52 protein-coding genes (2 of these 52 cut by a window edge) are annotated in these 57,671 nt (G+C 40.5%); 30 read left to right on the top strand and 22 right to left on the bottom strand.

Going from position 1 to position 57,671, the window contains the following annotated elements; translation table 11 throughout:
• From PSF09_RS04945 to PSF09_RS04855, 19 genes are all read left to right on the top strand, one after another.
• On the top strand, positions 1–173 hold the 3' portion of the coding sequence (locus PSF09_RS04945; RefSeq protein WP_272664452.1) for a zinc-dependent dehydrogenase. 868 nt of this gene lie to the left of the window's left edge; the window shows 173 of its 1,041 coding nt (coding positions 869–1,041); the start codon falls outside the window, past its left edge; its stop codon occupies positions 171–173.
• 20 nt (positions 174–193) lie between these two features.
• A complete protein-coding gene (locus PSF09_RS04940; RefSeq protein ID WP_272664451.1) occupies positions 194–1,696 on the top strand; it encodes a xylulokinase in 1,503 nt (500 codons plus the stop codon).
• A 135-nt stretch (positions 1,697–1,831) separates the two neighbouring features.
• Positions 1,832–3,154, top strand: coding sequence for an MFS transporter (locus tag PSF09_RS04935; RefSeq protein WP_272664450.1), 1,323 nt, complete (start codon positions 1,832–1,834; stop codon positions 3,152–3,154).
• A gap of 80 nt (positions 3,155–3,234) precedes the next feature.
• Positions 3,235–4,380, top strand: coding sequence for a glycerate kinase (locus PSF09_RS04930; protein ID WP_210840270.1), 1,146 nt, complete (start codon positions 3,235–3,237; stop codon positions 4,378–4,380).
• 175 nt (positions 4,381–4,555) lie between these two features.
• A complete protein-coding gene (locus PSF09_RS04925) occupies positions 4,556–5,713 on the top strand; it encodes a sugar diacid recognition domain-containing protein (protein ID WP_272683556.1) in 1,158 nt (385 codons plus the stop codon).
• Between the two features lie 1,476 nt (positions 5,714–7,189).
• Entirely contained in the window at positions 7,190–7,720 is a 531-nt protein-coding gene (locus PSF09_RS04920) for a fimbrial protein (RefSeq protein ID WP_210838747.1), read from the top strand.
• Positions 7,721–7,799: 79 nt separating this feature from the next.
• Positions 7,800–8,351: a fimbrial protein gene (locus PSF09_RS04915; RefSeq protein WP_272683555.1), complete on the top strand. Its 552-nt coding sequence runs from the start codon at positions 7,800–7,802 to the stop codon at positions 8,349–8,351.
• A gap of 20 nt (positions 8,352–8,371) precedes the next feature.
• Entirely contained in the window at positions 8,372–11,062 is a 2,691-nt protein-coding gene (locus tag PSF09_RS04910) for an outer membrane usher protein (protein ID WP_210838751.1), read from the top strand.
• A 35-nt stretch (positions 11,063–11,097) separates the two neighbouring features.
• The gene (locus PSF09_RS04905) at positions 11,098–11,850 is read left to right on the top strand and encodes a fimbria/pilus periplasmic chaperone (RefSeq protein ID WP_272683554.1); all 753 of its coding nucleotides are present in this window, start codon (positions 11,098–11,100) and stop codon (positions 11,848–11,850) included.
• A gap of 13 nt (positions 11,851–11,863) precedes the next feature.
• Entirely contained in the window at positions 11,864–12,445 is a 582-nt protein-coding gene (locus tag PSF09_RS04900; RefSeq protein WP_210838756.1) for a fimbrial protein, read from the top strand.
• Positions 12,438–12,992: a fimbrial protein gene (locus tag PSF09_RS04895; RefSeq protein ID WP_042845557.1), complete on the top strand. Its 555-nt coding sequence runs from the start codon at positions 12,438–12,440 to the stop codon at positions 12,990–12,992. Before PSF09_RS04900 ends, PSF09_RS04895 begins: the two co-directional genes overlap by 8 nt.
• Positions 12,993–13,002: 10 nt before the next feature.
• Complete coding sequence (locus PSF09_RS04890) at positions 13,003–13,488, top strand: fimbrial protein (RefSeq protein WP_042845556.1); 486 nt, start codon at positions 13,003–13,005, stop codon at positions 13,486–13,488.
• On the top strand, positions 13,488–14,018 hold the full coding sequence (locus tag PSF09_RS04885; protein WP_042845555.1) for a fimbrial protein: 531 nt from the start codon (positions 13,488–13,490) through the stop codon (positions 14,016–14,018). Before PSF09_RS04890 ends, PSF09_RS04885 begins: the two co-directional genes overlap by 1 nt.
• Before the next feature lie 15 nt (positions 14,019–14,033).
• Entirely contained in the window at positions 14,034–14,876 is an 843-nt protein-coding gene (locus PSF09_RS04880; protein ID WP_210838758.1) for an MrpH family fimbial adhesin, read from the top strand.
• A 14-nt stretch (positions 14,877–14,890) separates the two neighbouring features.
• A complete protein-coding gene (locus tag PSF09_RS04875; protein WP_210838760.1) occupies positions 14,891–15,160 on the top strand; it encodes a helix-turn-helix domain-containing protein in 270 nt (89 codons plus the stop codon).
• A gap of 379 nt (positions 15,161–15,539) precedes the next feature.
• Positions 15,540–16,508: a siderophore ABC transporter substrate-binding protein gene (locus PSF09_RS04870; protein WP_272664445.1), complete on the top strand. Its 969-nt coding sequence runs from the start codon at positions 15,540–15,542 to the stop codon at positions 16,506–16,508.
• 3 nt (positions 16,509–16,511) lie between these two features.
• The gene (locus PSF09_RS04865; RefSeq protein ID WP_004907840.1) at positions 16,512–17,474 is read left to right on the top strand and encodes an ABC transporter permease; all 963 of its coding nucleotides are present in this window, start codon (positions 16,512–16,514) and stop codon (positions 17,472–17,474) included.
• Positions 17,461–18,444: an iron chelate uptake ABC transporter family permease subunit gene (locus PSF09_RS04860; protein WP_210838764.1), complete on the top strand. Its 984-nt coding sequence runs from the start codon at positions 17,461–17,463 to the stop codon at positions 18,442–18,444. The genes PSF09_RS04865 and PSF09_RS04860 overlap by 14 nt, the downstream gene beginning before the upstream one ends.
• A gap of 1 nt (position 18,445) precedes the next feature.
• Positions 18,446–19,204: an iron ABC transporter ATP-binding protein gene (locus PSF09_RS04855; protein WP_102138091.1), complete on the top strand. Its 759-nt coding sequence runs from the start codon at positions 18,446–18,448 to the stop codon at positions 19,202–19,204.
• Between the two features lie 305 nt (positions 19,205–19,509).
• Here PSF09_RS04855 and PSF09_RS04850 read toward each other — a convergent pair whose 3' ends face one another.
• From PSF09_RS04850 to PSF09_RS04815, 8 genes are all read right to left on the bottom strand, one after another.
• Complete coding sequence (locus PSF09_RS04850) at positions 19,510–20,973, bottom strand: hypothetical protein (RefSeq protein WP_210838766.1); 1,464 nt, start codon at positions 20,971–20,973, stop codon at positions 19,510–19,512.
• Between the two features lie 39 nt (positions 20,974–21,012).
• A complete protein-coding gene (locus PSF09_RS04845) occupies positions 21,013–22,581 on the bottom strand; it encodes an SLC13 family permease (protein WP_210838768.1) in 1,569 nt (522 codons plus the stop codon).
• Between the two features lie 90 nt (positions 22,582–22,671).
• On the bottom strand, positions 22,672–23,304 hold the full coding sequence (locus PSF09_RS04840; RefSeq protein ID WP_210838770.1) for a hypothetical protein: 633 nt from the start codon (positions 23,302–23,304) through the stop codon (positions 22,672–22,674).
• A 10-nt stretch (positions 23,305–23,314) separates the two neighbouring features.
• Positions 23,315–23,785, bottom strand: coding sequence for a CYTH domain-containing protein (locus tag PSF09_RS04835; RefSeq protein ID WP_272664443.1), 471 nt, complete (start codon positions 23,783–23,785; stop codon positions 23,315–23,317).
• A gap of 164 nt (positions 23,786–23,949) precedes the next feature.
• Positions 23,950–24,921, bottom strand: a complete 972-nt coding sequence (locus PSF09_RS04830) for a LysR family transcriptional regulator (protein ID WP_210838774.1) — start codon at positions 24,919–24,921, stop codon at positions 23,950–23,952.
• A 242-nt stretch (positions 24,922–25,163) separates the two neighbouring features.
• Positions 25,164–25,664, bottom strand: coding sequence for a RidA family protein (locus PSF09_RS04825; protein WP_272664442.1), 501 nt, complete (start codon positions 25,662–25,664; stop codon positions 25,164–25,166).
• A 123-nt stretch (positions 25,665–25,787) separates the two neighbouring features.
• The gene (locus PSF09_RS04820) at positions 25,788–27,206 is read right to left on the bottom strand and encodes an NAD(P)/FAD-dependent oxidoreductase (protein WP_272664441.1); all 1,419 of its coding nucleotides are present in this window, start codon (positions 27,204–27,206) and stop codon (positions 25,788–25,790) included.
• Positions 27,207–28,114: 908 nt separating this feature from the next.
• A complete protein-coding gene (locus PSF09_RS04815; protein ID WP_272664440.1) occupies positions 28,115–28,777 on the bottom strand; it encodes a DUF1028 domain-containing protein in 663 nt (220 codons plus the stop codon).
• Positions 28,778–28,940: 163 nt separating this feature from the next.
• Here PSF09_RS04815 and PSF09_RS04810 point away from each other — a divergent pair, with 163 nt between their 5' ends.
• From PSF09_RS04810 to PSF09_RS04785, 6 genes are read left to right on the top strand one after another with little or no spacing between them, the layout of a single operon-like run.
• A complete protein-coding gene (locus PSF09_RS04810; RefSeq protein WP_272664439.1) occupies positions 28,941–30,500 on the top strand; it encodes an ABC transporter substrate-binding protein in 1,560 nt (519 codons plus the stop codon).
• 51 nt (positions 30,501–30,551) lie between these two features.
• Positions 30,552–31,499 carry an ABC transporter permease gene (locus PSF09_RS04805; protein WP_272664438.1) on the top strand — a complete coding sequence of 316 codons (948 nt, stop codon included), beginning with the start codon at positions 30,552–30,554 and terminating at the stop codon, positions 31,497–31,499.
• On the top strand, positions 31,496–33,310 hold the full coding sequence (locus PSF09_RS04800) for a dipeptide/oligopeptide/nickel ABC transporter permease/ATP-binding protein (RefSeq protein WP_272683553.1): 1,815 nt from the start codon (positions 31,496–31,498) through the stop codon (positions 33,308–33,310). Before PSF09_RS04805 ends, PSF09_RS04800 begins: the two co-directional genes overlap by 4 nt.
• On the top strand, positions 33,310–34,113 hold the full coding sequence (locus tag PSF09_RS04795; RefSeq protein WP_210838139.1) for an ABC transporter ATP-binding protein: 804 nt from the start codon (positions 33,310–33,312) through the stop codon (positions 34,111–34,113). Before PSF09_RS04800 ends, PSF09_RS04795 begins: the two co-directional genes overlap by 1 nt.
• A gap of 30 nt (positions 34,114–34,143) precedes the next feature.
• Complete coding sequence (locus PSF09_RS04790; RefSeq protein ID WP_272664436.1) at positions 34,144–34,914, top strand: FadR/GntR family transcriptional regulator; 771 nt, start codon at positions 34,144–34,146, stop codon at positions 34,912–34,914.
• Between the two features lie 4 nt (positions 34,915–34,918).
• Positions 34,919–35,980 (top strand): osmoprotectant NAGGN system M42 family peptidase, encoded by a 1,062-nt coding sequence (locus tag PSF09_RS04785; RefSeq protein WP_272664435.1) that lies wholly within the window; start codon positions 34,919–34,921, stop codon positions 35,978–35,980.
• 69 nt (positions 35,981–36,049) lie between these two features.
• Here PSF09_RS04785 and dsdA read toward each other — a convergent pair whose 3' ends face one another.
• Together dsdA and dsdX are read right to left on the bottom strand one after the other, a co-directional pair.
• Entirely contained in the window at positions 36,050–37,384 is a 1,335-nt protein-coding gene (dsdA, locus tag PSF09_RS04780) for a D-serine ammonia-lyase (protein ID WP_272683552.1), read from the bottom strand.
• A 12-nt stretch (positions 37,385–37,396) separates the two neighbouring features.
• The gene (gene dsdX, locus PSF09_RS04775; RefSeq protein WP_210838130.1) at positions 37,397–38,734 is read right to left on the bottom strand and encodes a D-serine transporter DsdX; all 1,338 of its coding nucleotides are present in this window, start codon (positions 38,732–38,734) and stop codon (positions 37,397–37,399) included.
• 216 nt (positions 38,735–38,950) lie between these two features.
• Here dsdX and dsdC point away from each other — a divergent pair, with 216 nt between their 5' ends.
• The 3 genes from dsdC (at position 38,951) to PSF09_RS04760 (ending at position 41,599) form a co-directional block, all read left to right on the top strand.
• A complete protein-coding gene (gene dsdC, locus PSF09_RS04770) occupies positions 38,951–39,922 on the top strand; it encodes a DNA-binding transcriptional regulator DsdC (protein ID WP_272683551.1) in 972 nt (323 codons plus the stop codon).
• A gap of 43 nt (positions 39,923–39,965) precedes the next feature.
• The gene (locus PSF09_RS04765) at positions 39,966–41,006 is read left to right on the top strand and encodes a LacI family DNA-binding transcriptional regulator (protein ID WP_210838126.1); all 1,041 of its coding nucleotides are present in this window, start codon (positions 39,966–39,968) and stop codon (positions 41,004–41,006) included.
• Positions 41,007–41,131: 125 nt separating this feature from the next.
• A complete protein-coding gene (locus PSF09_RS04760) occupies positions 41,132–41,599 on the top strand; it encodes a hypothetical protein (protein WP_272664432.1) in 468 nt (155 codons plus the stop codon).
• Positions 41,600–41,650: 51 nt separating this feature from the next.
• Here PSF09_RS04760 and ghrB read toward each other — a convergent pair whose 3' ends face one another.
• Genes ghrB through PSF09_RS04740 form a run of 4 tightly spaced genes read right to left on the bottom strand, consistent with a single transcriptional unit; the run spans position 41,651 to position 45,697 of the window.
• Positions 41,651–42,625, bottom strand: coding sequence for a glyoxylate/hydroxypyruvate reductase GhrB (gene ghrB, locus PSF09_RS04755; RefSeq protein WP_210838122.1), 975 nt, complete (start codon positions 42,623–42,625; stop codon positions 41,651–41,653).
• Between the two features lie 10 nt (positions 42,626–42,635).
• Positions 42,636–43,916 carry an MFS transporter gene (locus PSF09_RS04750; RefSeq protein ID WP_272683550.1) on the bottom strand — a complete coding sequence of 427 codons (1,281 nt, stop codon included), beginning with the start codon at positions 43,914–43,916 and terminating at the stop codon, positions 42,636–42,638.
• 13 nt (positions 43,917–43,929) lie between these two features.
• Entirely contained in the window at positions 43,930–44,910 is a 981-nt protein-coding gene (locus tag PSF09_RS04745) for a sugar kinase (protein ID WP_272683549.1), read from the bottom strand.
• Positions 44,911–44,914: 4 nt separating this feature from the next.
• Positions 44,915–45,697 (bottom strand): sugar phosphate isomerase/epimerase family protein, encoded by a 783-nt coding sequence (locus PSF09_RS04740; RefSeq protein ID WP_272683548.1) that lies wholly within the window; start codon positions 45,695–45,697, stop codon positions 44,915–44,917.
• 475 nt (positions 45,698–46,172) lie between these two features.
• On the opposite strand from PSF09_RS04740, the gene PSF09_RS04735 reads away from it, so the two are divergent.
• Positions 46,173–47,519, top strand: a complete 1,347-nt coding sequence (locus PSF09_RS04735; protein ID WP_272683547.1) for a phosphoethanolamine transferase — start codon at positions 46,173–46,175, stop codon at positions 47,517–47,519.
• 63 nt (positions 47,520–47,582) lie between these two features.
• Here the strand turns inward: PSF09_RS04735 and PSF09_RS04730 are convergent, their stop codons facing one another.
• The 7 genes from PSF09_RS04730 to PSF09_RS04700 all read right to left on the bottom strand — a co-directional run bounded on the left by PSF09_RS04730 (position 47,583) and on the right by PSF09_RS04700 (position 55,669).
• The gene (locus PSF09_RS04730; protein WP_272664427.1) at positions 47,583–49,055 is read right to left on the bottom strand and encodes an FGGY-family carbohydrate kinase; all 1,473 of its coding nucleotides are present in this window, start codon (positions 49,053–49,055) and stop codon (positions 47,583–47,585) included.
• An 11-nt stretch (positions 49,056–49,066) separates the two neighbouring features.
• Positions 49,067–49,930 carry an L-ribulose-5-phosphate 3-epimerase gene (locus tag PSF09_RS04725; RefSeq protein WP_109912666.1) on the bottom strand — a complete coding sequence of 288 codons (864 nt, stop codon included), beginning with the start codon at positions 49,928–49,930 and terminating at the stop codon, positions 49,067–49,069.
• Positions 49,931–49,948: 18 nt separating this feature from the next.
• The gene (locus PSF09_RS04720) at positions 49,949–50,983 is read right to left on the bottom strand and encodes an ABC transporter permease (protein ID WP_004259206.1); all 1,035 of its coding nucleotides are present in this window, start codon (positions 50,981–50,983) and stop codon (positions 49,949–49,951) included.
• A 13-nt stretch (positions 50,984–50,996) separates the two neighbouring features.
• On the bottom strand, positions 50,997–51,986 hold the full coding sequence (locus tag PSF09_RS04715) for an ABC transporter permease (protein ID WP_004259203.1): 990 nt from the start codon (positions 51,984–51,986) through the stop codon (positions 50,997–50,999).
• The gene (locus tag PSF09_RS04710) at positions 51,979–53,496 is read right to left on the bottom strand and encodes a sugar ABC transporter ATP-binding protein (protein WP_210838107.1); all 1,518 of its coding nucleotides are present in this window, start codon (positions 53,494–53,496) and stop codon (positions 51,979–51,981) included. The genes PSF09_RS04715 and PSF09_RS04710 overlap by 8 nt, the downstream gene beginning before the upstream one ends.
• Positions 53,497–53,653: 157 nt before the next feature.
• On the bottom strand, positions 53,654–54,646 hold the full coding sequence (locus PSF09_RS04705) for a substrate-binding domain-containing protein (protein WP_036958239.1): 993 nt from the start codon (positions 54,644–54,646) through the stop codon (positions 53,654–53,656).
• 210 nt (positions 54,647–54,856) lie between these two features.
• On the bottom strand, positions 54,857–55,669 hold the full coding sequence (locus tag PSF09_RS04700) for a DeoR/GlpR family DNA-binding transcription regulator (RefSeq protein ID WP_004907878.1): 813 nt from the start codon (positions 55,667–55,669) through the stop codon (positions 54,857–54,859).
• A 455-nt stretch (positions 55,670–56,124) separates the two neighbouring features.
• On the opposite strand from PSF09_RS04700, the gene araD reads away from it, so the two are divergent.
• Positions 56,125–56,823, top strand: coding sequence for an L-ribulose-5-phosphate 4-epimerase (gene araD, locus PSF09_RS04695; RefSeq protein ID WP_115168011.1), 699 nt, complete (start codon positions 56,125–56,127; stop codon positions 56,821–56,823).
• Positions 56,824–57,017: 194 nt separating this feature from the next.
• On the opposite strand, the gene PSF09_RS04690 is transcribed toward araD, so the two are convergent.
• On the bottom strand, positions 57,018–57,671 hold the 3' portion of the coding sequence (locus tag PSF09_RS04690) for a tyrosine-protein phosphatase (RefSeq protein ID WP_210838375.1). It continues 390 nt past the right edge of the window; only the last 654 of its 1,044 coding nucleotides appear in the window; the start codon falls outside the window, past its right edge — the gene reads right to left on this strand; the stop codon is at positions 57,018–57,020.

Here is a 57,671-nt window from a genome sequence, read left to right as displayed (position 1 = left end):
GAGCCAGTGCGTTAAGTCGAGAAGGCTACCAGCAAGCCTTGACACTGATTTCTTCGGGCTTAATTGATATCGAGAAATTAGTAACTCACCGATTTGCTTTAGATGAGATCAACGAGGCCATGGCAACCGCTCAAAAAGGTGACGCGATTAAAATTATTATACATAACAATTAAAAGCAGGCGTTGGAGGCAGCATGATGGACAGTGTCTATTTGGGAATTGATGCAGGTAGCAGTAGCGTGAAAGTTTGTGCGTTTAATTTCCATGGAGAATTATTGGCAAAGGCTTCACGTGATACCAATATTATTTCCAAATCTCCCAAAAATCATGAAATCGACTTAAATGACTTTTGGAAAAAGACCGCAGATGCAGTCAGAGAAGTGACTTCTCAAGTAAAGAATATCGTATCTGTGAGTTTTTCTGTTGCTTGCCCAACGCTGGTTTTATTGGATAAACATAATAAACCTGTCGCAAATGGGATTACTTATCTTGATGGACGTTCCGAAGGGTTCATACAGCAAACACTCGGGGAAAATATAACGCATGTTCGGGCGCTTTCTTGTAATAGTCCAAGTCCGTCCGCATGTTGGGTGGGAACGTTAGGATGGCTACAAGAACAACAGCCGGAATTAATGCAAAAAGTTCATAAAGTTGTGCTACTTAATAGCTTTTTATCTTTAAAGTTAGGAAGTCAAAAAGCTGCCATTGACCCGACTCAAGCCGCGTATTCTGGCGCAGTAGTTTTGTCTAAAGCACCTAAGTGGTCAAAAGAACTATTAAGGTATTGGAAGTTTAATCACGATATTTTACCGCCGATTTACCAGTGCACTTCTGTGGTTGGTAAAGTGAGTAAAGAAGCCGCTCAAGAAACGGGGTTAAAAGAAAATACACCAATTATTTTAGGGTCGGCAGATACTGCTGCTGCGGCATTTGCCGTTGGGCTACTTGACCCAGAAACAGCTTTTGAATCAACAGGAACATCAGGGGTCATTACGTTTTGCTTAGAAGAGCCGAACTTTGATCCTCGTTTTATGAACCGATACCACATCGTTCCTAATCAATGGTTGGCCCATGGGGCGATGTCGACAACTGGGGGGACATTCAGTTGGCTAAATCAGGCGGTTTGGCCGGAAGTTAATAACCATGAACAGTTGGAGATCTTTTCAAAATCATCAGTACCTGGTGCTAATGGCTTAATTTATCTGCCTTATTTAGCTGGAGAACGTAGCCCTATTTGGGATGTTAATGCATCGGGAGCATGGATAGGCTTACGTCTAAATCATACTCGCGATGATATGGTCAGGGCGGCATTTGAAGGGACAGCATATGGTTTAAAACAAATTTTGAATATTGCTAATGAAAAATGGGGAGTGATATTAGATGAATTACTCAGCGTAGGGGGAGGATCACGTAATACGTTATGGACTCAAATTAAAGCGGATATTCTTCAGGTTGAATATAATATTGCCCAAACAGCAGACGCAGCGGCTTTTGGTGCTGCAATGGTTGGTGCGACAGGAGCCGGTTTTTTCTGTGGCATTAATGACCCTGATTTGCCGATTATAAAAACAGAAGATATCACATTCACACCAAATCAAGATAAAAAAACACAAGATACTTATAACAAGCAGTTTAATATTTACAATGGGCTGTATCCTTTATTAAAAGAAACAATGCATAGCTTGTCGAGTAAATAAAATCAGTTGAAGTAAGTTTAAATTAAATAACGTTCCTAAATGTTAATTTTAATGAATTAGCAGGGATCGTTTCATTCTTAAAAAAGCAGGTAATAAAACGTGTATTAAATAATAAACTGCTCTGGAGCGAAAATAATGATAAATTCAAATCCGATTAGGCCAAAGACGAATTATCGTTGGGTGGTATTAGCCCTGATTTTTATCGTCTATGCTGTAAATTATGCAGACAGAAGTAATATTGGTGCGGTTTTACCTTTTATTACTGATGAGTTTAAATTAACTAATTTAGAAGCGGGCTCTCTCGCGAGTATGTTTTTCCTCGGTTATGCTTTATGCCAAATACCCGCAGGATTTTGGATGGCAAAACGTGGGATCAGAGGTATGGTGTCATTATCCATTCTCGGTTTTTCTGCCATGACTTGGTTTATTGGCTTAGCCCAATCTGCCTTTGCTATTAAGTGGTTGCGTCTTGGCCTAGGTATGGCCGAAGCACCAACTCCTGTCGGGCTAACGTCGACAATTAATAACTGGTTTCCAGCAAAAGAAAAAGCAACTGCCACTGGCGTTTATATTGCTTCAACGATGTTTGCTCCGATTATTGTTCCACCATTAGTCGTTTGGATTGCATTAACTTATGGATGGCGTTGGGTTTTTATTTTATTTGCTATTCCCGGTATTTTTCTCGCAATTATTTGGTATTTATTTGTTAGAACAAAACCAGAGGAAAGTCGCTTTGTTTCGCAAAGTGAATTAGATTATATTCGTGCCGATAATTCAGAAATTGCAGAAAAGAAAATAGAAGGCAATATTGTTTTGAGTCCTAAATTTAATACGTTAGATAAATTTATTCGTGTTAAATCAGTCACACCATTAAGTTCAGCTTCCCAAATATTTAAATCTAAAAATATTTGGTGTAATACTATTTCTTATTTCATGATGGTAAGTATTTTATATGGAATATTAACCTGGATACCGTCTTATCTGGTAAATGAAAAAGGCTTTTCATTTATGAAGATGGGCTTTGTTGCATCAATGCCATTTATTGGTGGGTTTATCGGTTCGATTTTTGGTGGCTGGATCTCTGATAAAGTTTTTGGTCGTCGTCGTAAACCCACCATGCTTTTTACCGCAGTAGCGACGGTTGCGATGATGTTAGTGATGTTGAATGTACCCGAAAGCACGACCGCAGTTGCACTTGCCCTTTTCTCGGTTGGTTTGTTCTTGAATATTGGCTGGCCTGCATTTACTGCTTATCCAATGGGAGTCGCTGATAATAATAACTATCCAATTGCGATATCTGTTGTGAATAGTGGAGGAAACTTAGGGGGCTTCGTTTCACCTATGATGGCAGGGTTATTGTTAGATATGACCGGTAAGTTTGATGCTGTTTTCTCTTACTTTGGTATCTGTGCGGTGATTGGCTTAATTATGATCCTTTTACTCGATGAACCGAAATAATAAAAAGTCGTATCAGGTGGGCGAGTACCCACCTGAATTTTTAACTTATTGATAATAAAAATTTCTAAAGGATTATTTTTATGAAAATAGTCATTGCACCTGACTCATTTAAAGAGAGTTTATCTGCATTGAAAGTCGCAACGGTTATTGAGAACGGGTTCAAAGAGGTATTTCCACATGCAACTTATGTTAAGTGCCCTATTGCGGATGGCGGTGAAGGCACAGTTGTCACGATGGTTGAGGCGACCAATGGGGAAATTTATCATCTTGATGTTATTGGTCCTTTAGGCTCGAGTGTTCAGGCATTCTATGGTTTATCTCAAAATAAACAGCAAGCATTTATTGAAATGGCTGCGGCAAGTGGGCTAGAGCTAGTCCCTATTGAATTAAGAAACCCATTACTTACGACATCATATGGAACAGGAGAATTGATAAAGGCCTGCCTAGATACTGGGGTAAAGCAAATTATTATTGGTATAGGTGGAAGTGCAACCAATGATGGCGGAGCAGGAATGTTGCAAGCACTTGGGGCCAAATTATTAGATTCGCATGGGCAACAAATCAAATTAGGGGGACAAGCGCTTGCCGATTTAGCGAGTATTGATGTCAGCACAATGGACTCTAGGATAAAAGCTTGTCAATTTAGTATTGCTTGTGATGTTTCGAACCCATTAATTGGGAAAAATGGGGCATCTGTGATATTTGGCCCCCAAAAGGGTGCGACGAATGAACATGTTGAAATATTAGACAAAAATTTAGAACATTTTGCAGATATCATTAAGCGAGATTTGCATGTGGAAGTTCACTATATTGCAGGAGCAGGTGCTGCAGGAGGGATGGGAGCGGCATTACTTGCTTTTCTCAAAGCGGAACTTAAGCCTGGTTTTGATATTATTGCACAAACCTTGAACCTTGAATCACATATGGTAGGGGCAAATTTAGTCATTACAGGGGAAGGGCGGTTAGATAGCCAAAGTTTAAATGGCAAAGTGCCTTTTGGCGTCGCTCAGTTAGCGAGAAAACATAAAATACCCGTTATTGCCATTGTTGGAAGCCTTGGTGATGATCTCAGTCATTTACAACAATATGGTATTGATTCAGCGTTTAGTATTTTACATAAAATTAGCTCACTAAAAGAAGCTCTAAATAACGCAGAAAGTAATTTATTTAATTGTACTAAAAATATTGCAAATACGCTGAATATTAAAATAGATAATACAAATTGAAATAATAGTTTTAAAATTTAGCTTTGTTTGCTTTATTTTAAATGAAATTTATTTTTCTTGATTTTTTCAAGGAATATTGAATACTGGAGCTTATTAAATTAAAAATAAGCATTATTAAAATTTATGATTGGAAAGTTTGTTTCTATTTTACAGCACCAGTAAAAGAGGTTGAAATATGTATGATTATTGTCTTACCTCCAAATTAGCTCAAGAAATCGTTGATAGAACCATGAAAATTATTGATTGTAATATTAATGTTATGGATGAAACTGGGTGTATTATAGGAAGTGGAGATAGTAATAGATTAGGAGAGTTTCATGAAGGTGCTTTACTCGCAATAAAGCAAAAGCGAACAGTTGTTATTGATGACGCCACTGCGAATCATTTACATGGGGTTAAACCAGGTGTTAATTTACCTCTTTATTTGAATAGTAAAATTATTGGTGTAATAGGATTAACGGGGGAGCCAACTCAAATTAAACAATTTGGGGAGCTGGTTTCTATGACGGCAGTAATGATGTTAGAGCAGGCAGAAATTTATAACCATTTGAATTTAAACGATCGTTTTAAAGAGGAAATTATTCTTGCGTATATCGAAAATGGAACAATTCCTGATAACATAACTGAATGGTCTAAAAAGCTTAATATTAATTTCTCTATTCCACGAGTCGCTATTATTATTGAAGTAGATAGCGGACAATTAGGTGTAAATAGTGCATTTAGTGAATTGCAAGAAATTAAAAAATTAATAGAATATAATAATCCTGATAACTTAGTCGCTATTCAATCTTTGACGGAAATTGTCTGCTTAACCCCTGCATTAAATAAGTTCAATCGCTGGGATATTGACAATGAAAAAAAGAAAATTTTAAAATTAGAATCAGATATTCTTAAATTATTTAAATTACAAGTGAAAATATCATTAGGTAATTTCTTTTTAGATCCTGCAGAGGAATCAATTAAAAAATCATATGAGACAGCTAAAATTACCATGCAAGTGGGGAAAGCTAAAAAACCCCAATTAAAAGTTTATTGTTACCAAGATATCATGCTACCCGTATTATTATACGGGTTAAATTTTAAATGGTCTTCAGAAGAATTATTAAAACCATTGAATACATTATTGCATGAAGATTCTAATGGTGTATTGATTAAAACATTAACAGTCTGGTTTAAAAATAATTTATTATCTCGTGAAACAGCTAAAGAGTTGTTTATTCATAGGAATACACTAGATTATCGTTTAAAAAGAATATCTGAGATAACAAAATTAGATCTACTAACGATTGAAAGCAAGGTTCTATTGTATGTTGCTTTACAGCTGAAAAATTAATCCGATAACACTATTGAGGATCAGCTCTCATGGGGTAAGAGAAGAAAAAATTAGCCTTGTTGGCAATCACCTCAAACTCTGACGCCACGAAGCGGCAGTAAAATTTCTACTTCTTATCTTATACTTTGACTAGTTAGAGACTATCTACCGACTCACCTATGCTTAGAGTATGATATGGCTTCTTGCTTACTCACATGTACCATCTCAATGTATACCTTATCATGAAAATAAAGACGTATTGACATCAAACTAAGCTAGCATAGATTGTTCTTAACCTGATTGAGATCAATCTATTTTATATTTGACTCAATAATATCTACTTTCATCATATTTTAGTTCCATTGTTCTTGGGTAGTAAATTAAGTTTTTAGCTACCTACAAATGCAACAATAAGTATGTCGATAATGTTAATAATAAAGATGAATTATGTTTTATTTGATGGGTGTTTTTACTTAACGGTAAGGTCTCTATATTTTAATGTCACTATTATGTCAGTGATGTAATTATCGATAACAATTTAAGATATCATACTTACTCATTGTGAGTTTTCTAATAAATGATTTTATCTAACTTATCTTAATTAAATAGATTAATTTCATAATGAAATTGTTATTGAAAATATTTATTTTGAATTTTCTAGGTCTTAAGATAAGATTTTTGTGTTTATAAATTAATTAAAAATTACCTTTAATTACCTTTTGAAATATTTTGTAATACGAAGGTTTTTCTAGTGTATGCTTTTTTTGAATTTTCACTTAATTGTTTCTATTTTCATTTTAATTTAAAAAAATGTTTTACTATATTATTCTTTTCTCGTTGTGATTTATGTTTTTATGTATGGTTATATTGATTTATCTATTTGATATTATTGTAATTATTATGTTTGAATTATTTGGGTTGAAATGTAACAATTAATGAATTAAGAAATATTATGAAATTATTTAGTTCTTTTTTTTGGGATATTTCTGATTAATTATCCACCGATAAAAATTTCGTTTTAATAATTTAGGCTTGTTTTAATGTTAGCGTTATTTTCCGAATCATTTTTTTTCACTAATAAGAACCCGTTTTATGAGTATAAAAAACTTTATTAATAATGATTGGGTTTATTTTGTGGTTTTTTATTAAGAAAAAATCAATTTAATTAGATTTACATCACTTGTTTATCCTGTAATGGTGTATTCAAAATAGAGTATATTATGGATATTATATATATATCACTAACTTACAATGTGAGTGGTTAATTAATTTGTGGATTTGACATAACTAAAATGAGGTATAATAATGGCAACGCATTGATGCATTGTTTAATTATTTTATTTATTAATGGAGTTTGATAAATAGGAATAATTATTAGTGTCAATCCTTAATGTTTACTAACCGAATATATTTTAAGAAAAAAATTAAAATAATCAGATTAATAATAACTTGTTATTTTAATTTGTGTTGTCTTTTTATCTAATGGAAATGTATAAAATGAAATTAAATAAACTTGCTTTAGTATTAGGTTTAGGTCTGGCTGTGGTTGCTGGTTCTGCTTCTGCAAACCAAGGTGGCGGCCAAGTCACTTTTAAAGGTTCAATCATTGACGCTCCTTGCTCAGTTCCACCTGGTTCTCAGGCATTTGAAGTTCCAATGGGAGCTATCGCGACATCTGCATTAAACGGTGGCGGTAAAAGTGTTGCTCGTGACTTTAATATCCAATTAGAGCAGTGTGACATCACGACGCTGAAAACGGTTCAAACCACATTTTCTGGTATTAAAAGTGATGCTGTACCAGATGGTTTAGCTATCGCGGGTACTGCGAAAAATGCGGGTATCGTGATCACTGATTTCAACGGTACTAAAATTGCCTTAGGCGCGAAATCGGCATCTCAAACTCTACTCACTGGTGCGAATACATTGCGTTTCCAAGCGTATTTGCAAGGTGATGCTGATGCAACAAATAACCCTGCTGTTCCAGGTGAATTTGATGCAATCGCAACATTCGCTCTGAGCTACCAGTAATTGGTATCGCCCGTACAAGGATGTATGGGCACTAATTTTAATGCATTGAAATTGGTTATTACGTTGAAATGGAGTCGCTATGAATCACTTTGGCATCATTGTCATGGTGCTTTCAGGAATGATATTTGCCCCGATAGCGAGTGCGCAAAATCAAAATTCTCGGGCACAAAGTCAGTTCAAAGGAACTGTCACTATGGGCGGTTCAATCATTGAGAGCCCTTGTGCAATTGATGCAGATAGCCGAGACCAATCAGTTAACATAATAACTGTACCGGTTAGCCAGATAATTCACGACAGAGAAAGTCCAGCAAGTGATTTCTCTATACGCCTTATCAATTGCGTTCTAACACCGGTAACTCCTGGAGCCCCTAATTGGCAAACTTTCAATATTACATTTGATGGTCCAACAGATGGCCGCAGCTTCGATGTTTTCGGGCATGCAAATGGGTTGTCAGTAAAAATTTCTGATATAGCTGGAAATGTTGCAATACCTGGTAAGGCAATGCCTGATTTACCCATTAGAGCGGGGGAGACAACTCTGCACTATAAGGTGCAGATAGTACCTAATAATAAACGCTTAAAACCAGGAAATTATCAGACAACTATCCGTTTTAAAATGGATTATTACTGAGTTATTACTAAGGGACTATTATGGCTCTGCGATTAAAAAGTAAAAATAAAGTATTTAATAACTCAGTAAGTTATTTTTTAACGCCTGTTGCTACCATGGTGTTTATAGCCATTGCTCATATAAATTTAGCTAATGCGAATAATGATAGTATTGAGTTTAATACGGATGTTTTAGACCTTCAGGATAAAAGCAATATTTCCTTAAATGAGTTTTCTCGAGCAGGCTATGTCATGCCAGGGAAATACCCATTTAAAATAAATTTAAATAGTCGCGACTTAGCTGACACTTTTGATATTGAATATATCGCGGATCCTAATGATCCGAGTATGACAGAGCCTTGTTTAACGCCAGATGTTGTCGACCATATCGCTTTGCGCGATGAATGGAAGCAGAAGGTTGAGTTTGCTAATAAGAGCCAATGTTTAATTCCTGAAACGATCCCAGGAATGACAATCAATGGTTCTTTAGCCAAAGAAACTATCACAATTACGGTACCTCAGGCTTATATCGAGTTTACTTCTGATAACTGGGATCCACCATCACGTTGGGATGAAGGGGTACCCGCTCTAATTTTTGACTATAACTTGAATGCTAACTTAACAAGACCTGCGGATTCAGCCAATAAACAGTCGGTTACTGGTAATGGTACTACAGGTTTTAACCTTGGTGCGTGGCGGTTTAGGGCTGATTGGCAAGCAAGTTATAATCGTACTAATGGGCAGCCGACAGACCGGAAATGGGATTGGAGCCAATATTACGCTTATAGAGCAGTAAAAGAACTGAACGCGAAGCTGACTATGGGTGAACAATTTCTGCGTTCTGGGTTATTTGACTCGTTCCGCTATATGGGGGTAAGCCTTATCTCTGATGAGAGAATGTTACCACCGAATTTACGTGGTTATGCGCCTGAAGTCACCGGTGTTGCAAGAACCAACGCAAAAGTTATTGTGACTCAGCAAGGGCGAGTTATTTATGAAACCCAAGTTGCACCAGGGCCTTTTCGTATTCAAGACTTAAGTGATGCGGTAAGCGGTAAATTAGATGTCCGCGTCGAAGAGCAAGATGGCTCCGTACAAGAATTCCAAATGAATACCGCCTCTATTCCTTATTTAACGCGTCCAGGCTCCGTGCTGTTTAAGATTGCAGGTGGCCGACCTAATAATATGGAACATGAAACAGAGGGACAAGGGTTTGTTACAGGAGAGTTTAGTTGGGGGGTCTCCAACGGTTGGTCATTATTCGGTGGTGGAATAGCGGCGGGCGACTATAACGCATTATCACTCGGTATTGGTCGAGATTTACTCGCCTTTGGTGCAATTTCATTCGACGTCACTGAGTCACGCGCAAAACTGAAAACAGATAACAAAACCTATACGGGTGCGTCTTATCGCTTAAGTTATTCAAAACGTTTTGAAGAATATGATAGCCAAGTCACTTTTGCAGGATATCGATTCTCTGAACGTGACTTTATGAGTATGAACCAATACTTAGATCGCCGCTATAGAGGTGTGGAATTCGATAATAGTAAAGAGCTGTATACGATTACATTTAATAAGTATTTCACAAATGCAGACCTAACAGCGTATCTGAACTATAACCACGAAACCTATTGGAATAAGCCAGCGGCAAAACGCTATAACGTTTCTATTGCGAAATATTTCAATATTGGTCGTTTTAAAAATATCAATTTAAGTTTAACGGCATTCCGCAACAAATTTGATAATAGAAATAATGACGATGGGCTATACATGAACCTCTCTTTGCCATGGGCAGATAGAGCATCAATTAGCTACAACAATATGATAACGAAAGATGGTAACTCACACACTGTCAGCTATTTCGACTCCGTTGATGATAAGACCAACTATCGTGTTGGTACTGGGGTGAGTAGCCGAGGCCGTGGAACTATTGATGGTTTCTATACACGTTACGCAGATTTAGCAACAGTGACTGCAAGTACCAGCTATATCAATGGCGATACTTCTTCAGCCGCCTTTTCTTTACAAGGTGGTGCAACAGTCACAGGTCATGGTGCCGCACTGCATCGTATTAATACCCCAGGTGGTAGCCGTGTGATGGTGGGTACTGAAGGTGTAAAAAATGTACCTATCCAAGGTTTTGGGCCGAGCACTGAAACCAATATTTTTGGTAAAGCGGTGGTCGCCGATATCAGTGATTACTACCGTACCAATACACATATTGATGTGACTCAATTGCCTGATAACGTGGAAGCTATTCGGACATCTCAGCCAATTACGCTGACCGAAGGGGCGGTTGCTTACCGCGAGTTTGAAGTTTTATCAGGTGTTAAAACCATGGTGAGATTGGCATTGGCTGACGGTAGTTACCCGCCATTCGGCGCCACCGTGAGAAATGAGAAGAATAGAGAGCTCGGTATCGTGACGGACAATGGCTCCGTGTATATCTCTGGTATTAACCCAAATGAAGTTTTAGATGTGCATTGGGATGGAAGTGTGCAATGCAAAATCCAGGTTCCAGAAAATATTACAACGGCTGAATTTAACTCACTGTTATTACCGTGTACAAGCAGCCCAAGTGTTGAACCTGGGTATATGCCAGCAAAAGCCGTTCCTGTTGGGCAGTCAGCTCCAGTTTACAAACCTGCACCGATTAAACAGGGCGTAGCACCGAGTCAGCGTTGGTTATTGAAACCACCGGATATTGCTTACAGTGCAGATTATACCGAGTAACTCACGTTACTTGATTTTATAAATAGTTGGTACATATGAATATTAAAAAAATTGCATTTTTTACTACGACAATCACGTTATCTGCGGTGCTATGTGGGCAGGCTTTGGCCGCGATTGCACTTGATAGAACACGCGTCATTTATAATGGGGCTGAAAAGACCATTAGCTTGAATATTAAGAATGAAAACACAGAGTTACCTTACCTTGCACAGGGGTGGATCGAAGATGTAAATGGTAACAAAATTGAAAGCCCACTCACAGTTTTACCCCCGGTTCAACGTGTAGAAGCGGGGGAAGGTAGCCAAGTTAAAATTCAATCTCTCCCTGATGTTGCCGCATTGCCTCAGGACAGAGAGAGTGTTTATTACTTTAATTTACGTGAAATTCCACCACGTAGTAAAGAAGCGAACGTATTACAAATTGCATTACAGACGCGAATTAAATTGTTTTATCGCCCAAAAGCGTTATATGCCACACGCACGGATTTAGAAAATCCATGGCAAGAAAAAATCACGCTAACACGTAAGGGTGATGCCTACGAAGTCACGAATCCAACCGCTTATTTCGTCACTATTGTAGACGCAAGTACAAAAGTGGGCGGAGACACGGTGAAACAGTTTGAGCCTGTCATGATCTCACCAAAAAGTAATGGAATGCTTAAAGGTAGTGCAAGCGCCATGGGGGCAAAACCAGTTCTAACTTATATCAACGATTATGGTGGAAGGCCTAAATTGATGTTTGGTTGCGCTGGTACAACTTGCAAAGTTGAATCTTCGACGGACAGATAACGGGGAATAACGTATGAAAAGGACTCTCCTGTTCAGCACTATCTTATTCGGTTTAGTTCCAGTGTTCACCTTTGGAGCAGACAGTTGGGATATTGATGGATTACACGGAACATTGACAGTAAATGGCATGATGACCGAAGCACCTTGTACGATGGATGTGACTAATTCAATGCGCCAAGAAGTGTCTCTAGGGGAGATCCCTTCTTATTCACTCCGTAAACCGGGTGATAGAGCTGAGCCAGTTTCATTCGAATTAGAATTTAGACATTGCATTCGCACGGAAAGCCGAATGAAAGACACGAGAACGGGTCGAGCGCTTTGGGATGCAATGCAACCAGTGATAACTGTCTCTTTTGTTGCTGTATCAGATCAGCATTTTCCAGAAATGTTAAGTGTAAAAGGCGTCTCCGGCTTGGCGTTAGAAGTGACAGATGCACAACGAGAAGACATCAGGCTAGGAAGCCGAGGTCGTCCTCAATTTCTCGATGCACCGCAGGGAACTCTTCAATATTTTGTTACACCAGTGAGAACTCCCGAAAAACTGACGGAAGGAAGTTTCAGCGCCGTAATGGACTTTAAGGTGGATTATGAGTGATTTAAATAAGCAGCGGTACCTGCTGGCATCTTGTCTCGCTGGACTATTTTTTACATCGGTTTCTTATGCCGGATTACCCGATTCGCGTATTAGCCCATCGGGAAATACACGGGCGACAATCACGCCGGGTATGATAACTGTACCGATTAAAGGGGTTGTTTTGGCTCCACCGCCTTGCAAAATCAACGGCGGGAATATCATTAAAGTCAATTTTGATGAAATCATGAGTACGCGAATTGACGGTAACGCTTATTCAAAACCTATAAATTACAATATTAATTGTGAGAAAAGACCAACATCACAAATGAAAATGACGTTGGTTGGTGTTCCTGCATCTTTTGATAACGGTGCAATTGAAACAGATCTTCCGGGTTTAGGAATTGCTTTTCGTTATAACGGAAGCAAGCTTCGATTAAACCAAGAAATCAAGTTTGTTTACCCAAATGCGCCTCAGTTTGAAGCCATACCTGTTCGTGATTTATCCACAACATTAACAAAGGGTGGGGTTTTTCATGCAGGCGTCACTATCAAACTTGATTATCAGTGAGGGAAAAATAATGCAAAGAATAATGAAAAGACTTCCTCTGATAATGAGTTTGTTAGTTATACCTAGCAGTGCCGTGATGGCAAATGATGTGGAGTTTACGGGAACCTTACTAATTCCACCGCCTTGCACTGTTTTTGAAGATAAAGTCCACGTTATCGAATACAAAGATATTGGTTTACATAAGATTGATGGTGTCAGATTTACGAAACCTATTAATTACGCTTTGAAGTGTGAAGACAACTTAAAAGGTTGGGACTTAATGCTAACTATCAAAGGGACTGCAACAGATTTTGATAAGTCGGCACTGGAAACTAATTTCCGAGATCTTGGCATGCGTATTACCCAAAATGGTTTAGGTTTTGAAATCAATAAACCATTAAAAATTACCTATGGGCAACCGCCTGTTTTAGAGGTTGTTCCTGTCAAGCGATTGGGAGTTACGTTGCCTGAAGGAGGCTTTACTGCAACAGGGACATTGCTAGCGGAGTACCAATAATGAACAAACTAATTCAATGTGCAGTAGCAGGAGCCTTACTTATTAACTTTAATGCTGCTTTTGCTGTGCCTGATAATTTAAGAGTTATCGGTAATTTAGTAGAGGAACCTTGCACTATTTTACCGGGTGATGAAAACATTCCGATGGATTTTTTTGATACACCGGAGAAAAACTTTTATGCCTATGGTGAAACCCCGCCTAAAGAGTTTGTGATTAAGTTGTCTGACTGTGACACGACAATAGGCAAATTTGTGGAAGTCACCTTTTCAGGAACGCCTAATCTAGCACTGCCTGGTTTTTTAGCATTATCAACGAGTAGTGTTGCATCCGGTTTCGCGGTGGGGCTACAAAATTCAGATAAAACACCACTGGCGATTGAACAGAAAGGCTCGAAGCTAACGCTACAAGATGGTACTAACCAGTTGCGGTTCTACGCCTATTTAAAAGGTGAACCGGATGCTATTGCTGATAAGACAATAAAAGTAGGGCCTTACAGTGCTGTAGCAACATTTAAATTAGATTATGAATAATAAGGCTGAACTAATATGAAAGTTTTTTTATCGCTCTTGTTTGGTGCAGTCATGTTGTCATCTACTGCATCCGCCTCTATTTTTTCTTATATCACGGAATCAAGACCCGGTAATAACCCAAATAATGGGGATGCAGACTATAAGTATGTTATTGCTCGCTGGGACCCTGAATTGCCAACTACGTATAATCCTTGCTTTGGGTGGTCGAAGTGCTATCTCACCATAAGCCATAAGCATACCGCTAGTGGAACACCGGGGGCGGCAACTGTCGAGTTGGCCGAAATTTCTAAGTATCGATACATGCGTGACATTCAGAATATACCCGGTGTTTTGGCAAGGGCGACAGCTCCAGCAACACAGTGGGCAGTTCATACCGGAGTTAGGCTGCAAAATAACCAAGAGTGCGTGGGGCTGTTTTACCAAGATCATACTGGGGTTACAAGTAGAGGTGGGTTAATTCCCGGCTCATTATGTGGTATTGCGCCTCCACCGATTGGAGCTTGTAAGATCAACAATACGATCCCAGATATCAACTTTGGCCCAATTAGCGAAGCAGAACTTGCTGGCCAATCAAAACAAGTGAACATCAGTGTGACATGTAACTTAGCAATGGATGTTTTGGTGATTGCCACAGGTGTTAACGTGACAAATGGCCGTGTAAATTTACGGGCAGATAATAGCTTATATGCGAATTTGTATTTAGGTGGGAACGATACCCCAGGGGAAAATGGTTACAAAATCCATGTACCTGCTGGTGGAACAAATTCGGTCACCCTGAAAGCAGTATTAGGTACCAATGGCCGAGTTCAAGCCGGTCAATTTGAAGGTGCCGCAGCTCTTATTTTAACTGTGCCTTAATAAATGGTGAAAATATGTATTCAGAAAACGGCAGTGAAAAAATCCATTATATGGTAGGTCAGAGGATCTTAGAAAAACGTAGAGAACTGGGATATACAGGGTTTCAGTTAGCTCAGTTGTTAGGTGTTAGTCAGCAACAAATCTCTCGTTATGAAAGAGGCAAAATCAAAATTGATTTGTTTCATTTATTTAAACTCTCATTTTTGATGGGCACACCGATTGATTGGTTCCTTGAAGATATTAGTTCTCAGCTCAGTGAAAATGGGCGACTGGATGATATGTAATAATGAGCATTTAAATGGGCGTTAATGGTAAATAGGTTGAGATGATGACTTTATGTCGCCTGCTGTAATAAAAGTAGTTATGCAAACAAGTACAGTCGAAAGCTCAACCTATTTATTCTACTGAATGAAGTGTCATCACACGCTGCCAAATCACGTTTTTATTCAATTTTCCTCGCTTTTTATATTTTCCTTTTCTTTTAAAACATTAAAACTCATGGATTCAACGTATTAAATTGATGTTTTTGTGCGTTGTGACAACTTTTCGGTGAATGCAAATGCAAACTAATATCATTTGCGCTTATTTGCGTGTAATATACGCTAAATTGTGAATCACAAAATTTAATCATCAGTACTTTTATCGATGGACGGAGGACATTAGATGTTTGCAAAATCATTAGTTTCGGGTATTGCTTTGTTATCTGCGTTAGTATTAGCCGGTTGTGATAACGCGAAAGACACGACAGAAACAACTCAAGTTGCAGAAAAACAAACTATTACGATAGAACATGCCCAAGGCAAAACCGAAATTCCTCGTCACCCTCAAAAAGTCATTGTGATGAACATGGAAACACTGGACATCATGGATGCACTGGGAGCCCCAGTTGCAGGCGTTCCACAAACCAACGTTCGCTTCCCTGAATTCTTAACGAAATATAGTGGTTCTGAATACGTTAATGGCGGGACATTATTTGAACCTGCTTATGAAACATTAAGTAATGCTAAACCTGACCTGATTTTAGGTGGAAGCCGTGCTCGTGACGCCTATGACAAACTCAGTGGTGTTGCGCCAACAATTTCATTAGACATTGATAACAAAAACTTTATTGGTAGCTTAACTGAACGTACTAATGAACTTGGTGCATTGTTTGGTAAAGAAGAACAAGCCAAAAAACTGATTGCTGACTTCAATACCAAAATTGACGGTATCAAAGCTAAAGCGCCTACTGCGGGTAAAGCGATGGTGATCTTAGTCAGTGGTGGTAAAATCTCCGCATACGGTCCAGGTTCTCGTTTCGGCTTTATCTTTGATGTATTAGGTTTTGAACCTGCTTATGTGTTTGAAGAAAACACCGGTCGCCACGGTAATATCGTGAATGCCGAGTTACTGGTAAAATTAAACCCTGACTGGTTATTTGTTATCGACCGTGATAGCGCAATTGGTAAATCTGATGCACAGCCAGCGGCTGAAGTATTAGATAACGCATTAGTGAGAAAAACCGCCGCGTGGGAAAAAGGCCAAATTACTTACCTAGACCCAACTGCTGTATACATTGCGGGTGGGATTCAAACTTACTCTAAGTTAATGGACGATATCAATACAGCATTAGAGAAGAGCCAAGCAAAATAACCAATGAAAACGCTTTATCTTTTTTGTGGAATTATCGCGTTATTGGTTTTAGCGGTATTAAGCTTGTTTATTGGAGCGGGTGACGTATCACCCGTTTCGCTTTTCACCGACCCAGAGATGCAAGACATCTTTTTTATTAGCCGAATTCCCCGAACCGTCTCCTTGATTTTAGCAGGTAGCGCCATGAGCGTTGCTGGGCTAATTATGCAATTACTAACACAAAACCGCTTTGTTGAACCTTCTCTTGCAGGGACAACCCAGTCAGCCAGTTTAGGTTTATTGGTCGTTATGGTGCTTTTCCCAGCAGCAAGTATTATGACTAAGATGGTGGTCGCTAGCGGTTTTGCACTTCTTGGCACCATGTTGTTTATGGTGCTATTGCGTCGTGTAATTTTAAAATCCGCCCTGATAGTCCCCTTAGTAGGGATTATGTTGGGTGCAGTGATTAGCGCATTAACCATTTTTACTGCTTATTATTTCGACTTATTACAATCACTTGGTGCATGGATGAGCGGTGACTTTTCTAGCATCATTCAAGGCCGATATGAACTATTGTGGTTAGTAGGAATATTAACGTTAATTGCTTGCTGGATTGCCGATAGCTTTACGGTTGCCGGTATGGGACGTGAGTTTTCAATTAATGTTGGCCTAAATTATCGCAAAGTGATGACCATCGGTTTATCGATTATCGCTTTAATCAGCGGTGTAGTAGTCGTGGTGGTCGGGGCATTACCTTTCCTAGGCTTAATTATTCCAAATCTCGTGAGCTTAGTGATGGGAGATAACATACGTAAAACCATCCCATGGATTTGTATCGCTGGCGGTGGCTTAGTTTTACTGTGTGACATTATTGGGCGCTTAATTCGCTATCCATTTGAAATCCCTGCAAGTGTGATTTTAGGTGTTGTTGGCGCGGTGATTTTTTTATATTTATTGTTGAAGCAACAACGTTATGCAAAAAGTTAATACATCAATAGCGTTGCCTAAGAAAAGGGTAACGCCGTTGCAAAGAATATGGATACTACTGGCATTGTCATTGTTATCCATTATTCTTTATATGACGGTCAATTTGGGCAGTAACCTTGCCTACATTTTGCCGCATCGAGGCTATATTGTTCTCACGATGATCGTGGTGGCTTTCGCTGCTGGGGTTTCAACAGTTCTCTTTCAAACCATTGCTAATAATAAGATACTGACCCCATCTATCATGGGGTTAGAAGCATTATTTATATTATTACAAACCATTTTTGTCTTCTATACCGATAGCTTTCCATCCTCTTGGTTATTGAATATTGGTAAATTTTTATTAGAGTCCACATTACTTGTGCTGTTCTCTGTTCTGCTTTATCGCTGGTTATTTGTGTCAGTTAAAATGAATATCAACCTAGTATTGATGGTAGGTATCATTCTTGGCACATTATTTCGCAGTGTGGCGACATTACTACAGCGTTTAATGGACCCCAATGAATTTTCTATTTTACAAAGCCGGATGTTTGCAACCTTCACGAAGGGGACTCCCGAACTGATTATATTTACACTGCTGATTACAGCTGTGGTGGGTATCTTATTATGGCGCATGCGCTATTGTTTTGATGTTATCGCGTTAGGGCAAGCCAATGCGGTGAACTTAGGGATCAATTATCGCCAACAAGTCACTGTTATTTTGTTACTTATTTCAATCTTGGTTGCCGTTTCTACGGCACTGGTTGGCCCTTTAACATTCTTAGGCTTGATGGTCGCGAACTTAGCTTATTTAGTGGCTGGCAGTAGCCAGCACCGCTATTTGCTCCCCGTTTCCTTTCTACTTGGTGTCATTGCGCTGATTGGTGGCCAGTTGATTCTTGAGTATGGTCTAAATATGGCGGGAACATTATCAGTCGTTATCGAGTTTGTCGGCGGAATTTTCTTTATTTATATGGTGTTAAGAAGGTTTTAGTATGATTGAAATTAGTCAGATATCGAAAAGTTATCAGGATACTAAAGTCTTAGATAACGTGACAACAACAATTAAAAATAGCGGTATTACCTCAATCATCGGGCCTAATGGTGCAGGTAAATCAACACTGCTGTCGATTATTGGGCGTTTGTTACAGCCCGATGACGGCGGTTATGTCAAAGTGAATGAACTCGATGTCTCAACAACACCCAGTGATAAATTAGCAAAATGTTTATCGGTTTTGCGTCAAGAGAACCAATTTGCGAGTCGATTAACCGTTGAGGAACTGGTTGGTTTTGGGCGTTACCCATACACGAAAGGCCGTTTAACCATTGATGATAAAAAGAAAATTGATGAGTCACTCTCTTTTCTTAATTTATCAGATTTGCGTCACCGTTATTTAGATGAATTATCGGGTGGCCAACGACAACGAGCTTATGTTGCAATGGTTTTATGTCAAGATACAGAATATGTTTTACTTGATGAACCGTTGAATAATCTCGATATGAAGCATGCAGTGATTATGATGAAATTACTGCGTAAAGCAGCTGATGAGCTGGGTAAAACGATTATTTTAGTCATCCATGATATTAACTTTGCATCAGTTTATTCTGACTACATTGTTGCACTGAGAAATGGGCGTCTGTCTTATCACGGTAAACCAGAAGAGATCATGAAATCTGAAATTATTGAGGATATTTTTGATACGCCAGTGGATATTAAGCGGGTGGATGATCAGTATATTGCTCTTTACTACTAAATTTTCGTCATCCTTCGCACTGTAGCGGTGTTGGCTTCGTTTAGCTACTCGGGTCACATACCTTTGTATGCTCCCCGAGATATCTTCTCTTGCCGCCTTGCTACAGTTCGAATGATTTAGAAAATTAAATTGTTGTCATCCTTCGAGCTGTAGTGGTGTTGGCTACGTTCAGCTACTCGGGTCACATACCTTTGTATGCTCCCCGAGATATCTTCTCTTGCCACCTTGCTACAGTTCGAATGATTTAGAAAATTATAGTGAATTAGAATATTTTTCTTGGAAAGAAAATAGAAAAAACAAAACATTTACGGTGAAATTTCAATATCTTCATCGGTTGTCAGTAAATCTAGTGACTGCAATACTTCTAAACGCTTTATCCCATCGGCATTCACTACTAAACGAGCCAGCTCATTATAGGTTTTTTTGTTAATTGTGACGCGACGACAAAGGTAAATGTGATACACCTTTTCACCAATAATTGCAGGCTCATCATCATTCACAGTGAGTTCTTCATAGCTAATATCAATATATTTTAGGAAATCCGAAATATTAAAACGCGTAATATCTGCGATTGATGATTGGTTTTTTTCAAACACGGATTGGCGGTTATGTAGCAATACATCTTTACGGTAATACAGGATATCTTCCATTCGCTGGACGTTAACTAAATTGACCCAATGAGATTTTTGCCGCATTTCACGGATATCCGGCGAAAGCATATTTTCATTAATAAAACGAAAAGACTCTTTACAAATACCGACTGGTGCTTTCACTCCTTCGCGGTAAATGCGTAATTGTCGGTCGGGGATCCATTTTTGAAATAGGCGATACAACTGCTCTCGGCCCACTTCTTTCAGCCTATCTTTGAAGATATAGCCGATGACCATAGCCAAAAATAAGTTGGCACTCAAAGCTCCATACTTTCCTTGCCAGAAAAAGGCGATAACCGTAGCGAAAAGCATTGAAATTGCAGCGGCAATACCATAAATAGAGTGTAATAGCAGGGGAAGTCCCCGCTTGTGGCGAATTTCTAAATAGAGATAGCGATTAATATATTTTTTCAATAAATTACGGCGATATGTGACTAATTCAGCATCCGTTTCATCACTAGGAAAACAATCAGGGTATTGTTTCTTCAGATAACGCATTTCTTGATACCAAAAATGACGTATTTCTTCACGTAACGGCATTTGCTTATCCGCTAATAAATCACGTAAGTAATTCATGGTGTAATACGTCATAAATTCGTCACAATAAGAAAAGGCATTGGAATGGATGGCTTCTTCAATTTTGGTTGACTGTGTTGCTAATTCACGATAAGTACAGAGACATTTTGCGATGTTTGCCATGAACTCAGCTAAGTATTCAGGCGTTTGCCGTTGGGGATTTTGGCTTACCATTTTAACATTCAAACGAACGGTTCTTTTGAAGGTTAAAGCATAGCGCTTTAGCCTATTTTCATACTCGTCTAATGAAGGTAAGTTTTGTGGCGTACATTGCTGTAGCCACTGTTTTAGTTCATCTAATGCCCCGTTTTCATCAGCCAGTGATGATAATTTTACGGTCGGTGGGCGCAGCCGAATATAGTTTTTTAGGCTGCGCTGGAGGTTTGATGCTGTGTAGAGGTCTGGGTTAATCTGTAATGATGAAGGCAAAAAGAAAAAGGTCTCTACTTGGTAACGGATCTCTTTAGACTTACGTGGAAACAACACTTTTTGTTTGATTTCAAACTGTTTTTTTCCATGGATCTTGAGAGATTCTTTAATCATATTTTCCTTCACACTGTTCTTTTGGCCAATATTCTATCTTTACCAAAGATAACTATTAAATCCCATGAGTGGCATAACGTAATGTGTCCATAGTATTAGTAGTATCCAGATAAGGATGAGTTGAATCATACCATATTTAAATGAGTCACCGGTTGAATATTGGTCAGTCAAATAGCTTATATTGGCGGGTTTAGAGTTAAAATAGAGAACATAAACTTGGTTAATCATAAATGCCATGGGTAAACAGAAGCCAACTAAATCCCAGTTATATCGTTGAGCAATAGCAATAATAATAGGGAATAAAATAATTGTACGTGCTGTTTTACTTTCACTAATCAATGTGGTGAGTGCAAATACTGCGCTTAATACAGCGAAAACAAGCAGTTTTCCAGCACCTTGAGGGTCTATGTTCCAATGGTCAAAGGCTTTGTGGACATAAAGGCCGACAATATCAGTCTGGTCCATCATACCGCCTAATACATAAGCACCAAAACTAAACATTAACATGTGCCATGGAATATCAGCATCATTCCATTTCATGACACCCATTGCTGGCAGCCGTGAAAAAGAGGGCATCAGTACAATACAAGCACCTGCTAATGCGACAACTTCAGCACGTAAACCTGTCCATTTACCTGTGGACCATAATAGTAAAACAAGAATAAATACGACCCCTGCTTTAATTTCACTGATTTTGACTTTACCTAATGCATTATATTCCGAGCGTAAGCGGTCCATGCCACCTTCGAGTTTCGGTGTTTTTTCTTCATCTGTAATCCTAAAAATAAACCGAGTTCCAGTCCACCATGCGACTAAACATTGAATGACAGCCAATGGGAATAGTGCAATAAACCAATCTTGATAAGTGACTAATGCACCTGCTTTTTCTAGCATTGCTGCTGCTAATAAATTGGCCGCAGAACCTGTTAAGAATGCGCTAGCGGAGACATTATTAGCCAGCAAGTTAAGGAGCACCATATTACGGCCAACATTGTTACGCTGAGCACCACCAGTGGCACCGTAGATAGCCGAAATTACCATAAATAATGGCAGTAGTAGTGCCGTTTTTGCCGAGGTTGCACTAATAAATGCACCAAAAATCAAGTTTAATGCCACAAAGCATAGGAATAACATGGTTAAATGATTTTTAGTTTTGAGTACTAGCATGAGTGAAATACGTTTTGCCAAACCTGTCGTAACTAATGCGCTCGCTAGGATAAAGCTGGCAATATTTAGAATCATGACGGGTTCACCCAGCATCGCGAAGGCTGGGCGCATTTTCATCACACCAGTAATGATAACGACAACAACGACAATTAATGACGTGAGATAATTTGGAATAGCTTCAGTGAGCCATAAAATCAGTGAAGCAACAAAAATTCCCATTGCACTATAGCAATGAGCTGCGGGAACTTTTGTTTGTGCTTCAAATACATCGATTGTCCCACACCATTGTAATTCGAAAAATAGAAATGAGAGAATAGCTAAAGGTACACCAATGAGTTTGAGATTTTGCATTAGTGCGCCAGCTTTGATATCACGGAATTTTTCTAATGAATAATTACGCATATCAAGTGGGTCAAAGCTTGGCTTACTATTTGCTGACATACATATCTCCTTTTATTATTATCATTCAAGGGTCGGTGTTATTTGACTCGACCCATATAGATGAACAACGATATGCATTACATAAAAGAGTTACATGCCAACAACACGCTTGGCGGCTTTCAAATAATTTGTGTTAGGCAATTTATTGATACCTAAGGCATTAACGACGGCTTGCATTTTTTCGTAATCTTCACTTTCACAACAAGCGGTTTCCATTAGTGCCCCATTGAACCAAACGCGTGCAAACTCACAAATAATGCCATCGACCATAAAGCCATAGCGCATTTTTTCAACGGTGACTGCATTGAGACAAGGGTGTTGGCGTACAATAGCTTTGAATTCCTCTATTTCATAGCTGTCTTTATCGAGAGGAATATCAACTTCAAGGTGAGATAAAATAATATTTAATTCTTCTTTTTTTACTGGAAATTGGAATTTGCCTCTCGGTTGGAATATTTCATAGCCCTCTTTTGTTTCACCAACTTTAACTTTAATATCTAATAATCCATCACGTACTTTTACATTGGCATCATTGGTTTTTTCAGATAAAAAATAGGTTTCTATTGGCATTTTTCGCGCAGCGTATAAGGTTGCTTTGACATCCCAAATTTTGGCTTCTATTTCGTTAATAAGGTCATGTCCAAATATTCTAAATTCTGCTCGAGGTACTATTTTACTCGCATCTTCTTCTGATATCGCAATATTTTTAGTTAATGTATTCATAAAATTCCCCTTATTTTTTCCATGTGGTATAAGGATTAGCAACAAGATTAGAATTAAAATATTTGGGGTCTGAAGATATTTCGTCGCCTACCCAGTCAGGTTTGTTAAAGAATTGATTTTCATCGCTAAGCTCGACTTCAGCAACGATTAGTCCCTCGTTAACACCAAAAAATTCATCTACCTCCCAAATTAAGCCATTGAAAGGGATTTTATAACGTTTCTTGTCGATAATAGGTTGTTCTGCTAATTGCGTCAGCATAGCAACACAATCAGCATGGGGAATTTCATATTCATATTCAGATCGAGTAATACCGACGGTAATTCCTTTAATTGTTAAGAAGGCTTTATCATCGATAGTTCTTATTCTAACGGTTCGTTCTTTCTGACTATTTAAATAACCTTGGGTGTAACGAACACCATTGGCTAATTCTCTCCATGAATCACCCGATACTAAAAATTTACGTTCAATTTCTTTAGCCATTATGATTACTCCTGAGAAGAACAAAGTGGTTAAGTTTTATTATTAACCATGAGTTTTATTTAAAACCATCTTTGCACATTCATAGAAGAACCAAAAATCAGCAAGTTGTATGCGTAATATAAGTAAATATTATAGTTGCTTATCTGTTGTATAATTGATGCAATTTAGATATTTTCGGTATGAATAAGTTGCTCTATATCACTATTTAATGATATTTCGTCAGATATTTCGCGCAATAACATAATAAATTGAAAAGCAGCTGCGGAAAGCGAACGATTAGTTTGGTAAGTTAAATAATAATCTGCATCAACATCAAAGGCATTAATTTGTAGCTGGATCAATTTTCCTACACTAATATCATCGCTAACACTTAAATAAGGTAACGCGGTAATCCCAAAACCACTTGCGACTAATCTTTTTGTCGCCTCTAAATTAGTGACAGTAATAATAGGGGGAGGGGAATCATGGAGTGCAATATGTGCTTTTAGCCAATCTTCAATTTTAGCTCGGGTGCGTGTTCCCCTTTCCCTCATCACGAGAGAAGCGTTTGTGAACTCTTCGATTGTTAATGGGCGCTGAAGTTGTAGAAGTGGAGAATTGGGGCCAACAACGGCGATATAGGGCTCCCGGTGTAAGAATACTTGGTTTACATTCGGCACAATAGGAACTCGGCCTGCTAAACCAATTTCTGCTTCTTGTTCTGCTACCCAATCCATCACTTGCTGTGAATTGCCAATTTTTATTTTTATATGAATCAGCGGATAGCGAGTATTAAATTGTTTTAGGATATCTGGCAAATAATAACTGCCCATAACAGCGGTTGCGGCAATTGTTAGCGTACCAGTTTGTAATAAATTTAAATCTTGAAAGACATGCTCTATCTCATCAAATAATGAAAATAATCTTTTGGTATAGCTATAGAGTACTTTTCCTTCACTGGTTAAGGTGATTTTTTTTCGGGAACGGTCAAATAAAGCAACCCGTAGAGAATTTTCTAAACCTTGGATTTGTTGGCTAACAGCTGGTTGGCTCAAAAATAAAATATGTGCTGCTTGAGTAAAGCTACCACTTTTAGCCACGTAATGAAAAGTTTTAAGATGGTCTAAATTCATTCGACTGACAGTATTGTGAGTCATTTTTGTTTACCCGCGATGTCATATTTTTCAGCTCTGATTTGTTCTTTGAAATTATAAGTAGGTGTGAATCGGTTGCACAGAAAATGAGTGATAATTTGTGACCGCGCAGAGGATAGGGGGATAAATAATAGCGGTAGCGTGAAGTAATGTATCAAAAAAAGAATAGAATAGGATTATTAGGGGGAAATATAACGAGGCATAATGATTATGCCCCATTATTGATTATTCTTCGTTAGAAGAACTTATTTTTTTGCAGCAGGGCGTACCGCTGTCACTTCGATTTCTACTCTCCAAGCTGGGTTAGCCAGTTTAGCGACTTGGAAGGTAGAACGAGCTGGCAGATTAGTGACTTTTTCAGACTCATAGAACTTGTTGTAACCAGCCATAAAGCCAGCGAAGTCCATAGTACCTTGAGTTTCTTCACCACCAACTAAGAATACTTGCATTTTAACAACGTCATTCATCGTCAAGCCCATACCTTCGAGGTTAGCTTGGATTTGTTTTAATACGTTGATTGTTTGTGCTTCGGTATTACCATAAGACTCTAAAACGCCTTCTTTCGCGTCTGCAGAGATTTTAGAAGGGACTTTTCCGCTGAGGAAAATGAGGTTGCCCGCATTGATTTCTACTGATTCAGAGATAGGGAATCCTTTCACTGGAACGCGTTTAACATCATCGGCTGCATTCGCACTTGCTACACCTAAAATCAAAGGCAGAGAAAGCAATAAAGTTTTATAGCGCATGTAAACTCCTTAACATTATCAAAGTAAATAGGATCTATTAGTTTTATCAAAAATTAAACTTTCATTTAACTTTAAACTATTCGCTAATAGATCCACAGTAAAAATCGCTATTTTTCCTGTTTTTTAGCTAAAACGGGAAAGTTTATACGGCGTAGGGTCGATAAATGGTGTTTCGCCCATTAATAATTCCGCCGTTAATCGACCAGATGCTGGGCTCTCAGTCATACCCCAACCTGTTGCGGTATTGATGACTAAGCCTGGGTACTGCTCGACTGTTGAAATAATTGGAATTTCATCATCTGTTGGTGCAACGGTACCACCCCAACGTTCAACCACTTTAGACTCTTTAAATACTGGGAATTCTTTTCTCAGTCTTTCCAGAACGCCATCTAAGTGTTCGTTGTTTGGTGTATTAGTTGCAGTACGGAACTCTTCGAAAGGTGTTTTCTCGTCTAAGTTCCAAGACGTTGCCATCATGAATGAGTTAAATAAGTCTTTACCAAGAGAGAACTCTAATGGTAATTCACCACCGCCTAATACGTGTAGGAATCTTGGTCCTAACAGGAAGCTATCTTTAACGATAGAGCTGGTAAAGATACGTGGTGCAACCGCGTAGGTACCATCAGCTTGTTCACGGAAGTGAATACCGTTAGGTAAGTGGACGTTACCTTTTGGTGCGCCTGGTACGCCACTGATGCGTTGTTGTGATAGGTAAACGTTCAATGTTGGAACGTCAATACCTAAGTTACCCATGAACAGACGCGACCAAATACCCCCCGTCAGAACAACACGAGAAGTTTTGATTGCACCTTTTTCAGTGACAACATCAGAAATTTTACCGCCAGCAGTTTCAATACCACGTACTGCACAATTGGTGTAGATACGAATACCAATTGATTTTGCGTAGTTAGCCATTGCTGGTGTGACGGTTTCTGGGTCAAGACTACCAGAGTCTTCTTCAAATCCACCAATTTTCCATGGGGTTTGAGCATCAACCAGACGATTTGCCAGTTCAGTCCCTTCAATCATACGGGTACGTAGTGGGGTATCGAAGCCTGGGTTTTCAGATGCAGATTTAATCCACGCTCTTGAAATTTCTAAATCTTCTTCGCTTGAAGGTACTTCAACGCGGCCTTGAACACGGTAGCTGGTATCTGCACCGATTTTTTCGTTCATGCCAAGCCATTGAATTTTCCCGTAATGGTGTAAAGGGAAAATCGCTGGAGAAGTCTTATAACTGATGATTTGGCTATATGCACGGCCTGATTGCTCACCACCGACAACACCTTTTTCACAGATAACAACATTAAGACCTTTTTCAGCAAGGTTAATTGCAGTCATGATCCCTTGAAGGCCAGCACCGATGATGACTGCATCTGCAGACTCTGGTAATTTGCCTTCTGTGCCAGCAACAGCTGGTACACGTGATTTAGTCGATTCAAAACGACCTTCACGATTGATCATAGGAACAACCGCAGCACCCCCTGCTAAAACACCAGCAGCACCAACCCCTAATAATAGCTTTCTTCTCGAGATTTTCATCTATAACCTCAATAACAATCTTGTTTTTTATATAGTAAATAATTTCAAATTGAGATGATGATCTTATCATATATTTCATATTTATTAAGTATGGGTGACATTTGTTAATAAAGTTGAGTGAATGATTCGTGGAAGTAAATTGGTATTGTCAGTGTTGTAAAGGGTTTGTCGGAGATTATGCTGTTTTTCTAATTTATGATTTATTATTTTTTATAAGTAACTGTCATGAAAAGTGTACGGGTGTAAACATGATAATTTCAGTTAAGGGCAATAATTACTGAGCGGATCAAAGAGAGAGGTTAATATTTCACCATAGATGAAAATGCTGAATATCCCTTAGGTGATAAAATCAGAAAATAAATATATCAATGAAGTTTTAATGACTTTATTGGGCTATTTTTTGTTCATTTTATTATTAACTATTCATTTGGTAAGACCTGCTGCATCTAATATTACCTGGATAGTCTGTATAAATATTATTCGTTATATAATCTGAAAGTGATTATTTTAACCTTTTGATAAAATTGATTATTTTATTTTTTATGTAGCAGTTAAATAGCAAGAAATAACCTGGGTTTTATTAAGGTTAATTAATGTAAGCATTTATGCGATATAGCCAGATAAATTCAAGGAGATAGGTATTTTTCATTACTTTTAATGTTGTTAAAAAATAACCATTTATTTTTTGATGGCTATCAAAGATAAAAATTAATCGAATGTATAACAAGAATAGATAATTAAGATTACGTAATGAATGACAATTTAAATAATAAGCTAAACTAACGTAAAAAATAAAAAATACAGAGTTATTCATGCAGTTAATTGAAATTTAACGAATGGCTTTTTTATTTCCAGGTACATATCATTCAATTATTTTACTTTATTAGTCGATATGCACCATCATGAGTTCAATTACGAGTGATATATTCATTTCCTGTAGGAATTTGTGCAAAAAAATCAGCATAATCTTCGGAACGAACCTGTTGAAGAATGATGAACAGCGCTGATAGTGGTGCTTCTGACCAGTCACTACGAATATCAATGTCTGGATATTGTCGATTATTCCAGACTTTTAATGCAGCGGAACGGATCCCTCGGTAGTCACCACCTTTATCTGCACCTGCTTGCATGGCGATAAGTAATCGATCAGCCAGAGCTTGATGTGAGTTGTTATGGTAGCTCTGATAAATGGCATTCAGGACTTGCTCTCCAACTAACATATTTCCAGCAATGGCTAAGTTAGGCTCCGATAAACTTCCGCACCAAGGTAAGCAATTTTGGCCGGTCCAATCAGCTGTACCTCCATGATTATCAAGAATAATCAGCTGTCGTTGCTTCCGTTCAATATCTTGCGTTACAAGGTAGTCTAAGCTGTTATTTGCATTATGGCCTTGTTGCAAATATTCAATACCTGTTAAGCCTGCAATTGGATTTGTCATTGCTTGAGTGGCGATGGCTCCCGTTTGGCTTTTACCATGTAAGACTAATGCTCCAACCGCAGGACCACCTGTTGCGGTCGCTGCACCTATTTTTCCTGTTAATGGGCAACGCGCCACAATTGAAAATGTCATTTTACACCTCATAAATTAGACCTTGATCAAATTTATCATTATAAATTCTTGCTTGAAATATAATTTATCATCATAAATAAAGAAAAAGATAAAATTATTAACAAAATTGACACAAATCACACTTCACAATCATATAGCAATGTCAGCACTCGGGGAGGAGCGAATGAATATGCGTTTATGTAGATGGATAGCCAGTCTTTGGCTTTTATGCTTTATTTCGCTACCGACATTGGCGGTGAACCACCCAAATGTCTTGTTATTAGGGCAAGTTGCAGAACCGCAATCATTAGACCCGCAAGTCGCAACCGCTGCGAATGATTCCCGAATTTTGGTTAACTTGTACGAAGGATTAGTTCGCAATGCTGATGGCACATTAACGCTTGAACCTGCTTTAGCTCAATCATGGTCTATTAGTGATGATGGCCTCACATACACTTTCCACTTACGTGAAAATATAAAGTTTCATGATGGTAGCCCCTTCAACGCAGATGCAGTCAAATTCACGTTTGAACGAATGTTGGATAACCAGCACCCGTATTACCATACAGGGCCATTCCCATTATCGTTTTTTTTCTCTGCCATAGACAAAATTACAACCCCGAATGACAAGACTGTGGTTTTTACCTTAAAAGAACCATTTGCCCCGTTTTTATCAAACTTAGCCACGCCCGCAGGGCTGATTGTTTCGCCCACAGCAGTAAAGCAATATGACAAAGACTTTAGCCGCCATCCCAGCGGAACAGGCCCCTTTAAATTTGATGAGTGGACGGCAAACCAAAGGGTTGTCGTATCTGCTAATGAAGACTATTGGGATGGTAAACCCGGTTTAAAACATGTTGTTTTTCGGCCGATTACTGACGCCAATACCCGGGTAGCCGAAATGTTATCAGGGGGGATTGATGCCATGGTTGAAGTCCCTGCTGATAATGTTCCGTTATTTGTTAATGACAACCGCTTCCATGTTTATGAAGCGGTAGGACCTCATGTTTGGTATGCCATGCTCAATGCATCTCAGCCACCGTTTGATGATGTGCGTGTAAGGCAAGCAGTTAACTACGCGGTAAATAAAGAAAATATTGTGAAATATATTCTTCAGGATTCCGCAGGAGTGGCACAAGGACCGATTCCATCGGCTTTCGATTGGGCATTTGATAAAGAAACCAAAGCTTACCCTTATGACCCTGAAAAAGCCCGCCAATTGATAGCAGAAGCGGGGGCTCAAGGGCAAAAAATTATTTTTTATGTCACCGAAGGGGGCTCAGGGATGTTAGACCCGATTCCCATGGCCACCGCCATTCAAGCTGACCTGAAAGCGGTTGGCTTAGTTGTCGAAATTCAAACCTTTGAGTGGAATACCTACCTATCCAAGGTCAATGCAGGCCTCAAACAAGCGCATATGGCCGAAATGGCGTGGATGACGAATGACCCAGATACCTTACCTTTTTTAACCTTGCATAGCGCTTCTTGGCCGGATAAAGGTGGATTTAACTCCGGTTATTACAGTAACAAGCAACTGGATGAATTGTTAGATAAAGCGCGGGTCACGAATAACCTCGAGGAGCGCGCTCAATTATATCGACAAGTTCAAAAAATTGTTCATCAAGATGCGCCTTGGTTGTTTGTGGCGAATTGGAAGCAAAATGCGGTTGCTAATGAGCATGTTAAATATTTCAAATTGCAGCCTAATTTTAACTTATTACTTAAAGACGTTCGTAAAGATTGATTAATGTGAATTGGTTATTTAATTAATTATTTGATTTTATGGGGAAAAACTATGTGGTTATACTGTTTGAAACGCATTTTAGCGACCATACCCATACTGATTGGTTTGACGTTAATTGTCTTTTTTATCATGGCAATGATCCCTGGAGACCCAGCTCAAGCATTGCTTGGCCCTTGGGCGACTCCTGAAAATGTGGCTAGAGTAAAAACAGAGCTTGGGTTGGATAAGCCGTTATATCAGCAATATTTTATTTGGATGAATAATTTGATATCGGGTGATTTTGGCCGCTCATTTGTCCTTAACCGACCTGTTGTTGATGAGGTTTTAGAGCGATTTTCTGCCACATTAATTTTGGGTGGAAGTGCATTGTTACTCAGCTCAATTTTAGGGCTATTAGCCGGGGTTCTTTCCGCCATTCGTCAATTTAGTTGGAGTGACCGATTTATTACACTCGCCGTTTTATTGGGTATCTCAATGCCATCTTTTTGGATTGGTTTACTGATGATTATGTTTTTTTCTGTTCAATTACAATGGTTTCCGGCATCTGGAATGTACGATATTTGGCAAGGCGGTGGCCTGAGCGATTTATTGCATCACCTTGTTTTACCTGCTGTGACGCTTTCATTGGTTGCGACAGGGGTGATAGCGCGTTTGACGCGTACAGCAATGTTAGAAGTACTGCGACTTGATTTTATTCGTACAGCAAGGGCAAAAGGCTTAAGTGAGCGCAAAGTGATTTTTCGCCATGCATTTCGTATGGCATTGGTTTCCGTCATTCCCGTCATTGGTATCCAAGCGGGCTTTGTTTTTGGTGGTGCGGTGTACATTGAAACCGTTTTTCAGTGGCCGGGACTCGGCGCCATGCTAGTGAAGGCAGTGGCAACCCGTGACTTATTTTTAGTCCAAGGGGGCGTATTGATTGCAGCCGCGTCCTATGTCTTTATCAATTTACTTGCGGATGTTGCGCAAGCCATATTAGACCCGAGGTTGAAATCATGAGCCAGTCTATGACCCCTGTTATTCAGCATCGTCATCGCCAGTCGATCGGCTCGTTACTGCTAGCGAACCGCCTAGCAACTTTGGGGCTATTTACTTTATCTATCATTATGCTCTTGGCATTTTTAGCGTCTTGGCTCCCTCTTGCTAATCCTGATGAAACTGATTTAGTTAATCGTCTACTTCCCGCTTTTTCGTCTGGTCATTTATTAGGTACTGACCATTTAGGGCGAGATATTTTATCTCGATTGCTGTGGGGAACGAGAGTGTCTCTATTGGTCGGTATTTCAGCAACTCTAATCGCTGCAATATTCGGCACCCTGATAGGCTTGGTGGCTGGGTATGTCGGCCATCGCACTGATACATTATTGATGCGTTGTATTGATATGCTAATGGCATTTCCATACATTCTATTGGCATTAGCCATTGTCGCGGTACTTGGGCCTGGGTTGCTCAATGCGTTATATGCGATCGCATTAGTGAATATTCCCTTTTTTGCTAGGAACATTCGTGGGTTAACGGTCGGTTTGCGCGATAGGGATTTTATTCAAGCAGCTAGGTTGTCAGGTAAAAACCATTTACAAGTCCTATTAACGGAAGTGTTACCGAATGTCTTGCCAATCATTGTGGTTACCATGTCAACGACCATCGGTTGGATGATTTTAGAGACGGCAGGCTTGTCATTTTTAGGGCTAGGTACTCAGCCACCTAATGCAGACTTAGGTTCAATGTTAGGGCAAGGGCGCGCACAGATGTTTGTCGCTCCTCATGTGGCATTGGTACCCGGTATTATGATCTTTCTTATTGTGATTAGTTTTAACCTGCTAGGGGATGGCGTGCGTGACATTCTTGATCCTCGGTTAAAATCAGGAGCCTTACAGCGATCACAACCAATGACGCAGACCGATAGAGTTAATATTCCTGCGAAAACGGGAGATGAACAAGTAGTATTAGAAGTCAAAGACTTGTCGGTCGCTTTTCGCCAAGGAAATCAATTACGTCCAACTGTAAAAGGGATCAGTTTTACTGTTGGGGCGGGGGAGTGTCTAGGGTTAATTGGGGAGAGCGGCTCGGGTAAGAGTGTTACCGCTTTATCTGTGATGGGGCTGCTTGCATCACCTCCTGCATTGATTACGGCGGGGGGGATTTATGTGGAACACGAAGAAATGTTGTCATTGCCGTTATCTGTTATGCAGCGCCGTCGCGGTGCGAAGGTGTCATATATTTTCCAAGACCCACTGACGACACTCCATCCCCAGTTTACTATCGGTGTGCAATTGCGTGAGGCCATCACCGCTCACCAATCTTTGTCACTCTATGAGGCGAAAAATAAAGCCATTGAATTGTTGGATAGCGTTGGGATCCCAGATGCGCAAGAACGTTTCGATGCCTATCCTCATGAGCTTTCGGGCGGACAGCGCCAGCGGGTAGGGATCGCAATGGCGCTGGCTAATGACCCCGTGTTGATTATTGCTGATGAGCCAACTACCGCATTAGATGTCACAGTACAAGCGCGAATTTTAGAATTACTTGACCAGCTACGCCGTGAGCGCGGGGTTGCGCTCTTATTTATTACCCATGATTTCGCGGTTATTAACCAAATTTGCGACCGTGTTGCAGTGATGCAACAAGGTGAGATAGTCGAAACCGGTGATACGCAAACGGTATTACGGCAGCCTCAGCATCCTTATACACAACGTCTGATTGCCAGTGTACCTAAGTTAGGGGAAGGACGTGGGTTTTTAAAACAAGTGCAACAACTCTATGGTCATCAGCCCGATGGCAATGATTTGACATCGACACAGGAGGTTTAATGAAAAAAGTGATTGAGGTTAATCAGCTGGTGAAAACCTTCGGGCAGCCAAGAAGCTTATTTCACCCTCGAGGGCGCCAAGTTCATGCATTGAAAAATATTTCATTATCACTTTACGAAGGTGAAACTCTGGCGGTGGTTGGGGAGAGTGGCTCAGGGAAAAGCACTTTAGCGCGTATTTTAGTTGGCTTGGAGCGAGAGACCTCGGGAGATATTACTGTCTTAGGGCAAACTCGTGCCGAGTGGCAGCAGCAAGGTGCGCGTGCGTTTGGGCAAGCCATTCAGTATGTTTTTCAAGACCCTGTTGCATCTTTGAACCCGCGAAAAACCATTGGAGAGACTTTGTCTGTTCCGTTGAAATATTTAAAACACATGAACTCATCACAAAGAGCGGCTCGGCTGGCGGAATTACTTGAGGCCGTCAATATGCCAATCGATGCTTTAGCCTGTTATCCCCATGAATTCTCAGGCGGGCAGGCTCAGAGGCTAGCCATTGCGAGAGCTTTAGCCGCAGATGCAAGAATATTAGTACTGGATGAGCCGGTTAGTGCGTTGGATGTTTCGGTACAAGCGCAAGTTTTGTTGCTATTAGAACAACTCAAACAACAGTTTTCGTTATCCTATTTATTTATTAGCCACGATTTAGCGGTAGTGGAATCAATCGCAGATAGAGTCGCCGTACTCTATTTAGGAGATTTGTTAGAATGTCGAGATACCCGCAGCTTATTTGCCGCACCGGAGCATGAATATACGCGAAATTTATTGGCTAGTGCCCCTCGTATTCGTGTTGATTCAGTCGCTTAGAAACTTATTTAAACCAGTTGAGAACCTAACATGAGCAACAATAAGCCGACGACGATAGAACCAGTACGTATTAAGCGGACTGATGAAATCGTCAATGCAATAAAAGAAACTATCATGGCCGATAACCTCATACCCGGTGACCGTTTGCCACAAGAAAAAGAACTTATTGAACATTATAACGCCAGCAAAAGTACTGTGCGAGAAGCACTGAAATCACTGGAAGTTCAAGGGTTAATTAAAACAAAAACCGGGCCGGGTGGTGGTGCGTTTATTGATTCTATGACTGAATCGCGAGCAATGAGTTTGTTATCGAATTATTTGTTTACGCGGGATATATCAATCAAAGATATTTATACGTTACGTAAATTACTAGAACCGGTGGTTGCAGTTAGTGCAATTGACAACATTGATAATGACGGTATCCAGAAGCTGTACGATACCATCGCTATTTATGACCATGAGCCCGCAGATGAAAATGAGCGCTGGCAGCAACGGATGGCAGAGCTGGATTTTCATGCGGTGGTTGCCAGCTATTCCGATAACGTTTTATTAGTGTTTATTTGCCACTTTTTACAGCGTTTACTCAAAGATTTAGCGGTTTGTAAGGACATTTATTTAAAACCTGAGCCCGTCGACAGACGCCAAGGTATTGAATACCAATATCAATTAATCGAGGCTTTACGCCGTAAAGACGCCGAGAAGGTTCAATCGGTGATGGAAACACATATGGCCTACGCGGAACAAGCCATGTTAGCGCTACAAGCCACATTGCAAGAACGTTTTTTAAGTGAAGATAGGTAACGTAATGATAGATAAAGCATATCTGACCTCTGTATTAAAAACATTGTTATGTACGCCTAGCCCGGTTGGGATGACTGAACAAGCTGTTGCGCAGACACATCAATGGTTGACTGAGTTGGGGTTCGCACCGAAATATACACGCCGCGGAGTGCTATATATCACGCTTGGCTCTGAAGAACCTAAACGTGCATTAGCCGCACACCTTGATACGCTTGGGGCGATGGTGACACAACTCAAACCAAATGGGCGCTTGGCACTGCGTAATACAGGCACATGGGCAGCACGCTTTGCGGAAGGTGCAAGGGTGACAGTATTTAGCGACAATCACCAATATCGTGGCACTATTTTGCCATTAAAAGCGTCTGGGCATCGCTTTAATACTGAAGTTGATACTCAAATTGCGGATTGGGATAATTTAGAAATTCGCCTTGATGCTCCCTGTTATAACTTCGCTGATTTACAATCCCATGGCTTAAATGTCGGTGATATTGTTGCGGTTGATGCGCAACCCGAATTCATTGATAACGGCTTTATTGTATCGCGTCATTTGGATGATAAAGCTGGATGTGCGGTGATGTTAGCCGCATTAAAATCACTGGTGGATGATGGCGTTGTGCCTGCGGTGCCTTGCCAGATGATGTTCACGATTTCAGAAGAAGTTGGAATTGGCGGCACACACGGTTTTGGTTCGCAAGTTCAAGAATTGTTAGCGATTGATAACTCAGTTTCTGCTCCAGATCAAACCACACGAGATGACGCACTGACCTTAGCCTTTCGTGACAGAACCGGCCCGTTTGATTTGGCAATTACACGGCATTTACTGCAATTATGCCAGCAGTATGATATTCCTCACGTCCGCGATACTTTTAAACATTATCGTTCGGATAGTGCTGCGGCAATTGATGCAGGATGGGATATTCGTGCGGCTTTAGCGTGTTTCGCACTAGACAGCTCCCACGGTTGGGAAAGGACTCATTTGGACTCATTAGTGGCGCTCGCAACCTTAGTGAGACGCTATATTGAAAGTGATTTAGTGCCATTACCGGGGCAATTATTACAAAGCTAATAATGTGTAGTTGATACTAAAAAGCCCTCTTCTCATTGAACGTGAAGAGGGCGTTGAATACGTTAATTGTTAACTTAGGTTAGCTTGTGATAAATATTTTTGCATCTCATCCACAGGCACCATACCACCACCCGTTGCCCATACAAGATGTGTTGCGTTGGCCAGTTTCATCGGCGTGAGGGATTTGGATTGCAAATAACCTGTGTTTTGCATGACATGTACGCAACCAGTCATACCCGCCAAGGCTGACGGCTCTAATTTAATAGACTCGGTCTGGTTGAGTAAACCTAACAGGTTATACATTTCGCTATCGTCAATGGTGTAATAACCATCAATAAGCCGCTCCATTGCACGCCCCACAAAACCGGATGCACGGCCAACTGCCAGCCCGTCTGCGGCGGTGATATTATCAATACCAATTTCTTGGACTGACACACCATCATGTAGGCCAGTATGAACTCCTAACAGCATACAAGGCGAGTGAGTGGGCTCGGCAAATAGGCAATGGACGGCATCACCAAAGGCCAGTTTCAACCCGAAAGCGACACCACCGGGGCCACCACCGACACCACAAGGTAAATAGACAAATAGCGGGTGGTCGTTATCCACAGTAATCCCTTGCTCTAAAAATTGTTTTTTTAGACGAAGGCCTGCGACAGCATAGCCGAGAAACAGGGTGGTTGAGTTTTCATCATCAATAAAAAAGCAGTTAGGATCTTTTTCGGCTTCTTTACGGCCTTGTTCAACTGCGATGCTGTAATCTTGCTCATATTCCACTACATTCACACCATGTGAACGTAATTTGTCTTTTTTCCACAGTCTGGCATCAGCAGACATATGCACGCTGACGCTAAAGCCGAGTTTAGCACTCATAATGCCGATGGACATACCAAGGTTACCGGTTGAACCAACGGCAATACGGTATTGGCTAAAGAATTGGCGAAATTGTTCAGAGAATAAAATTTCGTAATTATCATCTGTCGATAAAATACCGGCGGCTAAGGCAAGTTTTTCCGCATGAGTGAGTACTTCATAGATCCCCCCTCGGGCTTTAATTGACCCCGAAATTGGCAGGTGACTATCTTTTTTCAGTAACATTTTTCCTGTGATTGGCCTTTGATAACGTTTTTCCAGTGCGGCTTGCATGTTTGGAATATCGATAACGTCAGATTCGATAATTCCTTGTGTTGCTTGAGTTTCTGGAAACGCTTTCATCAAATAAGGCGCAAAACGGTGTAGGCGCGCTTCTGCATCTTGCACATCTTCAATGGTTAGCCCGACATAAGGCAAACCCGCTTGTGTCGTCGTGACATTTGGGTTGAACCACGCAATTTGCTTTAAATCGATTAAGTCCTGAACTAAAGGGTAGTCAGCAATTAACTTATCAACATTTATCTGAGTCATAATTACTCTCTTTTAAATCACAAATGAAAGTGCAAAAGTCCCTGCCAGCGCGACGAAAGACGCAATCAACGTGGCGACACTGTAAAAACGGAACGTTTCGGCTAAAGTGGCATTACAGTACTGTTTGACCAACCAGAACAGCGAGTCAGTCACGATGGTGCAACCAATTGCGCCGGAACCAATGGCTAATGTCATGATTTCTGGGCTAATGTGCGGGTACATTGGCATTAGCGGAGCCACAATTGCGGTTGCGCCCATCATCGCAACAGTGGCAGAACCGACCGCGGCATGCAGGATGATTGCCACTAGCCAGGCCAGTAAGATTGGGTGCATATCAATACCCGATAGCACCATCGCTAAGGAATCACTCAGTCCACTGCCTTTTAAGATACCGTTAAATGCCCCACCCGCACCGATAATCAATAAAATATTAGCGATTGAGCTAAAACTCTCTTCGGTTTTGCTGAGCAATACGCTCATTCCCATATTACGTCGGATCCCTAACATGTAATAAGCGACAAAAGCGGCAATAAACATAGCGGTTATTGGGTTACCAATAAACTGTAAAAAGGTAAATAACTGGCTATCTTTGCTCATGTTCAAATCAGCAGCTGTTTTGATCAACATGAGAATAATTGGCAGTAAAACGGTAAATAATGTGGCACCGAGAGAAGGCAAATCTTTCTCTTCTCGTACTTCGAGGTCAGAGAAGGCTTCTGGTACCGTTTTAAACGGTAAGCGGTCACCTAAGAACTTGAGGAACAGTGGTCCACCCACTAATGACGCGACTAAGCCTACTGCGAGCCCTGCCACAATCACCGTACCAATGTCAGCACCTAATTCATTTGTGACAAAGAGAGCCGCAGGGTGTGGTGGTACGATACAGTGTACAGCCATCAGTGCGGTACATAATGGGATAGCCAGTTTTAATAACGAGGTATTGGTTTTTTTCGCAATGGAAAAAGCTAATGGGATTAGCAGGACAACGCCCACTTCAACAAACAGCGTAATACCGCAGATTAAGCCAATTAGTACCATGGTAACGTCAGGCGTTAACCAACGGCTCTTTTGTAATGTCACCCCAATGCGCTCTGCCGCACCGGAGATTTCCATCATTTTACCGAGTATAGTCCCCAAACCGATAATAGCGGCTAAAAACCCAAGTGTACCCCCAATGCCATTTTCGATGGCGCTGACCATCTCTAATGGGTTCATTTGCATGGAGATACCGACAAAGAAGCTGGCGAGTAAAAGTGCTAAAAAGGGATGAAACTTAAATTTAATAATTGAAACGATGATTAGTAAAATACTGATAACTAAAGTACCAATCATCCACATTGTAGAGTCCATATCCTACCCCTGATCATCTTGTTGTTGTTCTTCTATTGGATAATAAATATTCAGAGGTGACAAACGATGAAACATGCAGTTTAGATGAACTAAATTAACTCAAGGCTGTGATATTAGTCATATAAATAGGAGATTAGTGTCTTTGGGTCATCTAAATTCATCTTAAAATGGGTATTGTAGAGATTATTAGGCATCATAGTTTTTATTGGGGGCATTGTGTCGGTAAAATTCAATCAATTTGAGCAATCTGGATTTATTCAATGGAATAAACGGCTATCAAGTTATCAACTATCGCGCTTGCATACCTTTGAAGCGGCTGCACGGCATTGTTCTTTTGCCTTAGCGGCACAGGAACTTTCGTTAACCCCCAGTGCAGTTAGTCACCGAATTAACACGTTAGAAGGGGAATTAGGGTTTAAATTATTTGAGCGTTTTCATCGGCGCATTGAGTTAACCTCAGACGGGGAGCGAATTTACTGGGCACTACGTAAAAATTTGGATGATATTAATCAAGAAATCATTGATATCAAAAACCAAGAAATTTCGGGTGAACTGACGGTGTATTCACGGCCCTCCATTGCCCAGTGCTGGTTAATCCCCAAAATTGCAGATTTTGCTAATCAATACCCCTCAATTCAGTTGAATCTGTTAACGGGAAACGATGATGTTAATTTTTGTGGCTATGGTATTGATATTGCTATTTATTATGATGATATAACAAGATCTAATCTGTATTGTGAGGACTTGATGACTGAATCCATTGTGCCTGTTTGTAGCCCGCAATACGCGCAGCAATATGATTTACTCAATAATATTCATCAACTAAAAAATGGCACTTTATTGCATGACCGTCAGGCATGGAGTAGCAACTCCGACTATGATGAGTGGAAAGCGTGGAGTGAGCATTACCAGTTGGCACTGTTTCCACATCGTCGCAACCTGTGTTTTGATCGTTCCGATTTAGCGATTGTTGCCGCAATGAACCATGCTGGTGTGGCAATGGGGCGTAAACAATTGGTTGAAAAACGGCTGAAGCGGCAAGAACTAGTGATGCCATTTGGCGATATTTCGCTGAAGTGCCAACAACGCTATTATTTTGCCATGTTGAATGAAAAACGAAACCCAAAGGCAGATATATTTATTCAATGGCTAAAACAGCAAGTTAACGCAATACCGCAAGTAAAATGACACTTATTCGAGTAAGATAACCACTTGGTGATGTTTTTAGAGAATGGAAAAACCGAAAGCTATGGCCCCGAAAACGCAAAAAGTTGCCACGATCAAAGATGTCGCTGCCAAAGCTCAGGCAGGGAAAACCAGTATCTCACGTTATTTGAATGGTGAATTTCATTTGCTTTCAGATAATTTGCGTCAACGTATTGAAAGCGCTATTCGTGAATTAAATTATCGGCCAAACCAAATGGCGCGTAGCTTGAAACATGGGCGGACAGGCCTGATTGGCTTGATTATTGCCGATATCAGTAATCCATTCTCTGTTGAAGTGCTAAAAGGGGTGGAAGCCGAGTCAATCAAACAAGGTTTTATGACCGTCGTGTGCAATGCGGATAATAGCATTGAGCGTGAATGCCAATTTATTCAACTGCTCAAAGGTTACCGCGTGGATGGGCTAATCATAAATTCAGCGGGTGTTAACGAACAATTCATTGACGTGCTGAAAGAAACTACTCTGCCATTTGTCTTATTAGATAGAAAAATCGACAATTTTCCCAGCGACATGGTTGGGTTAGATAACCCCGCTTCCGCACAAATGGCCTTTAATCATCTTGTTGAGCAAGGGTTCGAAGCGATTTGCTTCGTCACTGAGCCTGTTGTGTATAACAGTGCACGCCAAGAGCGCTTACAGACATTTCAAGCGTTATCACAGAATCATCAACATATTCAAAGCGAATTTCATGAAGTCACCTTGCCAGATCCGGCAAAATTAGAGGCTATCGTTGCTGACTTTTGTATCGCACATCGTGGTATGCGCAAAGTGATTGTCGCCGCCAATGGTGTCCTGACCTTGCAGCTGGCGTATGTTATGAATAAACAAGGGCTACGTTGGGGGACAGATATTGGCTTTTTAAGCTTCGATAACCTCGAATGGGCTGCATTAGCTGGGCAAGGGGTGACTTCGGTGTCTCAACCAACAGCTGAAATGGGGCACAAGGCGGTAGAGTGTTTGCTCGAAAAACTGGAAAACCCCGATAAACCCCCGCTGCAATACTTATTTAATGGGGAATTGCTGATCCGTAAATCGACGACATTGTAGCCTTTGGACACTAAATCGTTCGGCTCTTAAAATTTGGTTACCATTTCCCAATTTAGCTTAAGGCTTATTACATGTATACTGGTAGGTAGATTAAGTTATAACCATTTTGAGAGCATAGGGAACATATGAGAAAGATAGGGATATTATTGCTAGCTAGCCTTGTTTTAGCGGGTTGTAGTACTAGAAGTCAGGTCAAAGAATATACCTGCCAAGTTGACCAAAGCTATAATCACATCACGATAGAGCGTAATGGTAAGTTTTTCTTCCCCACTGGTGCCAGTAAAGTTCAAATCTTTTTCAATAATAATCAAATTAATGTTGTTGATTTTGTTGGCTATGAGTATATGAGTTATCCGCTAGTGAAAAGCACAGAGCAGCGACGTGTTGAGAAAATAAAAGATTTTAATGTCGTGATCAATAAAGGTGATTTTTATTCTGATGTCAATGGCATGTTGGAGATTTACTCACCCAGTCAAAAAACCGTCGGATTATATTATTTAGCACCATCAACCAGTAAACTGAATTCTATCCAATTTCTGACCGAGTGTGAACGAAGCAGTGTTGCTCGTCCGGGACACGCCCATGAGCATTGATGTTTAAAGAGCCAAAGAGCCCTAATAAATTAGGGCGTTCTAGGTATTTATCTATTTCGCTATTTCAGGGTTAACACAATTTTGGCTTAGGTCACCCTTTAAGGCAGCGATTAGGTTATCAACGGCACACTCGACCATGGCGTAACGGGTTTCATGGGTAGCAGAACCGATATGCGGCAGAGCAACCACATTAGGTAGCGTGAGTAGCTTAGAGTTACAGGGAAGAGGTTCAACTTCAAACACATCTAAACCCGCCCCCCGAATTGTGCCTCTTTCTAATGCGTCGATCAGCGCGGCTTCATCGACGATCCGGCCTCTTGAACCGTTGATCAAAAATGCACTGGGTTTCATTTTTGCTAACTCATTTTTACCGATCAGCTTTTCGGTTGACGCTGATAATGGCAGCACGACACAGACAAAATCAGACTCCGCAAGTAGCGTATCGAGGTCACAACGGCGTGCGTTGAGCTGGTTTTCTGCATCGGGATGGGTATGGTTATTGTAATAGAGAACTGGCATCCCGAAGCCTAAATGAGCGCGTTTGGCAACGGCATAGCCAATACGCCCCATACCTAAAATGCCGATAGTTTTACCATTCACATTACTGCCATATGCGTTTTCACCAATACTTTGAGTCCATTGACCGTTTTTCACCATCTCAGCCATTTCGATAATGCGGCGCGCGCTACAAAGCACTAAAGTGAAAATGGTATCTGCGGTGGTTTCCGTTAATACATTTGGAGTATGCATCAATGCAACCTTTCTGGCATTCATCGCATCAATATCAAATTGGTCGACACCAACGGAAATGGTCGATGCCACTTTCAAATTGGGTGCATTGGCAATGTCATCTGCGGTGATAGGATAGCTGGCCCCGATAATGCCGTCAGCGCTGGATAACGCTTGTTTAAAGTTAGCAAGATTCTCAGGTGTAATGCTGTCAAATGCAGTGACATTAAAGTGCTGCTGTAGCCGCTCAAGTTGATCCGCGGGAATGGATTTATATAAAATAATGTTCTGTTTCATAGTATCCCTTTTAAGCATGTTTCGTGATGACTGCATCACTATTTTGTTCTTGGCTTGGTTTGACAATTAAGGTAAAGAAAACCGAGGCTAATAGTGCGAGTCCCATAAACATATACGAAGCACTTGGGCTACCGGTCGCCCCATTTAAATAGCCAACAAACCATGAACCAAAGAATGAACCTAATGCGCCCATACTATTGATTAATGCCATTGCACCACCTGCAACGTTCTTTGGCAACATTTCAGGAATGATAGCGAAGAAGGGCCCGTACGGAGCGTACATTGCTGCGCCTGCAATCACCAATAAGGTATAAGAGAACCAGAAATTCGTGCTACCGAGCAGGTATGAGCCGAGGAAACAGACCGCCCCAAGCAAAAGCATTGGCCAAACGAATAGTTTACGGTTATGCATACGGTCAGATGCCCATGACACGAGGATCATGGCTAAGGTTGCAGCAAGGTAAGGAACGGCAGAAAGCCAGCCTGTTTCTACCATTCCAAGGTTGGATGCTCCACGAATAATCGATGGCAACCACAGTACAAAGCCATACACCCCAATGCTCCAACAAAAATATTGAGCGCATAGTAAAATCACATTACGAGACTTAAAGGCTTCGCGGTAATTGCGAACAGGCTTGATATTTTTTTGTTCGTCACTAAGAATTTTATCTAATGTCTCTTTTTCAGTCTGGCTGAGCCAATTCACTTGACTGGGTTTATCACGTGCAGTTCTCCACCAGAAAAAAGCCCACAAAATCGCAGGAACCCCTTCAATGATAAACATTTCCCGCCAACCGAATGCCTGAATGAGGTAACCGGATAGCACAGACATCCACAGCACCGTAACTGGGTTACCTAAAATTAAAAAGGTGTTAGCGCGTGACCGTTCTGACTGAGTAAACCAGTTACTGATGTAGATAAGCATCGCAGGCATGACTGCGGCCTCGACGACTCCTAAGCTAAAGCGAATAATCACCAACATCGGAATATTGCTGACCATCCCGGTTAAGCTAGCAAAAATTCCCCAGAGAAAAATACAGGCAAAAATCAGTTTGCGGACACTGCGCTTTTCCGCGTAAATAGCGCCTGGTATTTGGAAAAAGAAATAGCCAAGGAAAAATAGTGAGCCGAGTAGCGACGACATTCCTTTGGTAATGCCTAAGTCGGCATTGATACCTGCGGCGGCGGCAAAGCTGTAGTTTGCTCTATCCAAATAGGCAAGGCTGTAGGTGATAAACACGATTGGCATGATGCGCCACCAACGTGACATTGCTGGAGTATTCATTGTCATAATCGATTTCCTTTTAACATACCGCTTTAGTGGTGTCCGCGGAGAGTAATGCCATTTCATGCTGCAGTTGTGCTTGGGTTGGTAAGCCTTCACTATCTCCTATAACTTGAATGGCTCTTGCTCCAACAAAATTACCTCTTGCAACAGCTTGCGGTAATGTTAAGCCTTCAAGTAAGGCACTAATGACGCCAACGGCAAAGCCATCGCCAGCTCCAACGGTATCAATGACGTGTTTAACATGAACGGCCGGAGATATGCCCTGCTGGTTATCCGCTGTTTTATAATATGCGCCGTGTTCTCCGGTTTTAATCACAACGGCTTCAACACCGTGAGCGAGATAAAAATCAGCAATAGACTCGGGTTGGTCGAAGCCTGTGAGAATTTTGCCTTCTTTTAAGCCAGGTAAAACCCAATTAGCTTGAAACGCGAGTTGGTTGAGCTGTTTCACCATGTCTGTTTCACTCTTCCATAGAGAAGGGCGCAAGTTAGGGTCAAATGATAGTGTTTTACCTGCATTTCGCATCCATTTCGCGGCATGCAGTGACAGTTGGTAGCTGGTGGGTGAAAGCGCGGCTGCCACACCACTTAAATGCAAATGGCGTGCGGATAAGAAATAATTTTCATTAAAATCGGTTAAATCTAAATGGCTTGCCGCAGAGCCTTGACGAAAATACTCTACGATGGGATCGGTTCCATTTTCGGCTTTAGATTTAAGCTGAAAGCCTGTTGGGTAATGAGAATCTACCGTAACACATTGAGTATCCACATGTTCATTATCTAGTGTGGCTTGGATAAAACGCCCGAAAGAGTCATTACCTAAGCGGCTAATCCATCCTGTTCTTAACCCAAGACGTGAGAGGCCAACAGCAACGTTGAGCTCTGCCCCTGCAGCACGACGAACAAAGTTTTCGACCTCATGCAATTTCCCTGTTTGCGTGGCGACGAACATCATCATGGCTTCGCCAAGAGTAACTACATCTAATTGATTTTTCATTAAATTAATTTTCCCTTTCACTGAGAGAGCCTGTAACAGAGAAGTCCTTTAATAGAGATACATAGTATTCAGTGACTGCGCGTAAATCATGCCCTTCAAGTGGAAACTCGATACCACAAGGAGCGTCATTTGGTAGAAGGTTGAGTACTTCTTTCCATGTGCCGTCACTGTCATCAAGTGCTACAGCAACGCGTTTACTGTCATGCAATTGGCAGGCTTTAACGTGAATGTAAGCGACTTGGGAAGCAAAAATATGTGCAGCTTTTAACGGATCTTCCCGATGCCAGTACCAGTTCGCCATATCAAACGCCATTTTTATAGGCATATTTTGGTGTTTTACATCAGCAAAAAAACGTTCAAGAGGCGCAATATGGCCACCGACTTCGGTTTGATCATTCTCGATCACTAACTGTGTGTTGTATTGATTGAGAAGATTAATTACTTCGGTTAAATCATAATTTTCTGGTAATTCACCGAGTGATAGTTTTAAAAAGCGAGCATTAAGTTGTTTGGCATCTTCAAAATAGCCTTGCAGTTTAGTGATGGCGATAGGGCTACGTTGCTGAAATAGCGTGTCTGGCACGGAATAAACGGCGGTGAGCTGCCTTGATTGTAATCCTTTGGCGATATCCGAAAGATTATCGCTTGGTAGTAAGAGTTCTTGGCGGATCTCTGCGCCATCCGCATGGCTGTTTTGAATGATATCGAATAAAGCTTGTTGGCCACCTAATTGTTTTACGGTTTGTGCCCCATAGGCGGCGGTGACAACAATAATGTGTTTGCTCATGACTTTCCTCTCTCTGAATAAAGGGCATTAGCCCATTTGTCATTGCGAATAACTCATTATGGAACCGGTTCCATAATACTTTCTAGTGACAAAAGAGCAAAATCAGAGCTATATCACTAATCAAATGGCGACAAATGTTTAATTGCCGATCTTTATCACAACTCTAGATGTAATGGGTGTAACGCCTATTATTCTTCCTGATAAATACATTTATATTCCATAACTAATTGATTATTGATTTTTTTATATACAGCTAATATGAAAATGTACCTAATAAATGCGTGATTCTTCATAATTAATTATTGTTAGCGGTATCTCAATTTCGTCTTCTTCGCCTTTTAATGAAATTATATTTCAATATATTAATGATAATGTGAAATTTTAGTGCAGTAGCGGCATTAATTTCACAAGCTCTACCCTGACTACACCACAGCAACTCATAAAAATAATAAGTTACGAAGATGAGGTTCCGAATATGAAAGTAATGAAATTAACCGCACTTTGTAGTGCGCTTCTGTTAGCTAGCGTTACATGGGCTCAAGCAAATACTAATGAAAGTGCGGGAGTCTATAAAAAAGCCTGTACACCAGAGTTAATCCAAGCAGCAAAAAGCAATGCAGATCTTTGCTATGGGGTGAATACGGCTAGTGATATTCAAATTACTAAAAAAAATGATGATAAATATAAGATAAAAGTCGTCATTATTGGTGAAAGTACCAATAAGAATTATATGAATACTTATGGCTATCCGTTAGAAAATACGCCATTCCTTTCATCGGTAAACGGGCGTTTTTTCAATAATTTTATCAGTGCGGCATCCAATACGGTACCGACCTTAACGCGTGCATTAGCAAAAAATGATTTAAATACAATCACACAGCACCATGAAAAGCCGTATTACAACAATAATTCGGTTGTTGATTTAGCCAATAAAGCGGGTTATGAGACCTATTACATTGGTAATAATGGCAGCTTTGGTGATGATGAAATTGGCTTTACAAATTATTTTCTAAAGGCGAATTATTTTTTACCGGTTAGAGACAGCAAGCCTGGTTTTGACAACCTTTTCGTGCAAGAAAAGGTTGTCGTTGATGACAATGTGAATAAACTCACCAATGATTTTAAAATGTTACCTGCCTTTAAAGCCGCGTTAAATAACCCGTCAGAGAAAGAAAAAGTCATTTTTGTTCATATGTGGGGGCCTCACCATGATGGTTGGCCGAAAGGAGCTTGTGAACTCGTTAAAAATAATTACAACATTAACCCTGAGCAATTTGATACGGGTTGGGGAAGTATAGCGAACTGTTATGTTTCAGCGATTAAACTGAGTGATGATTTTATTGGCGATATTTATAGTATCTTGCAAGAAAATAATAAAAATGGGGATAATCCGTTCTCCATTTTATATTTTTCTGACCATGGGCAAGGGTTAGTCAAAGCCAATAAACAGCACGTAAAAGCACTGGAAGCAGAGTATAAAGGGTATATCAAAGAAGGAAATCTATATTTACGTCATGGTCAACTCGTGAAAGGGGCATATCAAGTTCCATTAGTGGTCATCAATTCGGATGATACTAAACGTGAATTTCGCGATGAAACGTTAAGTGAGTGGAATTTATTTGATTATTTCGCATCGTGGTTAGGCGTAGAAGCTAACCTAACATCCCCAGCGAAAAGTATCGTAGCGGAGACTATCACACCTGAAAAAGACATTGATGTCTTTGTTTTCCCACGGGATGAGTTTGTGAAGTACGATAGCTTGCCGCAGGATACCGTATTATCACCAGCCACAGTTAATACCCAAGTTGTCGCTGACAATTAATCTGTCAAAAAATAAGGCAGAACCGAATTATCTGTTCTGCCTTTATTATCTTTATTCAATAGGCTATTGACTCAATGCATCGGCAACCGCTTTAAAGCGGGAAAATTTGTCACGTAACTGTTGATACCCAACAGCGTTTGGTTGGTAAGTGGTGATTTTTGGGGTACTTGCCGCAATGGCGACATCAAAACCTGAGTAGTAACCTGTTCCGACAGCGGCACAAAGTGCAGCCGCTTGGCAACCTGATTGCTGCACGTTGACGACATCTAACGGCAAGTTACTGGCATCACAGAACATTTGCATCCACAATGGTGACTGTGTTGGGCCACCTGTGAAACGAATAGATTCAGTTGTATTATCAAGGCCAACAATACGGTCTTGGTGCAATAAATGTGAAAATACAATCCCTTGATAGATAGCATAAGCAATATCGGCATCGGTATGGTGTGAACTCAAACCGAGTAGACCACCATGCAAATTACTGTGGTAGTTAGAACCGTACAGCCAAGGGAAAAACAGAATATCATTTGGCCGTGTTGCCCCTTCAGCCACACAGTGATTTAGTACGTTATAATCTTGCAAACGTTGATTGAAGAAGTGACGAGTGAACCACGCGAGGTTACTGGCGGAAGTCGGGCTGCCTTCGTGGACAAAATAGGTACCTGGAATACAGTATTTACTCCATACGTATGGGTAATCTGAAGGCACAATTTCATCGAAGACACGTGTTGAAATGGTCCAAGTTCCGGCTACGGCGCTGAGTTTATCTTTTTGACTGACCCCTGACGCCAACGCTGCACCCACGACATCAAAGAAGCCACCAAATACAGGGGTTCCTTCCACAAGCCCAGATTCTACAGCAGCTTTGTGGGTGACCGTTCCTGCTAATTGAGCTGAGTTAATAACGGGTGCCAGCTTGTCATTTGCCTCATCAATACCAAATAGTTGGCATAATTTAGGATCATAGCTCGACAGGGTTTGGTTAAATAATTGGCTACCAGAAATATTGGTTTCTTCGCAGGCAATTTGGTCGGTTAGACGGTAGCGAATGTAATCGTGGACCATCAAAACATGCTGAGTATCACGATAGTTATCAGGCTCGTGTTGTTTTAACCAACGCAGTAGTGCCACAGGATGAGAAGCCCATAATTGCTGCAAACTCAATGGATAAGCTTTATCCGCAGTGCCGTCTTGGTGCCATTCATCAACAATAGATTGAGCGCGTGAATCAGATGACACAATCCCATTTCTAACCGGTTTTCCTTGGCTATTGAGTAAATACAGCCCTTTGCCGTGAGAAGAAAAGCTGACACCGGAAATTTGGGCGGGGCTGAGTTGGCTATTTTGAATCGCTTGGCGAATCACGCTACAAGTCGCTTCCCAAAGCATTTCCATATTGCGTTCACTAAAACCTGCTTGTGGACTCTCAGTGGGAAAAGAATGTTCAGCAACGGTAATTTCTTGGCCTTCTGCGGTGTAAATACCCGCTTTAATTACGGTACCACCAAGGTCAACACCCATAAAAAATGCATTCATTATCGGCTCCTTTAGGCGTTGTACCAGCCTGCTTGTTGCATTTTGTCTTCCATCCAATGACGGGCTTTGATAATTTCAATCAGCGGCTCATCGGCTTTTTCTGTCCACATTTCAATTAGGAAGGAACCGCGGTAATTTAAACGTTTTAATAATTTGAATAAATTAACAAAATCTACGCAGCCTTCGCCGAAAGGCACATCACGAAATTGGCCTTTGCAGGTTTCGGTCACTGCATACGTATCTTTTAAGTGAATCGCTGCGACGTGTTCAATTCCTTGGGTGAATTCTTTTTCGACATCATTACCCCACGCGGTTAAGTTACCGACATCAGGATACACACTGAACCAAGGTGAGCGAATTTTATCGGAAAGCGTTTGCCATTTGCTAATGGAATTCATAAAAGGCGTATCCATGATTTCCACTGCACACATCACTTGAGAAGCGGCTGCAATTTCACTGACCCATTGCATGCCTTTTTCGAAATTGGCAATTGTTTCGGCATCTTGCTCTTCATAGTAAACGTCATAACCCGCGAGCTGGATAGTACGAATACCTAAGTCTTGAGCGAGCTTAATGGCTTTTTCCATTAAGGTATAGGCCATCATACGGGTAGCTTCATCATGGCTACCGAAAGGAAAGCGGCGATGGCCGGATAAACACATACTTGGAATGCGAATGCCTGTTTCTTGAATGGCGCTAACAACTTCTAGGCGTTCTGCGGTGCTCCAGTCTAACCGAGCTAGACGTTCGTCAGTTTCATCTACTGACATTTCCACAAAATCGTAACCCGCAGATTTTGCGATAACTAATTTTTCTAACCAACTGCTGTTTTTCGGTAATGCTTTTTCATAAATACCAATTGGATGCTTGCGCATGGTTTTCCCCTTGAAAAATTAACTTTGTGTCGATGCTTTATTAAGGCGTTGGTTGCGGTTCATCGCACGTTTAGCACTCCATTTTTCTTTGAAGAACTTGAATGCTAATGCCAAGATGAGCGTGATCCCCCAAACAGCGAGGTTAAAGTGCAGGCTCACTCCTAGCAGGCTTAAACCTGTCGCAATGACCTGTAAAACCAATAAGGCACAGAACACTCGGCTAACCTTACCAACTCCCCCAAATGGGTTAGTTCCACCTAATACGATGGCAAGAATGGTGAGCAGTAAATAGGAATCCCCGTAGCCCATACGTGCAGAGTTAAAGCGAGCCATCATGATTAGCCCAGCTAACACACATAACAGACTAGAAATGGTGTATATCGCAATCATGACACGGTCGGTACGAATACCGCTGAACCACGTTGCATTGATATTACTGCCACTCATATAAATATTTTTACCTAGCCGCGTACAGCCTAGAAAAAGCGCTAACAGAATTGCGGTAACGATGAAAATAATCATAGCGATTGGTACCCCAAGCACGGTATCGGAGCCAATGGCACGAACAATGGGCGGCATGCCACTCAGTGCCGCTCCTTTAGTGAGGTAAACGCCAATACCGCTGATAATTGTCATGGTGCCGAGAGTGACTAGAATTGGATGTGCCCCGATGTGGGAAATCATCAGTCCCGTTAAGCTACCAATAATGACCGCAATTACGGTTGCGCCAATTAATGCGAAGACTAACCACATCAGCTGTGTACCCGTTCCTGCATCCACCGGAAGGTAATTGATAAACACCCAAGCCATAAACAGGCCGGTTAAGTTAGCGGTACTAATAATTGCAAGGTTTAAGCCGCCGCTTAACATAGGTACAAACATGGCAAAGGTAAGTAAGCCCAATTCAGGTAACTGAAAAGTGATACTTAAAAACGTGTTTTGGGTAAAAAAGTGACCTGGCATGGCAATACTAAATGCGGCGATAGCCAGAACAAAGATTGAAAGCAGTCCGATAACAGAGCCATCAATTTTAAAAAAAGCATTTTTTTTCATGGTGATATTCCTGTTAAACAAAACCTACGTCCGTCTCTTTACGTTTTTTGTAGTGAGTAATACAAATCGCAATGAGAATAACCAGCCCAATGACGATATTGACGAAGTAGTTTGAAACACCAATCAGGTTTAGGCCGTTTTTCAAGATACCAATCAGGAAAACGCCCATTAGTGTACCTATCACAGAGCCTCGTCCACCGGATAAACTGGCGCCACCTAATACAGCTGCAGCAAGCACATCCAGCTCTCCGCCCACAAGGGCACTCGGTACCACTTCGCTCATTCGGTAGGTTTGCAACATGCCGCCAATCGCCGCCATTGCACCAAGGTAGCCATAGGCAAACAAGTAAATCACTGAAACACGGATACCAATACGAGATGCAGATTCTTGACTTCCGCCTACAGCGTATAACTGACGGCCGATGTGGGTTTTATTCATCAAAATCCACGTTAAGAAGGCAATGCCAAGCATCACAATTAACGGCAAGCCAACTTGGTAATATTCGCCATCCACTTCAAAAGGCAAGATAGTCACAGGGTCAACCCACCAATCAGGCAAGTCATAAATACTGTGCCCATTGGTTAACCACATCAGCATCCCAAACAGCAGTGATTGCATACTAATGGTGATAATGATCGACACAACATTCAGCGAATAAATCAAAATGGCATTGATTAATCCAAAGGCGATACCGATGATAATCGCTAATGTGATACTGACCGCAGGGCTTGCAATAAAACCTTGTAATAACCAAGTCGCAATCACGTATTGCACTACGGAAGCCACAGCAGCAAACGAAATATCAATGCCCCCAGTGACAAGAACCACAAATAAGCCCAAGGCGAAAATACCCGTCACCGCATAGCTTTCACTGAGGTCGAGTAAATTTTGAATAGTCAGAAATTGCGGGCTCATCAATGTGAAGAACACCACCATGATAAGAATGACCCAAGTCAGCCAGCCTTCGACAGATTGTGGTCGTAATTTTTGCCAATTAGCCATTGATGATTTCCTCCAATTGTTGCTCATTGATGGAATCTGTCACAATTTCTTTGACGATAGAGCCTTGTTTCATATGTAAAATTCTGTCGCAATTGTAATAAGCTTCGGAGGCTTCATCGGTAATTAATAAAATAGAGATACCGACACCTGACAAACGGTGAATGAGTTTGTAAATACTGTCTTTTGCGCCGATATCGACGCCAACGGTTGGCGAATCTAAAATCAGTACCTTAGGGCGTGTTAAAATCCATTTGGCAAGTACCACTTTTTGCTGGTTACCGCCTGAAAGTGTTGAAAGGGCGTTATTTGGGTCGGTGACTTTAATATCTAAGTCGGCTATCCACTCTTGTACGATGTCTTGGCACTGTTTTTCATCGATTAAATGCCAAGGTGTTTTGAGTCGATCAAGAATCGAAATCACCATATTGTCTGCGATGGATTGCTGTAAGATAGCGCCTAAAGTCAGGCGGTCTTCAGATACATAACCAATGCCACGCTTAATAGCGTCGGTATTATTTTTTAACTTAACAGGCTTGCCTTCAATGAATAATTCGCCGCTGTCTGGACGGGTAATGCCAAACAACGATAGCGCTAATTCGGTGCGGCCTGAGCCAAGCAAACCACATAAACCTAATACTTCGCCGCGTTTTAAATTTAAGTTGATATCACTATATTGCCCAGTCCGACTGAGATTTTTTAGCTCGAGTACTGTGCGTCGGTCTTCTGCGTTATTTGGTGGCTTACGTTCATGGACAATGTCTAAGCCAGTCATTAACTCAGTAATTTTGCGTGTAGTTAAGCCTTCAGCAGGCCATGTTCCAATTTTTTGACCATCACGGATCACGGTGATACGGTCAGAGATCTCTTTGACTTCTTCTAGCCGATGACTAACAAAAACAACCGTGATCCCTTTATCTTTTAGGTAATTAACCGTTGAGAGTAATTGGTTGACTTCAGTACGGGTCAGTGAAGCCGTTGGTTCATCCATAATGACCAGACGTGCATCGGCGACTAAGGCTCGGCAGATCGCAACTTGTTGGCGTTGAGCAATGGGTAAGAATTGTACCGGTGTATCAGGGTCAATGGTAAAAGCCAGCTCATTGAGGATTTCTAACGCTTTCTCGCGCAGTTGTTTTTTGCGAAACCAGCCAAAATAGCCTTTGAGATTCAGTTCAAAGGCGATATTTTCGGCAACAGTTAAATTAGGAAATAACGACAAATCTTGGTAGATAACTTGTACACCTAATTCACGGGCTTTATCTGGCGTCAACCGATGATAACTTTTTCCATCAATTTCAATTTTGCTACCGTCATCAGGGGCATAGACACCACTGATGGTTTTAATTAATGTGCTTTTCCCACACCCATTGGTGCCTGCTAAACAGTGCACTTCACCTTTGTTGAGCGTCAAATCGATATTGCGTAATGCACGGTGACCACCGAAGCTTTTGGAAAGGTCTCGCAAGGTAATGAGTGGATCGGATTTGTCAGCTTTAGAGGTGCTTGTCATAAGTACAATTCCTACTGCAAATAAATTGGTGTTGGCTTGTTTGTGATGAGTTCGAGCTGCTGCGTTAGTACAGGCAACTCGAACTCAAAGAACATAAAATTTAATATATTGATAAATATTGTATTTTTGTTGTAAATGTTATTTTAACAGGGTGAAATTACAGACCGACTTCGACTAATTTTTTAGTATTTTCAATATTCAAATTAACGGGGTTATCACTCAAAATGGTGTTACCACTGACTTTGATTTCACCCATATCACCAATAGACACGCCATCTTTAATTTCTTCACCATTCATCATGGCAGTCGCAACCTGTACAAATACTTGTCCTGCGACTTTTGGATTGGAAATATAGCCGCCATCAATTGCACCTTTTTCCAGTAATTTGATGCCTTGGCCTGGCGTAAATGTCCCGAATACACAGGTTTCATCATTTTTGCGGCGTTTATCAATGGCACGGCCTGCACCGATAGGGCCTTGTGAACCAAATGACATGATGCCTTTTAAGTCTTTGTGTTTAGATAATAAATCATTGGCGGTGCGCATTGAGTCATCAACGGATTCGGCAACACCAAAGCGGTCATCGACCATTTGCATTTTCGGGTAGTTTGCTTTTTGGTAAGCAATTGCCGCGTCTGCCCATTCGTTCACTAATGGTACTGTCAGGCTTCCCACAAACATGGCATATTTGCCTTCTTCGCCCATACATGCCGCCATATCTCTCATATGGTTAGCACCCATACTTTGGGTATCCAGTAATTCAAAGTCCCAATCTGCATTTTTTTGGTTTGGTGATTCGTGGGTAATGACTTTAATTCCAGCGTCTTGAGCTCGCTTTAATACAGGCTCAAGAACTTTAGCGTCGTTAGGGACAACGCCAATGACATCTACTTTTTTGGCGATTAAATCTTCGATAGCACGAACTTGTTCCGCAGGATCAGCGGTTGTTGGGCCAACTTGGAAGGCGTTTACACCCAGTTTTTTGCCTTCTTCAGTAATACCTTGTTCCATAACATTAAACCAAGGAATACCACCGACTTTAACGACGACACCCATGGTAAAGGGCTTTTGTGCTTTTTGTGATTCAGCCATCGCGACATTTGAAAATAGTGCAACGCTCATTAAACAAGGTAAAACTAGCTTCTTCATGTTCATAGTTGTATTCCTTAGTGTAGATGGATACTAAATCAAGAACTTTCATTTTTAGAAATAATGAATTTCTCATATTTAGATATGCCTATAATTAAGTGCTAAGGAATTATGGGTAAATAATATCCCTGCACTTATTTAATACAGAAAATAAAATGGAACTTATTATTTTTACTTACATTACAGCTATATAATTTTTATTTTTATAAATTATTTGTCGCACTCGATAATTTTAAGATTAGAGAATTGTTTTTGAAAATTATTATCATTTAGTTTATTTGTGATTAATACGTCAATATCATCAAATGTACAAACCTGACTAAATGCATACTTTCCTAATTTACTGTTATCCGCGAGCAAAACTTTATTTTCAGAAACCTGTAACATAATATTTTTTAATTTTGAGTTTATTTCACTGCCATCGCGAATACCATTTTCGATATTGAACCCTTGGCATGAAAGAAATAAGGTTTTTATCTGAAAGCTACGAATAATACTTTCTGCAATTGGGCCATGAAAATCATCATGACGTTCTGAATATTCCCCACCAATACCAATAACACGAACTCGGTCACGGCAGGCCAACGCTTGGATAATTTTGACCGAGTTTGTCACCACAGTGATGTCGATATCGGGTATTTGCCGTGCTAGAAACCAGCAAGTACTGCTGTTATCTAGCATAATACAGTCACCAGGCTGAATTAATTTTAGTGCAGCCTTCGAAATTTTCATTTTGGCATCAGGATGTTCTTCAGTTCTTTTACGAAAAGATTCTGCGCCATCAACCATTTGACTGAGTTTGACCGAAGATGGCATAACATTCACCATCGGCATTTCTTCTTGGTCGATGGCCACCGCGCCCCCAAAGCTACGGATGATCCTGTTTTCTCGCTCAAGAGTTGTTAAATCGCGACGAATAGTTTCTTGAGACACGAGACATAATTGCGCTAAATCACGTACCAACGCCGAACCATTTTGCGAAACATGAGAACATATTAATTTATGGCGTTCGGCTTGTAACATATTTAGCTCCTATTATTTCCACGATATTTATTCTGCCCGTGTTGCTTTTTTTTTGTCGTGATTGGATTCAAGTAATCTCTTTTTGAAAAGAACAAAGCCGATTAAAGTGATTTTGATCTTCATTTTATGAATTTAAAATTATTCTATTACATAATTATTAGACTTAAGTCACTATATTGGCGGTGTCTTTTTGTTTTTCTCACAATAAACAAAAAAGGTTGGGCTAACTCAGTCAATTAACCACATCTTGATGGTGACTTTATTTGACTGATTATGCCCGAATAAGCCCGAGTTGAGCTGTTTTGTTGCGAGTTTGTAAAGTGAGGTGCTTTTTAAATGGCCTAAATCTGTTTACCTTAATAGGTAGATATAGGTTATCAACACACAAAAAATATCACGATAATAAATTTTTGTTGTTGATATTAAAGCATATTTTAGCAAGCTAGGGAGTTGTTATGTTAGAACAATTGAAACAACAGGTTTTTGAAGCGAATCTCGCCTTACCCAAACATAACCTAGTGACCTTTACTTGGGGTAATGTGAGTGGTATTGACCGTGAAGCTGGGTTAATGGTGATAAAACCTTCAGGCGTTGACTATGAAACCATGAAAGCAGAGGACATGGTGGTGGTCTCGTTGGAAAGTGGAGAAGTGGTAGAAGGGAAATATCGACCTTCTTCAGATACTGACACGCATTTGGCGCTGTACCAAGCATTCCCTGAAATTGGCGGTATTGTTCATACTCACTCTCGTCATGCCACTATTTGGGCTCAAGCTGGGCAGCCATTGAGTGCCTTAGGGACAACCCATGCTGATTATTTCTATGGTGAAATCCCTTGTACCCGCAAAATGACAGAAAGTGAAATTGAAGGGGATTATGAAAGAGAAACAGGCCATGTGATCATCGAAACCTTCAAGGAAAAAGGACTGTCAGCAAAAGATATTCCAGCCGTATTAGTGAATAGTCATGGTCCATTTGCTTGGGGAACAAGCCCCGATAATGCAGTGCATAATGCCGTGGTATTAGAAGAAATTGCCTATATGAATTTATTTACCCGTCAATTAAGTTCGCAAATAGGTTCAATGCAACAAGTCTTATTAGATAAACACTATTTACGTAAACACGGCAAAAATGCGTATTACGGGCAAAAATAAAGCAGTTAAAAATTCATTGAATAAAACTGGCGAACAAAAGTTATTATTGATTTTATAACCAATAACGGATTTTTTCGTCAATAAAATAGCCACAATAAATAAGCTATGTGGCTATTTTACTGTTTTTTAAATACAGCCATTACTCAGGTTTATTTTATTAAGCCTGTGGTTGTTTATAAAATAATTAAATTTATTTAAATTAAGTATATTTCTCTGAGTTGCTTAATATCATGATTTGTGAATTTAAGTTCATTTTTAATATAGTTTTCTACAGAGCCGGATATTTCTTCCATCGCATTAAAGACTTCTATAATAAATGATTCTTGAGTATCAATCAGTGAAAGTAAATAATCCAGTACATTTTTGTCTTGAGTTATTTTCCGATATCCCGCCATTTTAATTTCGTTACGTTCAAGTCGGTTAAAATGGGTGAGCATATAGTCCTGCACAATGGTTTTTTTCGGAACACCTAGCATGGAAAGCACCAGTAATGCACCATAACCGGTTCGATCTTTTCCGCCTCGGCAATGCTGAATATTTGGGGCATTATGACTATCTAATAAAACTTCTATCATTTGCTTAAAGGCGGCTTTTGACTTATCACTCACTACAAATTGGCGATATTGCTCTAATATTTGTAACCCATCGCCGTTAATCATCTCTTTCGGAATATGCTGGATAACACTTTCGATTAACGCTTTATCTTCATTATCTGGTGATGCGGCAAATTGTGCTGCTAATTCAGCAGTTTGAGCTGTTGCATCAAGATGATAGGTTTTCTTTTCACCAACATGGCAATTAGGCGATTTATTAATTTCATTTTGAGTACGATAATCGATAATGCTGTT

Origin of the sequence: Providencia sp. PROV141 (genome assembly GCF_028481645.1) — a bacterium.
Classification (GTDB): domain Bacteria; phylum Pseudomonadota; class Gammaproteobacteria; order Enterobacterales; family Enterobacteriaceae; genus Providencia; species Providencia rettgeri.
This window is presented reverse-complemented; position numbering and strand designations above follow the sequence as displayed.

Excerpts from the sequence above, each read along its gene's own strand:
- PSF09_RS04940 (WP_272664451.1), top strand. The coding sequence starts at position 194 with ATGATGGACAGTGTCTATTTGGGAATTGATGCAGGTAGCAGTAGCGTG.
- PSF09_RS04935 (WP_272664450.1), top strand. The coding sequence starts at position 1,832 with ATGATAAATTCAAATCCGATTAGGCCAAAGACGAATTATCGTTGGGTG.
- PSF09_RS04930 (WP_210840270.1), top strand. The coding sequence starts at position 3,235 with ATGAAAATAGTCATTGCACCTGACTCATTTAAAGAGAGTTTATCTGCA.
- PSF09_RS04925 (WP_272683556.1), top strand. The coding sequence starts at position 4,556 with ATGTATGATTATTGTCTTACCTCCAAATTAGCTCAAGAAATCGTTGAT.
- PSF09_RS04920 (WP_210838747.1), top strand. The coding sequence starts at position 7,190 with ATGAAATTAAATAAACTTGCTTTAGTATTAGGTTTAGGTCTGGCTGTG.
- PSF09_RS04915 (WP_272683555.1), top strand. The coding sequence starts at position 7,800 with ATGAATCACTTTGGCATCATTGTCATGGTGCTTTCAGGAATGATATTT.
- PSF09_RS04910 (WP_210838751.1), top strand. The coding sequence starts at position 8,372 with ATGGCTCTGCGATTAAAAAGTAAAAATAAAGTATTTAATAACTCAGTA.
- PSF09_RS04905 (WP_272683554.1), top strand. The coding sequence starts at position 11,098 with ATGAATATTAAAAAAATTGCATTTTTTACTACGACAATCACGTTATCT.
- PSF09_RS04900 (WP_210838756.1), top strand. The coding sequence starts at position 11,864 with ATGAAAAGGACTCTCCTGTTCAGCACTATCTTATTCGGTTTAGTTCCA.
- PSF09_RS04895 (WP_042845557.1), top strand. The coding sequence starts at position 12,438 with ATGAGTGATTTAAATAAGCAGCGGTACCTGCTGGCATCTTGTCTCGCT.
- PSF09_RS04890 (WP_042845556.1), top strand. The coding sequence starts at position 13,003 with ATGCAAAGAATAATGAAAAGACTTCCTCTGATAATGAGTTTGTTAGTT.
- PSF09_RS04885 (WP_042845555.1), top strand. The coding sequence starts at position 13,488 with ATGAACAAACTAATTCAATGTGCAGTAGCAGGAGCCTTACTTATTAAC.
- PSF09_RS04880 (WP_210838758.1), top strand. The coding sequence starts at position 14,034 with ATGAAAGTTTTTTTATCGCTCTTGTTTGGTGCAGTCATGTTGTCATCT.
- PSF09_RS04875 (WP_210838760.1), top strand. The coding sequence starts at position 14,891 with ATGTATTCAGAAAACGGCAGTGAAAAAATCCATTATATGGTAGGTCAG.
- PSF09_RS04870 (WP_272664445.1), top strand. The coding sequence starts at position 15,540 with ATGTTTGCAAAATCATTAGTTTCGGGTATTGCTTTGTTATCTGCGTTA.
- PSF09_RS04865 (WP_004907840.1), top strand. The coding sequence starts at position 16,512 with ATGAAAACGCTTTATCTTTTTTGTGGAATTATCGCGTTATTGGTTTTA.
- PSF09_RS04860 (WP_210838764.1), top strand. The coding sequence starts at position 17,461 with ATGCAAAAAGTTAATACATCAATAGCGTTGCCTAAGAAAAGGGTAACG.
- PSF09_RS04855 (WP_102138091.1), top strand. The coding sequence starts at position 18,446 with ATGATTGAAATTAGTCAGATATCGAAAAGTTATCAGGATACTAAAGTC.
- PSF09_RS04850 (WP_210838766.1), bottom strand. The coding sequence starts at position 20,973 with ATGATTAAAGAATCTCTCAAGATCCATGGAAAAAAACAGTTTGAAATC.
- PSF09_RS04845 (WP_210838768.1), bottom strand. The coding sequence starts at position 22,581 with ATGTCAGCAAATAGTAAGCCAAGCTTTGACCCACTTGATATGCGTAAT.
- PSF09_RS04840 (WP_210838770.1), bottom strand. The coding sequence starts at position 23,304 with ATGAATACATTAACTAAAAATATTGCGATATCAGAAGAAGATGCGAGT.
- PSF09_RS04835 (WP_272664443.1), bottom strand. The coding sequence starts at position 23,785 with ATGGCTAAAGAAATTGAACGTAAATTTTTAGTATCGGGTGATTCATGG.
- PSF09_RS04830 (WP_210838774.1), bottom strand. The coding sequence starts at position 24,921 with ATGACTCACAATACTGTCAGTCGAATGAATTTAGACCATCTTAAAACT.
- PSF09_RS04825 (WP_272664442.1), bottom strand. The coding sequence starts at position 25,664 with ATGCGCTATAAAACTTTATTGCTTTCTCTGCCTTTGATTTTAGGTGTA.
- PSF09_RS04820 (WP_272664441.1), bottom strand. The coding sequence starts at position 27,206 with ATGAAAATCTCGAGAAGAAAGCTATTATTAGGGGTTGGTGCTGCTGGT.
- PSF09_RS04815 (WP_272664440.1), bottom strand. The coding sequence starts at position 28,777 with ATGACATTTTCAATTGTGGCGCGTTGCCCATTAACAGGAAAAATAGGT.
- PSF09_RS04810 (WP_272664439.1), top strand. The coding sequence starts at position 28,941 with ATGAATATGCGTTTATGTAGATGGATAGCCAGTCTTTGGCTTTTATGC.
- PSF09_RS04805 (WP_272664438.1), top strand. The coding sequence starts at position 30,552 with ATGTGGTTATACTGTTTGAAACGCATTTTAGCGACCATACCCATACTG.
- PSF09_RS04800 (WP_272683553.1), top strand. The coding sequence starts at position 31,496 with ATGAGCCAGTCTATGACCCCTGTTATTCAGCATCGTCATCGCCAGTCG.
- PSF09_RS04795 (WP_210838139.1), top strand. The coding sequence starts at position 33,310 with ATGAAAAAAGTGATTGAGGTTAATCAGCTGGTGAAAACCTTCGGGCAG.
- PSF09_RS04790 (WP_272664436.1), top strand. The coding sequence starts at position 34,144 with ATGAGCAACAATAAGCCGACGACGATAGAACCAGTACGTATTAAGCGG.
- PSF09_RS04785 (WP_272664435.1), top strand. The coding sequence starts at position 34,919 with ATGATAGATAAAGCATATCTGACCTCTGTATTAAAAACATTGTTATGT.
- dsdA (WP_272683552.1), bottom strand. The coding sequence starts at position 37,384 with ATGACTCAGATAAATGTTGATAAGTTAATTGCTGACTACCCTTTAGTT.
- dsdX (WP_210838130.1), bottom strand. The coding sequence starts at position 38,734 with ATGGACTCTACAATGTGGATGATTGGTACTTTAGTTATCAGTATTTTA.
- PSF09_RS04765 (WP_210838126.1), top strand. The coding sequence starts at position 39,966 with ATGGAAAAACCGAAAGCTATGGCCCCGAAAACGCAAAAAGTTGCCACG.
- PSF09_RS04760 (WP_272664432.1), top strand. The coding sequence starts at position 41,132 with ATGAGAAAGATAGGGATATTATTGCTAGCTAGCCTTGTTTTAGCGGGT.
- ghrB (WP_210838122.1), bottom strand. The coding sequence starts at position 42,625 with ATGAAACAGAACATTATTTTATATAAATCCATTCCCGCGGATCAACTT.
- PSF09_RS04750 (WP_272683550.1), bottom strand. The coding sequence starts at position 43,916 with ATGACAATGAATACTCCAGCAATGTCACGTTGGTGGCGCATCATGCCA.
- PSF09_RS04745 (WP_272683549.1), bottom strand. The coding sequence starts at position 44,910 with ATGAAAAATCAATTAGATGTAGTTACTCTTGGCGAAGCCATGATGATG.
- PSF09_RS04740 (WP_272683548.1), bottom strand. The coding sequence starts at position 45,697 with ATGAGCAAACACATTATTGTTGTCACCGCCGCCTATGGGGCACAAACC.
- PSF09_RS04735 (WP_272683547.1), top strand. The coding sequence starts at position 46,173 with ATGAAAGTAATGAAATTAACCGCACTTTGTAGTGCGCTTCTGTTAGCT.
- PSF09_RS04730 (WP_272664427.1), bottom strand. The coding sequence starts at position 49,055 with ATGAATGCATTTTTTATGGGTGTTGACCTTGGTGGTACCGTAATTAAA.
- PSF09_RS04725 (WP_109912666.1), bottom strand. The coding sequence starts at position 49,930 with ATGCGCAAGCATCCAATTGGTATTTATGAAAAAGCATTACCGAAAAAC.
- PSF09_RS04720 (WP_004259206.1), bottom strand. The coding sequence starts at position 50,983 with ATGAAAAAAAATGCTTTTTTTAAAATTGATGGCTCTGTTATCGGACTG.
- PSF09_RS04715 (WP_004259203.1), bottom strand. The coding sequence starts at position 51,986 with ATGGCTAATTGGCAAAAATTACGACCACAATCTGTCGAAGGCTGGCTG.
- PSF09_RS04710 (WP_210838107.1), bottom strand. The coding sequence starts at position 53,496 with ATGACAAGCACCTCTAAAGCTGACAAATCCGATCCACTCATTACCTTG.
- PSF09_RS04705 (WP_036958239.1), bottom strand. The coding sequence starts at position 54,646 with ATGAAGAAGCTAGTTTTACCTTGTTTAATGAGCGTTGCACTATTTTCA.
- PSF09_RS04700 (WP_004907878.1), bottom strand. The coding sequence starts at position 55,669 with ATGTTACAAGCCGAACGCCATAAATTAATATGTTCTCATGTTTCGCAA.
- araD (WP_115168011.1), top strand. The coding sequence starts at position 56,125 with ATGTTAGAACAATTGAAACAACAGGTTTTTGAAGCGAATCTCGCCTTA.